Source organism: Clostridium sp. CM036, from assembly GCF_055081135.1.
In genome coordinates this window covers 1,211,103-1,268,773 of sequence record NZ_CM143652.1, presented here as the reverse complement: position 1 = coordinate 1,268,773, position 57,671 = coordinate 1,211,103, and the positions used below count along the sequence as shown (strand labels likewise).

The following is a 57,671-nucleotide window of genomic DNA, read 5'->3' as shown; positions in this document are numbered from 1 at the left end:
ATCATAGGTCACTATGTCAGGTAGTTCAGAAGCTTTTGAATTAAAAACTTCATAAATCCACGCAAAAGAATTCTGACTGTCTTTTAAAACTTGAATTTTATCCTTTGCATTATATTTAAGTCCAATGTCAGCAGCTTTAAGTTGTTCATTCACACCACTTCGTTCTTGAAGGTTCAGTGTATATGTTTTGCACTTTGATAATAAGGCTTTATCTAATTCATCTACTGTTTTACCAGAAGCATTTATGCCATTAATTACAGAACCAAAATAAAAATGGTTATTAAAATATATTGACATACCTAAATATAGAACAAAGATAATAGAAAAAGAAATTATACTAATGCGAATAGATTTTTTGTGTTTTATTGTTTGTATTTCCATGAGGCACCTCTTTTAATGTAAATTTAGTATTTCATATTAATCATATTCCAATATGTAGGAAATGTAAAGTAACCTTAGCGAATATTTTTACATTCATGTAAAATATTCGTTAATAAAAGCAAAGATTAAAGAATTATGCTCTAACGCCTCACTTAGAGTAGTGGAGGACTTTCCTTCTGAAATGTGTTAAAGTAATTCACTTAAATTTGCAGTTGTAAGATCAATACTGTTATTTTTCATACTAAAAAAGACCCCTTAACTAATTATTTAATGAGACATTAAAATTAGTTGGCGCTCCGTTAATTAAACAATATGAAATTTAAATAGTATCTTTGCAATGATCTACTAGATTAATTATATCACAACAAATTTTTATTAGCGAGTTATGAAGGAAAAGGAAAAAGTACTAGATAAAAATTAAAGGAATGCACACGGTTGTGGCATCCCCTTGAATCTTATTATTTATTGTATTTATTTAAAGAGATTTCTTTTGAAAAAGAAAAATCTTTTACCATGCTAAAAGACCATCCTATTACAGCACCAACTAACGATGGAACTACCCAAACAAGACCCTGCTTAAATAAAGGTATAGAACTCAAAAATGACATTTTAAGTCCAACTTGATCTAATGAATCAAATATACTAAAAACAGCAGTAAATAGCATGCTGAAAGAATATACAGAGCTATAACCTTTAAATAGGTTATGGGAGAATGCAAGTACAATAAGTACTATCGCCATAGGATATATGACTGTTAAAACAGGTACAGATATACTTAATAGTTTAGTTAAGCCTACATTTGCAAATAACATACTAAATAGTGTTATTGCAGTAACCCAAATTTTATAGTTAACCTTTGGAACCATCCTTGAGAAGTATTCACTACATGATGTTATAAGACCAACACAAGTTGTAAGGCAAGCAAGTCCAAAAGTTAAACCAAGTATTATAAGACCATTTGCATTAAAAAGGTAAGATACTACATTTGTTAATGTTTGCGCTCCATTTTTTGTAGCACCAAATCTAGTTTGAGCAGCAGCGCCTAGGCATGAAAGCATTAGATATATTACAGTTAAAACAAGACCAGCTATAAGTCCAGCTTTTATTGTATAGGAGCTTAAAGCTTTTTCATCTGTAATTCCTTGTTTCTTTAAAACTAATGCAACAACTATACCAAAATTAAGTGCAGCGATGGCATCCATAGTCATGTATCCATCCAAGAATCCTTTTAACACAGGAAAGCTAGCATAATCTCCAATTGGAGCATTGAAGCTACCAATTGGTTTTACTAAACTACCTATAAATACAATTAATATAAGTATTAAGATAGCGGGGGTTAGTACCTTCCCAAAACGATCCATTAATTTATTAGGATTCATACTTAGCCAAAAAGCTAAACCAAAGAAACACAATGTATATAGAAAAAGAGGTAAAGCTCCACCAATAACTGATGCTGGTAAAAATGGTGCTATGCTTGTTTCAAAAGACAAACTAGCAGCACGAGGTATGCCTAAAAATGGTCCAATTGATAAATATATTAACAATGTGAAAACGAGCGCAAAGGTTTTATTAACTCTGCCAGCTAAATTTTGAAGACCATCAGCTTTTGCAACAACAGCTACAGCCAGGATCGGTAGACCTACTGCAGAAGCAAGGAAGCCAGATAACGAAAGTAAAAGATTTGTACCTGACATTTGTCCAAGTACAGGAGGGAAGATTAAGTTTCCAGCTCCAAAAAACATTGAAAATAGCATTAAACTAACTAGCATTAAACTTTTTCTTGATAATTTATTCATAGTAATTCCTCCAAAAATATTATTTTTTTTAAATTTTAGTATTATATCGCTAATATCAATGTCGCTATCCACTAAACCACCCCCTTTAAAAATAAAAAAAGCCCGTCCCTATAAAAGGGACGAGCGAGTATGCACGTGTTACCACCCTAAATCTATTAAAATTATAATGAATAACTTTAATAGCACTTAGCAAGATACCAATCGATATCTGTTCCTTGTAATGGTGGACAACCATTAAACCTTATTAGATTTCAGGTTTACTTCTCAGAGATGATTTTCGGATATAGACTGAACGTTGACTCTCACCAAATGTCAACTCTCTTTAGAACAGATACTAAAACGTACTCTTTCTCGTCATCAAATTATAAGTTATATTAAAAAAGAATATATCATATTAAAAAAGAATTGTCAATAAATAAATAATATTACTATTAAAACTTACCCAGTTTTTGACAAGAATCTGACTCTTTATAAAGATTGGAAGTAAAGATAATTACTTTTTAAATATTAGTTAATAGGTGTCACTCAAAGGATTGTTTTTAGGGTATAATAGATTAATAAAATAATAAATCATACCTTGAAAATATTTACTATTAATATTAAATTAGAAGGTAGAAGTTAGTTTTTTTATATATAAAAGATGTAAAAAATAAATAAAAGAAGGTAAAAAATATGAAAAATAATATAAACAAAAACATGGAAATAATGAAAAAAATTATTGAAGAAAAAAAAGCGAAATCTTCAAGTCAAAAGAATGCTAAGAGACCACCAATTTATGGACCACAAAGTCCAGCATCAGGTAATGGTGGAGGATTAGTTGGTAGATAATCTATAAGTATAAAATGGAAATTATCATAATTAACAAGGGGATTTGTTCAAATTCCCTTGTTAATTATTTTTTTTCTGTAATATTAATTTTTAACTTATACCTCCCAATACAAATACGCCCCCTTTTTAGTAGCTGTCTTAAAGTTCATTAAAAGGTTGATTATACATAGGAGTAAAAGTATACTATATAGAAAAGAGTAAAATATATTTAGTTGGTGATAATTATGAATATTATAGAAGTGGCAAAGTTAGCTGGTGTATCTAAGTCTACGGTATCTAGGTATTTAAATGATGGATACGTCAGTAGTGAAAATAGATTCAAAATACAAGAGATAATAGAGAGTACAGGATATACGCCTCTTCGTCAGGCTAAAACTCTAAGAACCAAAATAACAAACCTTATTGGCGTTATTGTTCCTAAAATAAGCACAGAAACTGCTTCTAGAGTTGTTGAGGGGATATCAAATGAAGTATCTAAATATGGTTATGATATACTCATTGCAAATGCAAATTTAAGTGTAGACAAGGAAATTGAGTATTTAGAGATATTTAAAAACAATCAAGTAGACGGCATAATATTCATGGCAACAAAATTAACAGAAAAGCATTTAAGGATTATGGCTAGTATAGAATTTCCAATAGTTGTAGTAGCTCAAAAAACTGAAAATTTTCATTGCGTTTATTATGATGATTACAATGCGTCTAAGGACATGGTTAAGCTACTTTTAAACAAAGGGCATACAGAAATAGCATTTATAGGAGTTACTGAAGAAGATATTTCTGTTGGGTTTGAAAGAAAAAGAGGCTATATGGACGCATTAAAAGAATATGGTGTTTCATGTAAACAAGAGTTTTTGAAAAAAGGTGATTTTTCTATGGATTCTGGGTATAAATTAGCAGCGGAATTAATGGGTCAAACTGAAAAACCAAAAGCAATTTTTGCTGTAACTGATAATATAGCCATAGGAGCAATGCAATACCTCACAGAGATAGGATACAAGATCCCTGAAGATATATCCATTTGTAGTATCGGAGATTCAAAAATATCTAGAGTAGTAACTCCTAAACTTACAACAGCGCATTATTTTTATAAAACAGCTGGAGAAAAAAGTGCAGAAATAATGATGGAGTTGTTAAACAAAAATATAGACTATGTAAAAGAAAATGTAAAAAATATTAAATTAGGCTATAGACTTGAGGTAAGAAATAGTATAAAATGAAAATGTAAACATTTAAGTAGCTTACATTTTTTTAGGGGCTTATGGGAACGATACCATAAAATTTAAGATCAGTCGTTAATATTGTAGCTCCGCAGGAGAAGATTTAATTAAAACTTATTTTTTTATTCGTTATGGGAACGATACCATTATCATTAAACAATTTATAATTATAAAGGGGGAAGTATTATGAGTAAGGATATGTTATTCAAGAAAACTTCTAGTGAAATATTAGAACTTATAGGTGGAAGGGGAAATATAGACAGTGCAGCGCACTGTGCAACTCGTTTACGGTTGGTTCTAAAAGATGAAAGTCTTATAAAAAAAGATAAAATTGAAAATTTAGAGTTAGTGAAAGGGAGCTTTTTAAATGGGGGACAATACCAAATAATATTAGGTCAGGGTATTGTAAATAAAGTCTATGAACAGTTTGCTTTAGAAGCAAATATAGATGAAGTTAGTACTTCAGATGTAAAAAGAGATGCTATGAAAAAGCTAAACCCAATTCAAAAGATAGCAAGGGTATTATCAAATATATTTGTTCCTATAATTCCTGCAATTGTAGCATCGGGACTATTAATGGGAACATTAGGAGCACTAAAGGCTTTTGGTCTTGAGTCATTGTCCGGGACTTGGTGGTGGTTAATGCTAGATTGGTTTAGTTCATCAGCATTTATATTCCTCCCAATATTGGTAGCATTTAGTTCAGCAAAAGAATTTGGAACTAATTCATATTTAGCGGCTGTTATTGGGGGAATAATGATTCATCCTGAACTTCAAAATGCGTGGACAATAGGTGGCGGGTATAAGTCTATGCGAATATTAGGTGGGATAATAGATATGCCACTAGTAGGATATCAAGGAACTGTCATACCAATTTTACTTGTAATTTGGATTATGAGTCTTATAGAAAAAAGAATTAGAAAAATTGTTCCAGAAGTACTAGATATATTTTTAACCCCATTTTTAACTGTTTTAATAACAGGATTTTTAGCATTATCTATAGTTGGACCTTTTGCAATGGTTATAGGGAAAGGAATAAGCATGTTCTTAACTGTTGCAATTGGTAAATTCGGGTTATTAGCTGGAGTATTATTTGGTGGAACTTATTCAATTATAGTTATGACTGGAATTCACCATAGCTTCCATGCTATTGAACTTTCATTATTAGCCGATACAGGAGCTAATACATTACTTCCTATATGGGCAATGGCAAACTTTTCACAAGGTGGTGCTGCACTAGCTGTATACTTTAAAACAAAGAATGCAAAAACAAAAGCTATAGCATTACCATCTGCTTTAAGTGCTTTTCTTGGAATAACAGAAGCTGCAATATTCGGTGTTAATTTAAAGTTTAGAAAACCATTTTTAGCCGCACTTGCAGGTGGAGCTGTTGCAGGCGCTTATGTAGTATTAACAAAGGTAGCTATGAATGCTATAGGATTAACTGCAATTCCAGGACTTACTATAGTAAAACCTGATTCAATGGTTAATTATATAATTGGATTAATCATAGCATTAGTTGTTTCATTTGGTACAACGTATGTTTTAGGTATAGAAGAATAATAATAAATAAGATATTAAATAAGGAGTTGCTAAATAGTGAAAAAGGTTATTTGTATAGGCGAAGCTTTAATAGATTTTATTCCGTGTGAAAAAGGGATAGCCCTAAAAGAAGTTAATAGCTTTTTAAGAGTTCCAGGAGGAGCCCCCTTAAATGTTGCAGCTACAGTCGCTAAACTTGGTGGTAGGAGCAAAATACTTACAAAACTAGGGAATGATGCATTTGCAGATGTAATAGTAGATGCTGTAAAACCATTAGGAGTAGATGTATCAAGTGTTTTAAGAACCAATTTAGCTAAAACAGCACTAGCCTTTGTTTCGCTAAACGAAAATGGGGAAAGAGATTTTTCATTTTATAGAAATCCAAGTGCGGATATGTTGCTAGATGAAAAAGAAATAAAAGACATCGATTTTGGGGAAGGAGAAATACTTCATTTTTGCTCCGTTAGTTTAATAGATGCTCCAATCCAAAAGGCTCATAGAAAAGCTATAGAATATTGTAGCGAAAAAAACGGAATTATAAGCTTTGATCCTAATATAAGGTTACCTTTATGGAATAGTGAAGATGAGTGTAGGCAAGCAATATTGGAGTTTTTGCCAGAGGCTCACATATTGAAAATAAGTGATGAGGAACTCCAATTTATAACAGGAATTCAAGATGAAGAGACTGCACTAAGTAGTCTATTTAAAGGTAATGTAGCTATTGTTATTTATACTAAAGGTAGCAGTGGTGCAGAGTTTATTGTAAAAAATAAAAAAGTGTTTTCAAAGGGATTTACTATAAAAGTTGAGGATACTACAGGAGCGGGAGATTCTTTTATAGGCGCATTTTTATATCAAATAGCAAGCATGGATTTATCATTAAAGGATATTTTGGGCTTAGATGAAGACATAATTAAAGAAATGTTAAACTTTTCAAATGCAACAGCAGCCTTCGTAGTTTCTAAAAGAGGGGCTATTGATGCATTGCCTAAAAAAGAACAAGTATATAACATTATGAAGAAGTAGCTAATTATGAAAAGAAAAATTGAATTATTAAATGAAGAAATAGTTGTAGCAATAAATAATGTTAAAGACATAGTAAATGGAGATAAATGGGCATTAAAATATCACATTATGCCTAAAATAGGATGGTTAAATGATCCTAATGGATTGTGCTATTTTAAAGGTGAATATCATGTGTTTTATCAATACTCACCACTCGATGCTAGAGGTGGATTAAAATTTTGGGCACATTATAAATCAAAGAATCTCTTGAGGTGGGATGATTTAGGAATAGCCTTATATCCAGACAGTGAATTTGATCGTGATGGAGTTTATTCGGGATCAGCCTTAGTAGAAGGAGACGAATTATATCTATTTTATACTGGTAATGTAAAAGAAGAAGGTAACCACGATTATGTACTTACTGGTAGGCAGCAAAATGTGATTTGTGTAAAGAGTCTTGACGGAATTAATTTTGGCGAAAAGAAAGTAGTATTAACAAACAAGGATTTTCCTGAAAATTTTACGTTACATGTTAGAGACCCTAAGGTTTGGAAGGAATACAATAATTATTATATGGTATTAGGTGCAAGAGGAAAAGATAATAAAGGTTACGTGCTTTTATATAAATCTAAAGATTTAGTGGATTGGAATCTTCAAAGCACACCAGCGGGAGGATTAGAAGGATTAGGGTACATGTGGGAATGCCCAGATTTTTTCACACTTGAGGAGAAAGATGTTTTGATCATATCACCACAAGGAATTTCTGTAAAAGGGTATTTATATAACAATATATATCAAAGTGGATATGCATTGGGAAGCTTTACTGAAAATAAGAAGAATTTTAATTATGAACAATTTATAGAATTAGATAGAGGGTTTGATTTTTATGCCCCTCAAACTTTTAAGGATAATAAAGGTAGGCGCATAATGATAGCGTGGATGGGGCTTACTGATGTAACTCAGTATAGTAATCCTACTATAAAAAACTTTTGGCAACATGCTTTAACTATGCCTAGAGAGCTTTTTATAGTGAATGAAAAACTTATACAGAGGCCTATTAAAGAAATGGAAGAACTGCGAAAAAATCATATAGCTTTTAAAACCAGCATTAACGGAGAAAAAGTATTTAAAGAATTGAAGGGAGAGATTTTAGAACTAAAACTAGATGTAGAGAAGCTTTCTGGCGATTTTCAATTAATTATGAGAAATGACTGCAAAGTGATATTCAATGAGGATGAACAAATCTTTGAGCTTTCTTTAGGGCAGAGTGGATACGGTAGAGTGAATAGGATAGTCAAATTAGAAAAATTAGAATCAATATGGATATTTTCAGATACATCTTCTATAGAAATATTTATAAATGGGGGACAAGAGGTGTTTACCACAAGATTTTATCAATGCGAGGAAGATGAAGGAGTAAAAGTAACCTGTAATGGAATTGTGTCTATAAATAAATGGGATATTAGGACTTGATTGGGAATGTGTTTATAATAAGCATGAAAAGAAAATAAGTTACTACTTAGGCATAACATATAGTAAATGCCTGAGTAGTAACAATTATAAATACCCCTTATTATAGAGAAGATCTATATATATTTAGTACATTTTGTGCGCCAAGTGGCTTGAAATTTCCAAGTTTTCCTCGTGCAGTAGCTTGCTTGGCCATTTTTTTAATTTCTATTCACCAATTCCACTTAATGTAGAAGTTATCCCTAATTTACCCGCTTAATTATAATAATTCAATATCATCATGTTTAGAAAATTCATCTAAGATATCCTCTACTAGGGCATGTTGTAAGTTTCTATAATTTCTCGCCTTGCAAATAAGCCTTAAGTTTAAACAAACTTTTGCGGGTTTCATAGAAGTATATACTGTATGAGAAAGGTTCTCGTAATAAATAGGAAGAGTTTTTGAGGCTATATTTAGTGAATCTTTTGCTTCTTGCTCAATATCTCCTACTTTATCATTAGCAATAGATAGTAATATGCTTTTAGCTTTTTTCCAATTACTTTTAAGTGTAAGGCTTATTTCAAGTTCATTCCAAGTAAAAGGGAATGAGTTAGATTCATTTATAAGATCTTCAGTGAGAACTTTTATATTTGGTATATGAGTAATTCTTCCAGTGCTTTGCCCGTAGATTTTGTTGTCATTTTCCATAACCTCAATTATGGTAGTATAAAACCAGTCTATAGCTATTACATCACCAAGACTTTCCCCAAGCTTTATTCTATCCCCAAGTTTAAAAGGCTTATGAGTATTAATTATAAGCCAACCTAAAAAACTTGCTACAAGATCACGAAAGGCAAAGGCTAGTCCAGCTGAGAAAAATCCTAAAAATGTGAGTATATACTTAGACTCATACATCCATATTGGTATAATCACTACAGCAGTTAAGATATTTATTGATAGCGAGGATGTTTTTTTATATTTTATTATGTTATTGGAATCAAGATTGGATTTATTAATAAATGAACATATACTTTTTTTTACTAAATAAAATATCATTATTAACATTAAAGTTATAATGATTTTTATCAAAACACCTACGGTTTCAAACTTTAAGCCTAGCTCTAACAAAAATTTAATCACATGATTTCTACTCCTTTATATCAATTTTAACTATATATAGTTAATTACTATAAAGTAAATTGGTGCCTATGTCAATTACAGTGTTAAAAAAGTTGTGAAATTCATTATATAAATTATGAAACGAGATTAAAATGGCAATGGGCTAATAAACATATGTGGTATAATATTGTTTTGTACGCTCAAATATTATCTGTTAAAAACTCATATTTTCAATTGTCTTGTAAAATGCTATACTACAAACTTTATGAAATTGACGAATGACATTATAGTATTGAAAGGAGAATTAATATGGAAATAGAATCAGTTGCTGCTATGGGGGTATATATACTTATTTTACTTTTAATAGGCTATTATTCTTACAGAAAAACAAATGATATTTCAGACTACATGATAGGTGGAAGAGGGCTTGGACCTATGGTAACAGCACTATCTGCTGGTGCAAGCGATATGAGTGGCTGGATGCTAATGGGACTTCCTGGTGCGGTTTATACAAAAGGAATATCTAGCATTTGGCTTGGAATCGGTTTAACAATAGGGGCTTACTTAAATTATCTTCTGCTTGCTCCAAGATTTAGAATTTATACAGAGGTTTCGAATGATTCATTAACTGTTCCAGATTATTTAGAAAACCGCTTCAAAGATAAGTCTAATATGCTTAGACTTGTATCTGGGATAATAATACTTGTGTTCTTTGTGCTATATGTTTCATCTGGAATTGTAGCAGGGGGGAAATTATTTGAAAGTATATTTAACTCTACATATACAGCGGGTGTAGTTGTCACATTATCTGTAGTTGTACTATATACATATTTTGGAGGGTTTTTAGCAGTAAGTCTTACAGACTTTTTCCAAGGATCCCTGATGTTTGTTGTACTAGTTGTAGTGCCAATTGTAGCATATATGAATATAGGAGTAGATGCTGGTACATTTGTTAATAAAATAAAAGTTATTGACCCAGCTTTATTTGATATGTTTAGAGGAACAAGTGTTGCAACTATTATTGGACTTTTGGCATGGGGACTTGGATACTTCGGACAACCACATATTATTGTCCGTTTTATGGCAATTAAATCTGCAGGGGAATTAAAGTCAGCAAGAAGAATAGGGATTACCTGGATGACCATAGGTCTTTTAGGTGCTGTATCAAGTGGACTTATAGGACTTGTATACTTTACAAAAAACAACATCCCGCTTAATGATCCAGAAACAGTTTTCCTTCGTCTTGGAGATGTTTTATTCCATCCATTTATTACGGGTATTATATTAGCAGCAGTGCTATCAGCTATTATGAGTACTATTTCTTCTCAACTATTAGTTTGTTCAAGTTCTATAACAAGGGACTTTTATTTAACATTCTTAAACAAAGAGGCATCAGACAAGCAGCAAATGAAGATAGGGAAAATATCTATACTTATAGTTTCAGCTGTTGCCACATTCTTTGCATATTTGCCAAACAAAACTATTCTTAATATAGTTGGGCAAGCATGGGCTGGTTTTGGTTCATCCTTTGGACCTGTTCTTTTACTAAGTCTTTATTGGAAGAGAATGACTAAATGGGGCGCTCTATCAGGTATGGTTGTAGGAGGCTTAACAGTTATTGTATGGATTGTTTCTGGACTATCTACTTATATGTATGAAATGGTTCCAGGATTTATATTATCGCTCATAGCTGTTATAATTGTTAGCGTTATAACTGAAAAACCGGAAGAGTCTATAAATAAGGAATTTAAAAAAATGGAAGAAATATTAGCAAAGTTTAAGTAAAAATATTGAGTTCTCTTGTATATACATTGAGAGCTCAATATTTTTTTATTTGTTACAGTAAATTTTCGAGTGTAGTATCTTTGAGCAGCTTTTGGATGATTTTTTCTCCCGGAATAGGTCGTCCGCTGTATAGTGTTTTAGCGGCGCTCAATAGCACACGTATATCATATTTTGAGGCATAAATCGGAATTACTTGTTTTTCAAGGTCTAGCAATGCATAAACAGCCATCATCGCCGTACGAACGGAATATTCTATAGTGAATACACAGTCGTCGGCAACTTCAGCAAACTGTCCAAGAAATGCAAGGTTTGTACTGCCTTCAGGGATAACATCAGGACGATCTCCCTTAACACGAGGCATAAACTGACTGGTGACATAAGGCATCATACAAGGAATAACATTTACAGTTTTTAGAATATCGTCAATTTTATCCTTAAGCCCCATGTGATATAATAATTCTGAGACAAGTTCTTCGCCGGTGCAATCACACATTTTTTTCTTGATGTAATCACCGACATTGTCTGGAAATAAGCCATATGCCCATAAAACTAATACATCATCAGGTTGGTTAATAAAGTGAGGCTGCTTAGAGCAGGTCCAGCTCATCAACCAGTTAGAATCCTTTATGGTAACAACACCACCAACGCCAGGATCTCTGTCAGTTAATTTCTTTAGAAATTTGCCCATAAACGGCCCCTTAAAGGTCATTGTAAAGGATTCCCATTTTGTTTTGTCAATGTCATTGCAGAATACCTCTGGGTGACCAAATGAAGGGTCTTTCTTTGCAATGTTCTTCCATAAATTCCAGCAACCGCAGTTTACCTTATCTCTGTTTAAAACAGCAGGTGTATACATACTGCCCAAAGTTGAGTTTTCTGTCATTGAACCATTGGTAACGAAAACGAGGTCGCTTGAAGACACTGCAATTCTTTCAGAATTGCCATTACGAAGTAGATGAATACAGATTACGGTCTTTTGCTCACCAACAGTGCTGATATCCAAGTCGGTAACCTGTGTGTGGAGGTCAAAGTTTACATTTTTGTTCTTGAGCCAGGTAATAAGTGGAAGAATCATCGAATCGTACTGGTTATACTGGGTATGCATAATTCCTTTAAGCTGGTTCATACCAGGGATAAGATGCATAAAGCGCTGCATATAGCGTTTCATCTCCACAACACTGTGCCAGTTTTCAAAAGCAAACATGGAGCGCCAGAAATACCACATGTTTGTTTCAAAATAGGAGGGATCAAAAAATTGTTCAATTGTCGTTACGCCAAGTTGCTCCTCAGTGGCAAGAATAAGTTTTGTAATTTGTTTAATATGAATATCGGATAGGCCTAAAGTTGAAAAATCTGCTTTTTCTCCACAGTTATGAATCAAGCGACAGTGAGATTCATTAGGCTCTGCAACATTAAGTTCACGAAATTCATCTAAAACGGTTCTGCTTGGATTATTCAATGAAGGGATAAAGCTATACAGATCCCAGGAGCATTCATGATGTTCCACAAGTTCTCTACCACCACGGATAATATATCCATGTTCGGCATCTCCTGCACCATCCATAGCACCACCCAAAACGTGAGTTTCCTCCATAATAGTAATGTTTTTACCATCCATATGTCCATCGCGGATCAGATAAGCTGCGGCTGCAAGAGAGGCAATACCTCCACCGATTAAATATGCTTTTTTGTTTTCAATACCATCCTTTTTAAGTGAATTGATTCTTTGATAGTTCCCCATGTTACACCATGCCTTTCTTGATTTTTTTATTGATTTGATTTCTAGCATTATCATAGCCTATAATAAAGATTAATAATATTACCAATAAAGTAAATTTGTGCAATGTTACTACAAAACAGTTAAATTGTGTAACAAATTTATTTGCAAACCTAATAGGGAGATTTTCTTTCTGGAATTTTAAGTATAAAAATAAGGGTATAAAAATACAAGGATTGATAGAAAATAATAAAGATATGTAATTACACTGTATTGAGAACTAAGTCAGGTAAATTAAATAATAAATGTAAATAATAAAGGAGGCACAAATTGTTTATGAATACAATTGATGAAATAAAACTTGAAATATATAAAAATGACATGTTATCTGAATTAGGAGTTGAATTGTATAAATTAAATAATAAAGATATTGAGTGTTTAGACGACGCAATATTATTTAGTAATGAGGGAGATAGACTTAAAAAATTATTATAGAAGAATGTGAGGTCGAGTTCTGCAATGGGAAGTTAAGGCAGAGGCGCTTTGGGCAAAATCATACTAATAAGCAAAAACCAGCAGTGTTTTATTTTGACTGCTGGTTTTTGCTGTTTTATTCAAAAAAATAAAAAAAATGTCATATATTATGTTGCGAAATTAGTTGACTATAAAGAATATTCTCTTTATTATATAAGTAGTTATATACATAAAAACACTGTATATACAAATTATAGAGGGGGAGATTATATGAAAAAAGCAATTTCAATCTTAACTGCAATGGCAATGGTGGTTTTAATTAATCCAGCTAATGCAAATGCATCACAAGGAAAGCCGGCAAATTTTGTAAAGGTACAATCATCAGAAAAATTGTCAAAAGACATGAATGGCGTGCATAAATTCTTTAAGGGAAATAAAACCGTAGTTGAAGATTCAGTGAATAAGTTGGAAGAAGTAAAATCAAATGATGATAAATTGGGTTTTAAACATATCAAAACTCAACAAATGGTAAATGATATTCCGGTTTATGGTAATGAATATATCGTTCATTTTAATCAAAAGGGTGAAGTATATGCTGTAAATGGTAAATATGATGCTAACGCAAAAAATGCAAAAATAAATAAAGAACAGTTAATAGGTGAAAACAAAGCTCTTGAAATTGCAAAAACGCAAGTTAAATTTGATAAGCTTGAGGCGGATCCAACTACTAAACTTTACCTATACAATATAAATGATAAATATGTTCCAGTTTATGTTGTTTCATTAAGCTTTCTATCACCAACACCAGGAAATTGGAAGTTCTTTATAAATGCTGAAAATGGAGATATAGTAAAAAAAGGCAATAAAATATCTAAGGTTGCTGCTACAGGAACAGGTTTAGGTGTACTTAATGATTCTAAATCATTAAATCTTGACAAGGTTAATGTACGTAACAAGGTTCAATATCAATTAAGAGATACAACAAGAGGTAAGGGCATAACTACTACTTCAGCGGCTAATACTACTAACAAAATTGGTTCTATCGTCTATTCAACTACAAACGTAATTAATGATAAAGCTGCTGTAGATGCACATTACTATGCAGGAGTTGTATATGATTATTATAAAACTAAATTCAATAGAAATGGTTTTGATGGAAAAGATATGGAAATTAAATCTACAGTTCACTACGCTAAGAACTATGTTAATGCTTTTTGGAATGGAACTCGAATGATTTATGGAGATGGGGATGGTATTGATTCTATTGAATTATCTGGAGCTTTAGATGTAGTGGGTCACGAAATGACACATGCAGTAGATGAAAAAACAGCAAATCTTGATTATGAATTTCAATCTGGAGCATTAAATGAATCTATGTCAGATGCTTTTGGTGCATTCATCGAAAATTATGGACAAGCTGATAAATTTGACTGGTTAATGGGTGAAGATGTTTGGACACCTAAAGTAGAGGGTGATGCATTAAGAGATATATCCAATCCAACTAAATATGGCGATCCAGATAATATGAGTAAATTTGTAGTTACTCCTAATACGCTAGAGGGAGATTGGGGTGGAGTTCATACAAACAGTGGAATTCCAAACAAAGCTTGTTATCTTATAGCTTCTAATGATAACGTAGGGATAGCTAAAGCAGAACAAATTTATTACAGTGCTTTATCTAATTATTTAATTGCAACTTCTAACTTCCACGATGCAAGACTTGCACTTGTTCAATCCGCAACAGATCTTTACGGTGCAGATGGATCAGAAGTTGCTGCGGTAAATGCAGCTTGGGATGCAGTAGGAGTAAAGTAAAGAATGGACTATTTGATGCTGATTGTGATAATTTAATAGATTAGGATTAAAAAAACTAACTCGAATTTTTATTTTTGAGTTAGTTTTTTTAGTTATTAGTTCCAAATCAAATTTGCCCATTCTGGATGATCTATAAATGGATTTCTGTTGTGTTGATAATTCTTATAGATTACATCATTTCTGTGTCTTTCAAAAGCATCAACTGGATCCTGGGCATTCCATTGTAATAAAACAGATAATTTACCTATATAAGGAGCTGTATTATTATTAGTTAATTCGTTTAGCTCTAAATTCACTTCTCCATGCTCTCCTTCATAGCGGACTGCCATATAAAACAGCATCCTAGCGATATCCCCTTTTACGCTATCTCTTGGTTCAAAGGAATCACTATCAGATTTACATAGAGGTGCTTCAGAGTTAGGTGTACCACCCATATCAAAGTCTAAATTCCCTCTTGCGCTGTTTACAGATACATCGGCTGGTCTAAGGTGATGCAAATCTGTTCCAGCTCCTGCGGTAGTTCCAAAATTACCATGTGATTTTGCAAATACATGTTCTCTATTCCAATTATCTACTCCGCCTCCATTTGTAAGCTCTCCTTGAGAACGTCCGGTATAAAGCAAGATCACGTTATTTGCATTGTTTGGGTCTTCATCTGTATTTCTTAATGCATCCCAAACCTGTTTATAAGAAAGCTTAGTATGATTATCAATGATATCATTTAATGTTGATTTAAGACTTATGCCTGTTTTACCAATTGCAGATGCATAGTAGGTATTATCGTATGGTGAAGTAGTACTTGAAGCTGTAGGTTGCCTAGCTAGATGACCTTGTACTGCTTTTAAGGTGTTGTTTTGTGTAGCTGCAAATGATAAGTTAAATAAAAAAGATGAAAGAACAAAGGATAAAATAAGCACAAAACTAATTACGAAGCTTCCTTTTTTGAAAGTTTTCTTGTTCGAAATTAACGCCCCCTAATAATAATTTAACATAATTAATAAAATGTATAACTTTCCCCATAGCATCTAAACTTAATTCATATAAAATATCTATATGCTTTTAGGTGATAAATTATTTCATTGATTATTAAATAATATAAATAAACACAAAAGGAATGGCTTATTTCCCTTGCAGAGATTGGAATTGATTCAGATAAGCTGTGTTGATAAAAACTATAAAAAATTGCCCGTCACATCACCAATCTTTTAGAGAGAAAGAATGGAAATGAAACGAACAATCTATGTTAATATAGTTATGGGAGCCAAAGTGGATTTTTCAACGACATTAAAAATGCAAAAAACTCATCTAACACATAACAATAATTTTATATGGTGTGGTCTGAGCCGGTATACTCTTTGTGGTAGCACCATAGACAATAATTAGATTTCGATTTGCAGGGCTATTGCTAAATGATTGCCCATTTTCTAAAACTATCTGAGTAGTTGGGGCAATGTTTAATCTTAAATTATTATCACTACTAACCAACTTATCGTTAAAATAGTCTACTTTCACATTTTGATGTTGTGTATCTCTTGCCATAACAATTGCTCTAAATTGTGGCGGAAAAATGAGCAGAACAGGTGCATTTGCATCATAAAAGCCAGTTACCATATCTCCAGGTGTCACCATTACATGGTCTACAAAGTAAGTAGTTGGCGTCACCACGAAATTAACTAAAGCTCCATATCCGTTTTCTACAGACATTAATTTATAACATCCCACGCCTTCTTCATTTGACCCTATCCAAAAGTCATTAATCATGGTAATCATACCATGGAAAGGTTGGAATTTTTCCATCTTTATTCCTCGATTCTTTAATTAATATTTTAAAAACATTGGAAACTATTAATATTTCTCAAATCCATTCCGAAAAATCTCCATCTATTTCTATTCCAGCGGAAACCGGATATAGATCTAGGACCAACAAATGTAAGCCATGCCCAGAAGCCTCTTTCTCTCCTTGGCCATATATATACAAATCTATAGAGGCAAGGTCTAATTGCACCTGGGTCTATAGCTAGAGGGGTAGCACCAAATTGTTGTGATTGAGGCTGCGATGGTGTAAAGTTTGGAGGTGCAGAAGACGGTCCACCCTGAGGCCCTTGTGCGAAGGATGTAAAATCATCCATTTGTCTGTATGGATACATTAAAGGGAAATCTTGAGTTTCTAGTTCATAGTTATACGTTGGATTATAAAATCTAATAGTATCTTCATCAATATACATTTAACTAACTCCTTAAAGTATTTACAATACAGTATATGATTACTTATAGGTTTTGTTATTCTTAATTTTAGGGGCTCGTAGTAGAAAAACGAATTGAGTTAAGTGAATTTAATAATAATATATAAAACAATGTAAAATATTGCAAAAAAGTGTGAATGATGTTAATATGAAAAGGATTTATAGAAAATTTTAGGAAATGAAAGATTTGTAAACGATTCCTAGAATATTAATTAATTGGAGGGGGTTCATAATATGAATGGGACAGGGGTTAAAAAACTTACATGGAAAAATCTAGCGCTGATGGCTTTTGTTATGGTATGGGGATTTGGGAATGTTGTTAATAACTTTGCAAATCAAGGGTTAAAAGTTGTTGGATCATGGATAATTATTATTTCATTATATTTTATACCTTATGCATTAATGGTAGGGGAATTAGGTTCTACATTTAAGGACGGAAAAGCAGGAGTTAGTACATGGATAAAATCTACAATGGGTACAAAATTAGCTTACTTAGCAGGTTGGACTTATTGGGTAGTGCATGTACCATATTTAGCACAAAAACCCCAGTCAATTTTAATAGCATTAGGATGGGTAGTAACACAAAATGGAAAATTCATTAATGGTTTTAGCCCATTAGTGTTACAATCAGTAACATTAGTACTATTTTTATTTTTCCTGTGGTTTGCTTCAAGAGGTGTTAATTCATTGAAAAAAATAGGAACCATAGCAGGAACATCAGTATTTGTAATGTCAATGTTATACATAGTGATGATGATTGCAGCACCTTCAATTACAGGAGTGAAAATTGCAACAGCACACATAACATTAAAATCTTTTATTCCGGACTTTAACTTTGCATACTTTACTACAATATCTATGCTGGTGTTTGCGATAGGTGGCTGTGAAAAAATAGCACCTTATGTTAACGATACAAAAGAGCCATCAAAAAATTTCCCAAAGGGAATGATTGTACTTGCAATAATGGTAGCAATGTCAGCATTATTAGGTTCAGTTGCAATGGGAATGATGTTTGATGGAAATAACATTCCAGTAGATTTAAAAATGAATGGACAGTACTACGCATTTAAAACATTGGGTAATTACTATGGCGTAGGAAATTTATTTTTAATTTTATATGCAATTGCGAATATGCTTGCTCAAATTTCTGCATTAGCGTTCTCCATTGATGCTCCTTTAAAAATATTATTTGCAGAAGGAGATAAAAAATATATTCCTGCTAGTCTAATGAAAACAAATAAATATGGAGCTCCAATTAATGGATACAAAATGACTGCTGTTTTAGTTGGAGTTTTAATAATTGTACCAGCCTTAGGTATTGGAGATATGAATACCCTGTACAACTGGTTATTAGATCTAAATTCAATTGTTATGCCAATAAGATATTTGTGGGTATTCTTAGCATACATGGCTTTAAGAGGCTTTGCTAAAAAGAAATTCTCTTCTGAATATAAATTTATAAAAAATGATAAGATAGCATTCATAATAGGTTCATGGTGTTTTGCATTTACTGCATTTGCATGCATTATGGGAATGTTCCCAAAAGTAAAACCAAGCTCATCAGAGTATACTTTCCAACTTGTGCTTAATTTATTAACACCATTTATACTTTTATGCTTAGGATTAATATTGCCTCTAATTGTAAAAATATCAAATAAACGAATTACCATAAATAAAACAAATATTACAAAAAAATCTTAGAATATATCTTAAAATCTAAGGGGAAATAATAAAAATTGACTTAAGCGGATAAAGCCCTAAATTCCGTGGGCTAAGGCCGTTTAATATTTTTTGTAGTCTAATTCCATTACTAAGGGAAATTGACAGTAAACTGAAAAAATGGTAAGATGGGATATTAATAATAATTTTAGATCTAAAGTTGAAAGGAGAATTGTATAATTTTTTTCGAGTACAGGTAATTGTTTGTATTTAAGGAGAAAGTAATCATTGTAATAGCTGAATTACAATTTACCGACAAGTTCTGTTTCTATTTATATGAATATGAAGTTAATATGTACAAAGTAAATCATCTTTAAAAGAAGTACTGATTTATTTATTATAAAAACTATAAAGATTAATTAAGAGGGAGGTTACATAAATCAAAAATTCAACAAAGCATTCAATAGTTATAGGTTTTGCATTATTTGCAATGTTCTTTGGCGCAGGAAACCTAATTTTTCCACCAACATTAGGAAAAGCAGCAGGGAACTCAGTTTTATTATCAATTATAGGCTTTCTTATTACAGGAGTTTGTCTTCCTCTATGTGCAATAATTGCCTGTGCTAAAATTAATGGTACTTTCGAAAAAATGGCAGATAGGGTAGGTCCAATATTTTCTGTGATAGTCTCTATTGCTTTAATTCTTGTAATAGGACCTTTATTCGCAATTCCAAGAACTGCTGCAACAACTTTTGAACTGGGAATACATCCTTTATTTCCATTAATTGGACAAAACATATCGATTATAGCTTTTTTTGCAATAGTGCTTGCATTTGCGCTTAAACCTTCTTCAATAATTGATAATATAGGTAAAATACTTACACCAGCACTTTTATTAATGTTAACTATAATTATAGTTAAAGGAATAATAGATCCTATTGGGCCAACTGTATCTACATCTTACCAAGGTGGATTTTCAAAAGCTTTAATAGAAGGATATCAAACAATGGATGCTATGACTGGTGTTATATTTTCATCAATAATTCTTGCATCTATTAGGGCAAGAGGTTATGAAAGCTCAAAAGATATAATGAGGATAACTATGAAATCGGCTGTAGTGTCTTTAATCGGTTTATCCTTTGTATATACTGGACTTATGTACCTTGGAACTCAAACGACTACTTTGTTCTCAAAAAGTATATCTAGAACTAGTCTGGTTACAGAAATTGTTAGATTAGACCTAGGTAGTATTGGTAGTGTTATACTTAGTTTATGTGTTACTATTGCATGTTTAACGACTGCTATAGGAATACTTTCAGCTGGATCAAAATTCTTTGCTAAACTTTCTAAGGGGAAATTATCTTATAAAAGTATTGCTATTAGTATGGCTTTAGTAAGTGGAGTAATGGCTACAAAGGATGTTGATAGTTTAATTAAATTGGCAGGTCCAGTTTTACAAATTATATATCCAATTGTAATTGTTCTAATAGTTACTACCTTGCTTGGCGATATAGTGAAAAATAATAAGGTAGTTGCTATAACTACCTACACAGTTTTAATAGTAAGTGTTTTAAATACTATAAATGATTTAACAGCAAATAGCATTGGGTTCTTTAAATATGTTCCTTTATCCAATCTAGGATTTGCATGGATTATACCAGCTATACTTGCTTTTGTAATTTCTAACAATTTAGTGAAATTAAATGAAATTACTAAAAATAGAGGATTAGTGGATTAATCCACTAGAATCTTTTAAGTTATAAAGACTACATAAAAACTGGAAGCTTTTGATTCCTATTCATTATTAAAAATCTTATTTCGATACTCCGTAGGTTTTAAACCAGTATTATTTTTAAAGAGTTTATTGAAATAAGTTACGTCTGTAAAACCTATCATTGCTGAAACCTCATAAATTTTATATTGGGGTTGAAGTAATAGTTTTTTAGCCTCATCAATACGTATTTCACTTAAGATATCAATAAAGTTACTACCAGTCTCTTTTTTTATCAGCTTACTAAGGTACCAGGTACTGATATATAAATAGGCTGATACATCTTTTAAGGTTAAGCCCATAGCTACATTCTCCTTCATAAAAGACAGGGCTTTAACTACAAGAAACTTAGAACTTTTTTCATTAGTATTAAGTGATTTATCTTCCATGATTGTAACGTCATCACTTAAATTGTAATTTTCTTTAACTTTTCTTTTCAAATTCTTGAAGATTTCTTCATTTGATTTTACTTTTTTAAGTTCAATAATAGCTTCTTTAATGGAGAGGATTAATTCCTTAGTATTTGTGGGTTTAAGAAGAAATCTAAAGGCTCCAAGTTTAACAGCTTGTTGGGCATACTCAAAATCTCTAAAGCCAGATAATATTATTATTTTACATTCATGCTTATGTTTTTCTAGTTTAGAGATCATTTCTAAACCATTTAAACCTGGCATCCTAATGTCAGTGAAGACAATGTCAGGTTGCATTGATGAAATCATTTCTAGTCCTTCATCCCCGTCTGAGGCTTCACCTATAACGCTGCACCCTAATGAATTCCAATCAATAACAGTTTTTAGGCCTTCTCTTATGATTTCTTCGTCATCAATTATAAGTACTTTAAACATTTAATATACACTCCCTTTTATATGTCGGCGGGTACTTTAATTGTAACAATCGTACACATACCCTCTTGACTTTCTATTTTTAGTCCGTAATCTTTACCATAAAGTAGTCTAATTCTGCGATGCACATTAATTACGCCTATCTTAGAATTATCCAAGAAATTTTCTGACTCTGGAAATTTATCATCACTCATGTCTTCTATTAGGGCTAGTAATTTGCTTTTTTCAATACCTAACCCGTCATCTGCCACAGTAATAATTAGTTGATTGTTTTCCTTCTTTATTATAATATCTACTGTTCCTCCACCCTTTTTCATTTCAAGTCCATGGTATATTGTGTTTTCAATTATAGGTTGAATTAAAAGCTTAGGAAGCCTGTTATTTAGGGTGTCTTCATCAATATTTAAATTAAATCCTATTTTCTTTCCAAATCGTTTCTGTATTAAGAATTTATAGCTTTGGATATATTCGATTTCTTTATATACAGGAATAAATTTCTCGTTGCTCCTATTTAGGTTTGCTTCTATAATGTACGAAAAAGCAGAAATCATTTCACTGACCTCATCATCACCGTGAATTTTTGCTTTCCAGTTAATGGACTCAAGTGTATTATATAAAAAATGAGGATTAATTTGAGCTTGCAATGCATTAATTTCAGCTTGCTTCATTACAATTTGCTCTTTATATACTGTATCAATTAGGGTCTTTATGTTTTTCGACATTTTATTAAAGGTACGAAATACGAAACCAAATTCATCCTTGCGATCACTTTCTATTATTACACCCATATTACCATTTTCTATTTCCTTCATTCTTTTTATTAATACCTTCAGTGGATGTATCATTGTATTATATAAGTAATTTATAAGTAATAAGCAAATGGGAAGAGTGGCTATACATAGAATTATACTAAATTTGGCTACCTTTCGTATCTCTTTAAACAATACGTTTCCTGAAATTCCAACAACAAGTTTCCATTTGGTTGGTTTAATTGTGTCATATATCATATATAGAGAGTCACTTTTAGTCTTTATCTCTCCTTCACCTTTGTCTAAATTAGAATTAAGAAAAGATTGTATGGATTTATTAGTATTTACATCAAAACTATCATTTATAAATATTAATTGGCCATCGCTACTATAGAGACCCAAAGTTTGCTTTGAGTTAATCATGGTATTGTTAAATATTTCCATAAAACATTGATTATCTATTTTAAGGGCTAAAAGACCCACTACCTTATTCACATTTAATGAATCGTATATGGATTTTGCTAAGTATATACCATCTATTTTCCCGTTTTTACTTGCTACATACCACACTGGAGAGCCTTTTCCTTTTATGGCTATCTCATTTAACTTATCCATATTAGCGTAACAATCCGTAGTAGCAGCAAAGGCTCTATTTGCTTGAAAAACCTTTCCACTATCAGAGTATTTAATGAGAATTTCGTTTAGCTCATATTTAGCGAAAAGTAAAGATTGTAAATACCGTTGAAAACTGTTTTCATATATAAAATCTAAATTATTAGTATTAATTAAAGTGTTTGTATCAATTATTTTACTATCATAAAAAAGCTGTATAGAGTAAAGGTTAAGCTTATCCATTCTGTCTGAAAGCGAATGGGTTAGTTGTTGGGCCGCACTTTGATAGTCCATTATAGCTTTTTCTTTAATCGTTTTTGAATAATTCACATATCCTAAATAGCCAATAATTATTATAGGATAAAGAATGAATAGAATTGCAATAATAATAAGCTTGGATTTCATAGAATGTTTTGTCATAATAAAAGTCCTTTCATAAGCTGATTTTAATTTTAATATGTTTTCTATAAGTATACCTTATATTAGGCTGAATGAATTCCGGAACTAATTATATATTAAAAAGAAATTATCACAAAAAAAGCATTGATTCAAATGTGTAAATTACCATATTTTGGAGACAAGCCAAAATAAACAAATAAATACCAATATGGACTGATTTAAGTTTTTGATATGAATGTTATAATATGATTGTAAGTAAGAAGTATCATGTAAACATTTACTTGCTAATTTGAAAAGATTCAATCAGTATTATTAATAAGCACAAAGCTCATAATTTAATATTTTAATAATATTGTAGAAATAAAAATAGGGGGATATCAAAATGAAGAAATCCAAAAAATTGTTTTGTTTGCTCATGACAACTGCTGTTTTAACTTCAGCTTTAGCTGGATGCGGTAGCAAGAATTCAGCTACAAGTACAACAGTTGCAGAGGAGACGGAAGTAACAATTAGAGTAGAAACAACTTTTACTGGTGCAGACCCATACACCGAAGTATGGCAACAGGCTATAAAAGATTTCCAAGCTAAAAATCCGAAAATTAAAGTTATAGATGAAGCTACTTCTGCTGCAAGTGAGGCTTTTAAAACAAAAATAAATACTGATTTCGCTTCAGGTAATGAACCAGATGTAACATACGGATTTAATAGCGCATCTGGAAAACCGCTTGTTGATTCCGGTAAGGTAATTTCTTGGGAAGATGAATTAGCTAAAGATGCTACTTGGGCTGCAAACTTTAAGAAATCAGGACTAGATGCTGCAAAGTATAATGGTAAGCTTTATGCACTTCCTTACATTGGTTTTTTTGAAGGAGTATGGATAAATACCGATTTATTTAAGAATAACGGACTTGAGATTCCTAAGACTTATGAAGATATTATAAAGGCTATTCCAGTACTTAATGCAAAGAACATAACCCCAATCGCTTGTTCGTTTGCTGAAGAACCACATTATTTAATTGAGACATTATTACTTTCACAAGGTGGAGCTTCCGGTCATAGTAAATTATTTGATGCGAGTTGGGCTCCAGCACTTGCATTAACTAAAGACCTTTATGATAAAAAAGCATTTACAAAAGATGCCTTAACAATTAAACAAGCTGCTTGTTCTCAGGCTTTTGCTGATAAGAAAGCTGCAATGTTTATTTCAGGTTCTTGGGCAGGTGGAGCATTTCAGGGTATGGAAAATGTTAGTGTAATACCGTTCCCACTAGTACCAGGTGCAAAAGCTAATGCTAATGACATCATTGGTGGTACAGGCACAGGTTGGTATGTAACTAAGGCTCTTAATGATAAGAAAAATGGAGCTGGTATTAAATTTGTTAAGTTTATGACAGAGCCAGAACAACTCGCTAAGTTTGCTGAAAAAGGAGGGGTTCCACTTGAAAATGTACCATCTTCAACTACAGGTGGTGCACTAGCAAAAAATATCGGTGACTTTACGACTAAAGCTACTAGCATGACTGGTCCTGCTGGAGATAATATGAATCAGGAAGCCTTTACAGCTATATGGAAAGGTATGCAATATATAGCTTCTGGAAAGAAGACATCACAACAAGTACTCGATGAGGCACAAAAATTAGTAAAATAGTCAAGACTCAGTAGTAATATCTCTAATTAATAATATTTTTAATTAATAATACACAATGATCAATATATAATAAATTCTATTGATCATTGTGTATTTTAAAATAATGTTTCGGGGAGTAATGAATATGATTTTAAAGGATAAAAAATATGCTTTTTTATTTTTAGCGCCAGCCCTTACTTTAATTACGGTTTTTCTATTCAATCCGCTAATCCAAACATTATATTTTAGTTTAACTGATTGGCATTATTTTTCAATGAAAAAGTCTTTTATTGGTTTAGAAAATTATCGGAGACTTCTACATGACCCAGTAGTTGGGATAGCAATTAAAAACACACTATTATTAATAGTATTATGTATTATATTTGAAATTGGATTCGCTCTACTCCTTGCTATGTTAATGGATGGAGTCAAGAGGGGTTTTAAGATTTATAGGACAGTTTTCTTTTTTCCTGTTGTAGTATCAGGTTCCGCAATAGGACTTTTGTTCTCACTTACATATCAGTATGATGCAGGTCTTTTGAATAACATTTTAGGTGTATTTGGTATGTCAAAGACAATATGGCTAACTGAAAAATCTTCAGCATTACTTTCTATGATGCCGTATATTTGGCAAATGACAGGTTTTTATTTTGTAATATTTATGACCGCACTTACAAAAATACCAAGTGATATATATGAATCAGCATCTTTGGATGGTGCAACGGGATTAACCAAATCAATATATATAACACTTCCACTTATAAGGGATGTAATAATTACAACTATTGCTTTGGTAATTACATCAGCTATAAAGGTTTTTGATATTATATTTACAATAACGCAGGGTGGTCCTATGAATTCAAGTCAGGTTTTGAGCACATATATATATCAAACTACATTCCAATCTATGAATCAAGGCTATGGGTCTGCACTATCTATTCTTATGGTTGTTATAGGAATTGGTTTGACTATTATTACTACATTAATATCAAGGAAAGATCCAATAAGTTATTAGTTGTTATGGAGGGGTGTTAGAGTATGTTAAATTCGAAAGTTTCAAAAGATATTTATATAGAAAAAAAGCATATTAATTCAAAAGTTAAGATGTCGAAGATTATTACACATTTTATATTAATAGCATGGGGTATAACAACCATTGCACCAATAGCATGGGTTATTATGAATAGCTTTAAGAGTTCATCTGAAATAATTTCTAGCGCTCTTAGTTTTCCAACTAAATTTAATTTAGATAACTTCAAATCGCTTGGAAAATATTCTCAAATAGACATTCCTAGGGGGTTTTTTAATAGTCTTGTTATTTCTGGTACTGTTGTTGTATTAGTATTAATTCTTGGAGCAATGGCTGCATTTGTACTAGCAAGATTTAAGTTCTTTTTAAATGGACCAATAATGATACTTTTAGTTGCTAGTATGCTTGTTCCACAGTTTGCAGTTATTATTCCTAATATTAAAATATTGCAGTTTTTTCATTTTAATAACACTTATTTAGCTGTAATAGTACCACATACTGCTGGATTTTTAAATTTTGCTATAATTATGATGACAGGATTTATGAAGTCTCTTCCTGTTGAGCTTGAAGAAGCTGCGATAATAGATGGGTGTAGTATACCAAAAATATTTATGAGAATAATAATCCCATTGTCTACTCCAATACTCGCAACCTCAGGTATAATGATTTTTTTATGGTCTTATAATGATTTACTTCTCCCACTTGTATATCTTACAGGGGAATTAAGACCTATAAGTGTGCTTTTAACACAAATTTCAAGCCAGTTTAACACGGATTATGGTGCGATGATGGCAGCGCTCACAATAACAATAATTCCAGTGATAGCACTCTATGTAATTTCTCAAAAATATGTAATTAAGGGTATGATGGCTGGTGCTGTTAAGGGATAAGGAAAATCAACCTAACTGAAAGGATTTGATAATATTACTGTGCTTGTACTTTAGAAATATCCAGCAATGCTAAGGAGTTATTTAAAGAAGAACTAAATCAAGTTAGTAGTACAATTAAATTATAGTAAAGGGAGAAGATAAAATGAAATATGGATATTTTGATAATGTAAACAGGGAATATGTTATTGAACGCCCTGATGTACCAGTATCTTGGACGAACTATCTTGGGGTAAAGGATATGTGTGCTGTAATTTCTCAAAATGCAGGTGGGTACCTATTCTATAAAAAGCCACAGTACAATAGAATAACTCGTTTTAGACCAAACGGCGTACCACTAGATAGACCTGGCCACTATGTTTACCTTCGTGATGATGAATCTAGCGACTATTGGACAATTTCTTGGCAGCCAGTTGGCAAAGACCTTAAAAAGGCAAATTATAAATGCCGTCATGGGCTATCTTATTCCAAATTTTCCTGCGAATATAGCGATATAATTGCAGAACAGATTTTGTTTATTCCAGTAAACGATGATGTAGAATTATGGGATGTAAAGATAAAGAACAATGGAACAACTCCACGTAAATTAAGTGTGTTTTCTTACGTAGAGTTCTCATTCCAAAACATTGATATGGATAATGAAAACTTCCAGATGAGCTTATACGCATCAGGTTCTAGTTATGAAGATGGAGTTATAGAAAATGATCTTTTTTATGATAATGGTGAGACAGGTTATCAATACATAGCATCGGGTTTTGAACCAGAGAGCTATGATTGTTTAAGAGATAAATTCTTAGGAAACTACCACACTGAAGACAATCCAATAGCTGTAGAAAAGGGAATTTGTAGTGGGAGTTCAGAACTCGGTGGAAATCACTGTGGTGCTTTACATAAAAAAGTAATCTTAGCTCCAGGAGAAGAAACTAGACTTATATTTATGGTTGGTGTTGGTGCAAGGGCTAAAGGCATGAAAATGAAGGCTAAATATTCAAATGTTGCTACTGTAGATAAAGCATTTGATGAACTTAACGAATACTGGGAAAGGAAATTATCGGCATTCCAGATTAAGACACCAAATGAAGGCATGAATACCATGATAAATACATGGAACCTTTATCAAGCAGAAACAAACGTTGTGTTCTCAAGATTTGCTTCATTTATAGAAGTAGGTGGAAGAACAGGACTTGGATATAGAGATACTGCTCAAGATGTTATGTGTGTTCCTCATACAAATCCTAAAAAGTGCAAACAACGTATAATTGAACTTCTTCGTGCACAGTCGAGCATAGGCTACGGATTACATTTATTCCAACCAGAATGGTTTGATTCAGAGGTTGCTAAAATTTTACCTTCAAAATCACCAACAGTTTTACCGACTCCAAACATGTCAGATGTAGTACATGGATTAAAGGATGCATGCTCAGATGACGCATTATGGCTGATTGCAGCAATATGTGAATATGTACAAGAGACTGGTGAAGCCCAGTTGTTTGATACGATGGTTACTTTTGCTGATGGAGGAGAAGCCACGGTATATGATCACATGAAGAAAATACTTGATTTCTCAAGGTCGCAGGTTGGAGCTACAGGGATATGTAAAGGTCTTAGAGCAGACTGGAATGACTGCTTAAACCTTGTAGGAGGGGAAAGTGCTCTAGTATCTTTCCTGCATTTTTGGGCACTAAACAACTTTGTTGAATGTGCTAACTTCTTAGGTAGAACAGAAGATGTATCGGTATATAGTGCAATAGCGAGTAAAGTTAAAAAAATATGTGAAAATGAGCTTTGGGACGGGGAATGGTATATTCGTGGAATTACATCGGATGGAGAAAAAATAGGAACTCAAAAAGATGAAGAAGGAAAGGTTCACCTTGAGTCAAACACTTGGGCTGTTATTTCTGGTGTAGCGGGCCCAGAAAGGTCTAAGGCTTGTATGGATGCGGTAGATAAATATTTATATTCAGACTTTGGTCTACACTTAACATCACCATCCTATACCAAACCAAATGATGGAATAGGTTTCGTAACTCGTGTATACAAGGGAGTTAAGGAAAATGGAGCTATCTTCAGTCATCCTAATCCTTGGGCTTGGGTTGCTGAATGTATGATTGGACGTGGTGAGAGTGCTATGAAGTTCTACGACGCATTATTACCTTATAATCAAAATGATATGATAGAGACTCGTGAAGCCGAACCATACTCATACTGTCAATTCGTGATGGGAAAAGATCATACAGCTCACGGTAGAGCAAGGCACCCATGGCTTACAGGAAGTGCTGGTTGGGCATACTATGCAGCAACTCACTACATGCTAGGAGTTCGTCTTAACTTTGATGGCATGATTATAGATCCATGTATACCAGGAGATTGGACAGAATTCGAAGTTACTCGTCTATGGCGTGGAGCAACTTATAATATAACCATAAAAAATCCAAATGGAGTACAGAGGGGTATTAAAGAAATAATTTTAAATGGAACGGCAGTGGAAGGTGCTATTAAGCCACAAAAAGCTGGTTCACAAAATATTATAGTTGCTATAATGGGCTAATAAAAGTAAGTATATTAAAATTAGTAAAGGAGTTAAAAATATGATTAAATTTGGTACTGGTGGATGGAGAGCTTTTATAGGCGAAGATTTTACAAAAAAAAATGTACAACTTCTTTCTCAAGCTCTTGCAAACCTTATGAAAAATGAAAAATGTGAGGGCAGTGGTTTTGTAATAGGTTATGATAATAGATTTTTATCTGACAAATCAGCAAAATGGGTTTCAGAAGTAATGGCTGGAAATGGAATAAAGGTTTTTTTAGTAGGAAAATCTGCACCTACCCCTCTAATAATGTTCACTGTGAATTCTTTAGATGCATACTATGGTGCAGCTGTAACAGCAAGCCATAACCCAGCTGATTACAATGGACTCAAAATATTCACCAGGGGTGGAAGAGATGCTAAAGAAGACGTTACAAGAAGTCTTGAAGAAATTATAAACAATATTACTATAGATGATGTTAAGCTTGTTATCTTTGATAAAGGAATAGCAGATGGTTTAATTGAAATTATAGATCCGTTTAATGAATTTATAGATTCAATTATCAGCATGATAGATATAGAGTCTATAAGGAATAGCAAACTAAAGGTAGCTCTTGACCCAATGTTTGGAGTTTCAAAGACTTGCCTTCAAACTATACTTTTAACTGCAAGATGTGAGGTTGAAATAATAAATAATAGACACGATACCTTATTTGGTGGAAGATTACCTTCCCCAAGCACACACACACTACATCGTTTAAAGGATTTAGTAGTTGAAAAAGGATATGATATCGGGATAGGGACAGATGGGGATGCTGATAGACTTGGAATCATAGATGAAAAAGGTAACTTTATTCATCCAAACGATATTCTTTCTGTGTTATATTACTATTTATTAAAGTACAAGGGATGGAAAGGTGGAGCTGTAAGAAACCTTGCAACCACTCACCTCCTAGATAAAATAGCAGCGAGCTTTGGTGAGGAATGCTACGAGGTTCCAGTTGGTTTCAAGAACATAAGCTCAAAAATGGAAGAAAAGAATGCATTAATCGGAGGAGAAAGCAGTGGTGGATTAACTATTCGTGGGCACATTAAGGGAAAAGACGGAATATTTGCTGCTAGCCTTCTAATCGAATTGCTTAGTGTAACAGGAAAAAGCTTATCGGAATTACTTGAAGAAATTCATAAGCAATATGGATACTTCTACATGACTGAATCTGATTATAAATTCAGCATAGAAGACAAGGAACAGATTAGGACAAAACTTTTCGTAAATAAGTTAATCCCAAATTTTGGTTATAAAGTAGAAAAAACAAACTACGAAGATGGCTTAAAGGTATATTTTAGAAATGGTGGCTGGATTATAGCAAGATTCTCTGGCACAGAACCGCTTTTAAGAGTATTTTCTGAAATGGAAAATGAAGCTATGGCCAATGAAATAAGTAATATTATGAGAGAATTCTTAAACTTATAAGCATATTAATATTGCAGCACAGAAGGTGATGATTTAATAAAAGGTGTATTTTATACCTAATTATGGTATAGAATACACCTTTTATTTTTTGATTTAATTAAAAAGTTACCCATAACAAAAGGAATTGTGTTCACAATTTGTTTGCGGCCATTGGTGGTGTCCATGTGTTTCAATTAACTAGTGGACTTGCTGTAATATTACATATATAATAGTATGTGGAATATTTTATTAAAAGGGGGCAACTTATGAGAAATGAAGTTAGTATTAAAAAAATAAGAAGAGAAGCAGAAGAGTCATTCAGAAAAGGTGATTTTTTTTGTTCCGAAGCTATTGTTAGCTCAATAAAAAACAATTTTGAAATTCCAATGCCAGATGAGATGATTGCAATGTCTTCAGGATTTCCTCTTGGAATAGGAAAATCAAAATGTGTTTGCGGTGCTGTATCAGGCGGAGTAATGTGCATAGGTTATTTCTTTGGGAGAACAACAGCTGGAGATCCTAAGGTGCAAAATGCTCTTAAGTTTGCTAATGAATTACAAGAGAGCTTTAAAAATAACCATAAGGTGTTATGTTGTAAAGTCCTTACTCACGGAATGGACATGACTTCTGGAGAACATCAAGCACAATGCATTTCCTTTACTGGGGAAATAGCTGAAAAAGCTGCGCAAATTATAGTTAGAGAGCTCGGCCTTGTAAATATTGATGAATAAGGTGGTAAAAAAATGAAAAGCCTGATAGAAAAAACTCCTGTACCAATTGCAGGGTTAATGTTAGCTTTAGCAGCAACTGGTAATCTATTATTATCTTATGGTGATATATACAGGAACATCTTTGGAGTTGTAGCTTCATTAATATTAGTACTCCTTATATTTAAGATATTTTTTGATACAAAAAGTGTAGTAGAGTCTTTTAAAAACCCAGTTGTTGCCAGCGTAATGATTACTTTTACTATGGGTTTAATGATTTTGGCAACTTACATAGTTCCGTATGCTCATTCAATATCCTTTGGTGTGTGGTCTTTTGGTTTATTACTGCATTGTTTTTTACTAATTTGTTTTACTGCAAAATTTATTTTTAACTTTGATACAAAAAAAGTTTTTCCAAGCTATTTTGTAGTTTATGTTGGTATTGTGGTAGCAAGTATGACTGCACCTACCTATAATTTAATTAGTCTTGGAAAAGGTATTTTCTGGTTTGGCTTTATATCATATTTATGCTTATTGCCTATTGTGATTTATAGGACATTCTTTATTAAGGGAATTCAAGAGCCGGCACTACCAACTATTTCAATATTCGCGGCTCCAGCTAGCTTATGTTTAGCTGGATATTTAGCATGTTTTACAGTGAAAAATAATTTTTTATTAGGCTTTTTAGGAGGTCTAGCATTTATAATGTTCTTAGTGGTGATTTTGTATTTACCAAAGCTACTTAAAACTAAATTTTACCCAAGTTATTCTGCTTTTACTTTTCCAATGGTGATAAGCGCAGTTGCTATGAAGCAACTTAATGGGTATCTAGTTAATATTAAAGAACCAATATATATGTTAAAATATTTGGTTAAATTTCAAGAAGTACTAGCTGTTTTAATCGTTATTTATGTTTTAGCAAGATACTTTAAATTTCTTTTTCTTGAGGATAAAATCTCCAAAAATTCTAAAATAGACGAAGCGATCTAAACATATAATAAATAGGACTGTGATTAGATTGGATATAAAGCTAATTATAGTCTTTTTATTACTTATATTGGAAGAAAAAAGCTTAAGAAGCTATTAACAGAAAAGCCTCAAAATGAACAGAATATATATGATAGACAATTTGATAACTGGGCGCCATATTACAAATAATTCAAAGACCAATATTTGCTAAACATATCTCTGTATGTTATTATGTTCAGATGATAAATACTTTTAAACATAATATATTTAAAAATAAAATATTATGTAGGGGGAATGGAAAATTGAACAAAAAAATTATTTCAGCCGTAATGGCACTTGGTGTAATTATAAGCGTTGGTTCTACTACCGTATATGCAGATTCTGCATCAGATAAGGCAAAAATTCATCAGGTTCAAACTCAAAGAAACGACCTTGAAAGCAAAGTTGAGATTATGAACAATAAGCGTGAAACAATTGTGTCTAATATCGATAGTAATGAAAGCAGTATAGCTATAACACAAAAGAATATTAAGCAAACAAAAATAAATATTGAAAAAGCAGAGGCTGATATCAAAGCAGAACAGATTATTTTTAATAAAAGAATGAGAGTAATGTATATGAATGGGTCATCAAGCTATCTAAACATTATGCTAAGCTCAAATGGTATGGATGATTTTATATCCAGAGTAGAAAATATTAAAAGGGTAGTAACATTTGATCAAAAGGTTATGAATAATATGAAAACAAAAGAAGCAGCAATTAATTTAAAGAAGGTAGCGCTAGATTCAGAGAATACAAAGTTGCTATCTTTAAGAGTTGAGAATAAAAAGAATTTAGCGATTTTAACAGAACAAAAATCAGACCAAGATGTATTAGCATTAAAATTGAATGCCCTAGAAAATCAATATGGCGCACAACTGGTAATAGATCAAGCTAATGAAGCAAGACAAGCAACAGAAGAAAAACAAGCATTAATTGATTCAAGAAAAGCTAATAACAAACGGAATGAATCTCCTAAACAAGTTGTAAAAACTCCAGAAATAGCTAGTTATACTTCAGTGCAAACTAAACCTATAGCAATCAAAAATGACTCAAGTGATTTGGACTTGCTATCAAGATTAATAACTGCCGAAGCAGGAGGAGCATCTTATAAAGCTCAAGTTGCTGTAGGTGCTGTAGTTTTAAACAGAGTTAAGAGCAGCAGTTTTCCAAATTCAATCAGTGCTGTTATTAATGAAAAAACAAATGGTTTTTATCAATTTACTCCAATACTAAATGGTAACATTAACAGACCTGCACAGGCAAGTGCTGTTAAGGCTGCAAATGAAGCACTCAGTGGAAATGATCCAACAAATAATGCACTGTTTTTTTATAGTGGTAGTGCACCTAAGGGCTTGACTTTACCACAACCAGTTTCATTAAGAATAGACGATTTAACATTTATTAAAATGCTAGAAGACTGACTATAGAGTATTTTTGATAACTTCTTAACTAAAGATTTAATTTTAATACGATAATATGTATTTATTGCTTAGGACTACATAATTATTAAGTATCTTAAACTCAGATGTTGTTACTGGGATGGTACAGAGAATTATTATGAATAAGGGAGTTCACTTTGTGAACTCCCTTATATATATACAAATATTTAATTTTGAACTAAGTAGAGATTAGTAATTTTTTTAACTAAAGTATTTTTCTTTGTCTTATCACATATCTTAAAGACCTCTTATTTATAAATTGTACTAACCTCTAAAAACTTTAACAACTTAATTTGAAACATTGGACTATCCCCTTTCTATTAGCAATTCTTTTAGTTTATCTAATGAAGGTTAATATCTTTGTGGAATCACTTCCATCTCTTGTACTAATTAAATTCTGTTGTTTTGTTTATAAATTAATAATATCATAGTAATAGATGTTTGTAAACAACTATTTTCAATTAATAATAAATGTTATTTAAGAAGAAATTTCAATGATTGTTAGTGGAGGAGGGATATATAAATAATAATGATGAGTATGAGTAAAAAATATATGCATTTACATCTCCTATATTAATAATACGCTGGTGTGAAAAAATTTGCAAACTAGTGATTTAAGTAGAGTATATGTTAGTATTAAAATATCATATGTATATATTAATAGAAAACTAATACTTCACAGTATTCTTAAACTGTGGTGCGGCCGAAAGAAAATACGTACGTAATATAAAGAAGGAGATAAAAAAATGAAGTTAAATAAGATTCATCATATAGCTATTATTTGCACAAATTATGAAAGATCTAAAGAATTTTACGTTAATCTTTTAGATTTGAAAATCATTAAAGAAACATATAGAAAAGATAGAGAATCATATAAGCTCGACTTAGGTGTTGGAGAGAATTATCAAATAGAATTATTTTCTTTTCCGCAATCACCTAAAAGGGCGAGCTATCCTGAAGCAAGAGGACTAAGGCATCTTGCTTTTGAGGTAGATAACATTGATGAGGCGATAAAAGAACTGGCTGATAAGAATGTAATTTCTGAGCATATTAGAATTGATGAGATTACGGGGAAAAAATTTACTTTTTTTAGTGATCCAGATGATTTACCTATAGAATTATATGAAAAATAGTAGGATAGCATTTTAAAATTGACAACTGTATGTCATAGCATAAATATCTTTGAAGAGCTTTTTTAACTTGAATAATTTCCCAAGGGTCTGGCCCATTACAGAGATAAAACAGACAAGCAGTGTTGCTCAAAAGGCTGTTTGTAGGGTATAATAAATTAGTAAAATAACAAGACCTACCTTGAAAATATTTATCGTGAATATTAATTTAGAAGGTATTAGTTATGAAGTTTTTTTAAACCGTAAAAAATAAAAAAAAGAGGGTAAAAATATGAAAAATGATATAAACAAAAACATGGAAATAATGAAAAAAATTATTGAAGAAAGAAAAGCAAAATCTTCCACGCAAAAAAATAATAAGAGAGCATCAATCTATGGATCACAAAGCGCATCATCAGGTAATGGCGGAGGTTTAGTTGGTAAAAATAACAGGGGTCAATGAATAAATTCCCTTGTTATTAATAAAATATATGTAACTCTAAAAGTTTATTTCATAGAGAAATCTAGGGGTAGGCTTTTTTTTATTGATTAGCAACTCTCAAATTCAACTAAATATGATATTATCATTAACTTATGGGCATTATAATATAAAATAATTAGTAAAGGAGATGCTTTTTATGAGTCAAAATAAAACCATAGCTGAAAACAATCAAAATATTATACCTAATAGTGAAAATAGTCTGAGCCAAAATATGACCATGAAACAAAAAGATCAAAGCCTTATGGCTAATAGTTTAGATAGTGAAAATGCTAAAAATGGATATAAGGTTAATGGAAATGCTAGCGTGCAAGCTGCTAATCAAGGAACTAGAAATAAAAACTAGATGAATTAATTTACTTGGAAATCTTAAAATGTGAAAACACAGTAGAGTTATACTTTCTCTACTGTGTTTTTTATATAAATTAACAAGATAGTGAATTAATTAATACAAAAGTTAATTTATTGGTGTACATATTCCTTGTGTAAATTGCGTAATTGCGCCAGTATTAATGTTTACTAAATATAAACATAAGGAATATTCTTGTTCAGGATTAACAGGATCTTTGTAAGATTTTCCTATCGCGTAATAATCATCACCATTATAAATACCTGTTCTCTGGAATCTTTGATTAGTTGTATTAAAAGTTTCGTTAGTATCTAATTTTACTTTTGATTTAACTAAATCCATTGCCTGTAGTTAAATACACAAAGGGGAACAGCACACATATTATTACTACTGGGGTTGGTAAAGCATGCATAGTTATCGCTCCTTTCTCAAAATGTATAAGTTATACTGCTGTTATAGCAATTCTTTCTTTGAGTAAATGTTTATAGATATATTCATAGAAATAAAGAGGATAGCAATTATAGCCACAATCGGTATTAAGTACTGGACCAATATAGGCATTGCAGACAATACCGTAAAATCGAGTTTAATATTGGCTTTTATTAATACAGTCAATAAAAATGGAGTTCCCATGATCAATATCATGAAGAAATACTTTGTTTTTTCAAAGCCAAATTTATATTGTACAGGTGTGTATACGCCAAATAGGATTACTGAAATCAGCAGTGCAATAAGATAGTTGTACGGAGTAAGATATTCAATTTTGACAAATAGCAGTGCTAATACGTTATATGCCACACAGCAATAAGCAAAGATCAATAGGAGAAAAGCATATCTTGCTTTTACAAGACTACTGCGGGAGTATGGCGTAGAACACAGCAGAGCTTCAGCTTTAGGGTATTTCATTTCGGCCATCAAAACATATTGATACAACATAAACACCGAAAAAATCACCGATAACAAAAAAGCACTAAGCCCCCAAAATTGGGATGGTTGTATCATCATAAAAAGGGGTATAGCAAATGGAAAAGTAACTAAAAGCAGTAAATATTTTTTTATAAGTAAGATATCTTTTTTAACAAGATGTACCAGCATTATTTTCCCCCTCCTTCGACATAGCCCAGCATAATATCTTCTATGGTAGGTCTTTCAACCAAAATGTCTTTTATGCTTTTTTGAACTTGAGATAATTTATTGGTGATACCAGTAAATCCAAATCCTGTTTCTTGAATATTTAAGAACAATTTTCTGGTTTCAATAGTCAAATCCTTGCTATCACCTTTTACTAATCGATGGGTATCAATCAATGTATCCTTTTCTTCCTCGAATAAAATCTTGCCATTGTTAATAAGAATTATCATATCTGCAACTTTATCAAGATCTGAAGTTATGTGAGTTGAAAAGAAAACGCTCTTGCCACCTTGTTTCATATAATCTGTCAAGATATTCATGAATTGGCTTCTAATTAAGGGATCAAGTCCACTTGTAGGCTCATCCATAATAAGTAAGTCTGCCTCATGGGAAAGTGCCAAAGTCAATGCGAACTTCATACGCATACCTTTTGAAAGTGTCGAAATCTTTTGGCGTGGATTGAGTGAAAAACGTTCCATATAGGTTTTGTAATCCCGTTCATTCCAACTTGAATACGCCGGTGAAATAATGCTTTTCATTTCTTTCATTGTCAATTCATCATAAAAGCAGCCATCATCCAGCACAACTCCAATACGGTTTTTTAACTCATGCCCGTGCTTATCAATATCCTTTCCAAAGAATTTGATAGTACCGGCATTTCTCATTACAAGATCAAGAATAGTCCGTATAGTGGTTGTTTTACCTGCCCCGTTAATACCTATAAAACCTGTGATACAATCTTCCTGTAAAGAAAAACTAACATCGGAAAGGGCAAATTTCTCATAAGATTTATTTAATCCTGATACTTCTAATACATTGTTCATTGTTCATCCCCCTCATATAAAATATTCATCATTGCATTTAATTCCTCTTTAGAAATTTTTAACGTCTTTGCTGTTTGAATTAAGTCCTGCATTTTTTGTTCAACAATACGTCGTTTAGAGTCACGAAGCAGCTCTAAATTACCAGCAGAAATAAAAGTGCCAATGCCCACCTGACTTGTAATAAATCCCTCTTGCTCTAATTCATTGTAGACACGACGAATTGTAAGAATGCTTACTTTCAAATCAGTGGCAAAATTTCTGATAGATGGAAGTGGATCACCCTCAGACATCTCACCTTTAAAAATAATATCTTTTAGTTGGTCTTTTATTTGTTGGTATAGGGGTATATTGGATATATTTGAAATTAAAATCTTCATATCACCTTATCACCTTCCTAAGTGTATAGTGTGTATTCACTTAATACACACTATACACTTAGGTTCTGTTTTTGTCAACACGTTAGTGGGTACCCGGCTCGCAAAGACTTTTTAGAATTAACGGATATCACGAGAAGCTTTAATATGAAATGATTGAACTTAGTCGTAAAAAGTGTTATGATATCAATGGTAAACTCAGTAGAATGTCTTTACTACATAAAAATCAAGTGTAAAATTGCAATTGAGAAGAGAATATATTGAAGAGCTTATTTTTATAGGCTCTTTTTTAGTGATAAAGAGAGGTAATAATATGATAAAAATTGATAACTTGTCCTACTCATTTCCGCAAAAGGATCTATATAATAATATTTCATTTACATTAGAAGATGGTCAGCATTGTGCTTTTATAGGAACAAATGGCAGTGGAAAAAGTACACTGATAGATATAATTATGGATCCAGAAAAATATATGTTCGATGGAAAGCTCGAGATTGACCCAAATTGTAGCATTGGGTATGTAAGTCAATTCTCGCAACAGGGCGAAATGAAAGAAATTACAGTTTTCGAATATATAGGGGAAAAATTTATTAAACTACAAAATGAAATAACATCTATTTGCAGTGAAATGGAAACATCTTCGGATATTGATTCTTTACTAGAAAAGTATCAACAAACTTTAGACGCATTTGATGCAATTAATGGGGATGATTTCGAAAATATCATTAATAAAAACTTAAATCTTGCAAACTTAAGCAAGTATAAAGATCTAATGATATCTGAACTTAGTGGTGGGGAATTCAAGCTTATTCAAGTAATTAAGGAAATGCTAAATAGTCCAGACTTAATGATTATGGATGAACCCGATGTGTTTTTAGACTTTGAAAACCTTAATTCGCTTAAAGATCTAATTAATTCGCACATTGGAACAATGTTAATTATTACGCACAACAGATATATATTGAATCATTGTTTTAATAAAATTCTACACCTTGAAAACATGGAGATCCAAGAGTTTGATGGAAACTATATTGAGTATAACTTCTCATTACTTCAAACTAAAATTGAGTTACAAGAACTAGCTGCTACTGATAATGAAGAACTTGAGAGAAACGAGATCTTAATAAAGAAGTTAAGATTTCTCGCAACTGAGTATAATCAATCTTCTAAAGGGAAAGCTCTAAATGCTAGAGTTAAAATTCAAGAAAGATTAGAAAAAAGTAGAATTAAATCGCCATTTGTAGATATTAAACAACCAAATATCAGTTTAGTTACAGATAATGAAATCGAAGAAACCATTGTTTTAAAAGTTAATGATTACAGTGTTGCCTTTGATGATATGCTTCTAGAAAATGTTAACTTTGAGATTAAATCTACTGATAAAGTAGCTCTTATCGGTTCAAATGGTGCCGGGAAAACGACGTTACTTCGAGAAATATTTAAAAATAATCATGATTCTATTGAGATAAATGAAGATGTTGAAGTGGCTTATTTGTCTCAACTTCAAGGCAAAACACTAAATGAGTCTAATACGATACTTGAAGAGTTCTTAGATGCTGGTTTTAAAACTAATCAAGAGGTTAGAGCATATATTTCTGGTTATGGTTTCGAAGAAGAAGCCATTAATCAAAAGATAGGGGCTTTATCTGGTGGAGAAAAAAATATGCTTCAACTGGCTAAGGTTTCTGCTAGTAAAGCAAACATTTTGCTTCTTGATGAACCGACAAGTCATTTAGACACATATTCACAAATAGCACTGGAAAAAGCCATAGAAAACTATAAAGGTGCGATTCTCATGATTTCCCATGATTTCTATTCTATAGTAAACTGTATGGATTTTGTTTTAATCATAGAAGATAAGACAATTAGAAAAATGAGTATGCGAAAATTTAGAAAGATGATTTATGCTAATCATTTTGACAAAGACTATTTAGAAATTGAACAAAAGAAAAAATTAGTCGAAACAAAAATAGAATTGGCTTTAAAAGATATTGATTTTACGCTTGCAAAAGTTTTATCGCAGGAGTTAGAAGAGCTGATTAAGTTACTCTAAATTTAGCAAAGTTTAAGTGGAAATATTGAGCTCTCTTGTATATACATTGAGAACTCAATATTTTTTATTTTTATAAAAGTGTTTTAGCAAATTGTATATTATCAAGTTTATTTTCTTTCATATAATTTATTGAATCAATTAAAAAAGTTCTGTGATGTTCTATGGTCTTCGATAAAGATTGAATAAATTCAACTATATTTTCTTTGTTATCCTGTTTATTATATAGATAGTTACCAACTAAATAAAATCTAATAAATGAATATCTTACTAAAAGCATAATATATCCATCGAATATTGATTCTGATTCAGAAAATGGAAACATATAGTTATACATAAAATTCACCAAATAATTTTCGAAAATATAGCTATTATTATTCATAAAATTTTCAGTATAATCTTCAAATGCTTTTATGTACATTTCTGAATGTTTACTAATGTCGCCACCTTCATCAAACTTGAATCCAGCTATAATTTGCTTAGTATATTCCTTAAAATAAAGACTATCCACTTCTTTAGATACATTTAAGAAGCCTATCATCTTTTTGAAAAAATCTATCTGAACAATATAACTTAATTGATCTCTTTCATAACCATCACTAACTAAGTTCATATCATATTCCCTAATAAATTTAGGTACATTAGTATACTTATATTTAAGTTCTTCTTCTAATGTTTTTATAAAATCACCTAATATATAAAGTCTTTTACTTAAGTCGAACTTTCTGTTTTGTATTATTTCAACACTTAGATTTCTAATTTCTTTAAAATATTTAAAAGGCGAATTATCATATTCTTTAGAGCTGGTTTCAATATCACCTGATAGTATATGTTTGCCTAAAGTTTCTTCACTTTCTTTAAACCCAATTCCTTCTTCTTTTAGTAAAATAATTCTTGCAGCTTCCGGACAGGCAATATCAAGTGATATTTCATAACATGTATCTACTTTATTAATTATTCTAGGAAAAGATGTGCAAACATTTGAAAGATACTCTTCTCCAATTTTGGAATAAATAATACAATAATTTTCGTCATCTAAAAAAGCACACCTTTTTCCAGTTTTTAATTCTATTTTTCCATAATCTATATCAGGACTTAGGTATTCATCATTATTATGTACATTTTTTTGAATCATTCGCTTCATTTCTTTGGCTTGAACCTTATAATATTGCCTAAAGGTAACCTTATCGATATCTATATCCCATCCAATACAACAGCTATCTGTACATTTTCCACCTATACATTTAAATTCTTTAAGATAGCTCGGATATCTCATTTTTATATTTTTTTCCATTGTATACTTCCTTTGTATATAAATTATTTCAAGTTTTCTGTTTCATATTTATTTTACTATAGTATTTTAAGTCTGTCAGATGTATTTTTATTGCCAAGGGTCTGACCCTGTTGTGGGGACACGCTTTGCTGGACCCACTTACTAATTAAACTATAAACCATAAACCATTAAGGAAAAGCCACTACATTACTTTAAACTAAGAAATATAGTAGCTTCGTCTACATAATAAATAACTATTTATTATTTGAGTTTAAGATTTATTTCAACAATTTCCGAGCGGCTACCTATCCTAATTGGAGGTCCCCATGTTCCATAACCTGAAGATATAATAAATTGAGAATTGTTCTTTTTTAAATACCCATAGTCTATTTCAAAAATTCCATTGGTTATAATATTTGCAGGAAATATCTGACCTCTATGGGTGTGACCTGATAGTTGTAAATCAATCCCCTGGTTTTCAGGTTCACTTAAATTTACTGGCTGATGATCCATAAGCAAAAATGGTTTTGACTTATCTAAATCCTTTACTAAGGATGACAAATCTTTTCTTTTAATTTTTGTAACACGCTCTAAGGATGGGTCTTGTCTACCTATAACATAAAAGCTATCACTTACCAAAACTGAAGTATCACGCAGCACAGTTATACCTGCATTCTCAAAATTTTTAACTACATCATCTACATTACTTCCCATTCCATCATGATTACCAAGGGAGGCATACACTCCATATTTGCTTTTAATTCGCCTAAAGTTATCACTCATGTTTTCTTTTACAAAAGGGTCAATGCTACTATCAATAATGTCTCCAGGTATTAACACAATGTCAGGTTTTAAATCATTGATTTTATTTACCATACCTGTAAGCCTATTATTATCTACCATAATCCCAAGATGAATGTCCGAGACCATAATAACCTTCAAGGTCTCTAGATTACCCGCAACTTTATCAACATTTAGATCATACTTTGTTACTCTTACGCTACGAGCACTCCAAGTACCATATATCATTACACCAAATATAAATGCAACTACTAGAACCATTACTATTAACGAAACATTAGTATCGCCAGATAAACTTCTTGGGAGAATTATAATTTTTCTATTTATAACTCTTATTAAATCTATTATAGGCAATATTAAAATAAGATAAAACATTATTGCCATCCAATATGATCCTATAATATTTAATTTAGTTGATATTATTGCTGGTATGAAAGAAGGTATAAGCGTTGTTACAATATATGATGATGCTATTATTGAAAACAGTATCCAATATATTTTGGGATTTATAAAAGGAATATGGCGAAATAGGTTCTGCCACATCCTTAAACCTATATAATAATTTATGCTTCCATACAAGCAAATAAATAAAATAGCAATAAGTATCATTAATCCATTCATTTTTTTGCTCCTTCATATTGTTTTTTTTATTATAAAATTTTATACTATATGAAATTATACCATGATGTTGTGTTTTCGCACAGTCTATTGGTGAGATTGCAAAGATTAATTACCAATAATTCATACTGTAGGGTTAGAAAAACAAATACCATAAATTTAAAAAAATTTAAAAATAAGAGTTTTAATTGATATCTCTTCCAAATTAGAACAAATACTGTTCCAGTTTCTGGCAAGAGCCTGGCGCCTTATATAAATTGGAAGTGAAACGGACAAACTATGTTGCTATTCTATTCTCAATAGAAATCATTAAAAAAACTGATATATAAATCCTTTATTTTCTGTAAAAAAAATACTATAATTAATAACGATAATATATTAATTATAGCTACAAATAAAAAATACTAAAGACAAACCACTTCAACTATAAATTTACGTAAGGTTTGTCTATAAATTGAGGAGCTTATACATGAGAAAAAAAGATATACTTGAGTTAAAAAGACGTTTTAAAAAAGAACAATGCACCTTCACTAAAATGTGTGGCTGCTATGTTAATGGAGAAAAACATACTATTTTAAAATTTAGAGAAAGCTTTTTAAATTTAGATGAGGATGAATACTTTAAATATTTAGAAATTGCTAAAAAAGTACTGTCTGGAACTATTGGGAATAATATTTTAGAACTTAACTTTTCAACTAATGAAGAATTTACAAATGAAAGGCAGACTTCACTTATGCAGCTTAAAAACAGTCAATTAAAAGATGATGCTCTTGTAGATAACCTTTATGATTTGATTATAGACAATTATGATTACACTGGTAATTTTTTAATACTCTTTTTTCATGATGCTTATGATGTTGTTAGCAAAACCAGAGATAATATAAAGATAGATGAATCTGAAGAAGTATATGAATATGTGTTATGTGCAATATGTCCAGTTTCACTTTCAGAGCCTGGTCTTAGATACTTTGAACAGCAAAACGAAATAAAAGCACGTATTAGAGATTGGGTAGTCGAGTCCCCAACTAATGGCTTTGTGTTTCCTGCTTTTATTGATCGTAGTTCAGATGTTAACTCTATTATGTATTATACAAAAAATGCAAAGGATACACATACTGAATTAATGGAAAATGTTCTAGGTTGTCCTTCAAAACAAACGGCTACGGTGCAAAAGGAAACATTCCAATCAATTATTAAAGATTCTTTTAGTTCAGATGAAATTAAAGCTGATAAAATTTTTATGGATATACAAGAAAACCTAAGTACTATGATAGAAGAATACAATGATTTAAACGATGATGCAGATTGTGAACCTATAAGCTTAACAAAGAAGGATATACAAAAACTTTTAATAGAAAGTGAAGTTCCGCAGGAAATTACTACTGAGATTGAAAACTCCTATGTAGAGAACTTTGGTGATGATATCACTTTAGCAAAGAATTTAATTGACGCAAAGGCTCTTAAGGCAAATGTGCAAAGAAAAAAGGAAGAACGCCTTCACAAACAAGTGGAAATACTTCAAGCTAGACTTGATCAAGTTAAACAAGAGAATACTATAGATAATGAAATTGACCTGTCTACAGAAGTTAATGATGATAATGTGGTTTTAGAAGAAGATTTAGAAACTAATTTAGAAGAAACTTTAGAAACTAATTTAGAGAAAGTTCCAGATGCATTTTCAGAAGATAATAATGTTACCCCTCATTATGATGTTATACTACAAGTAAAACCCGAAAAAGTATCTCAAATAAAATCTCAAATAATTAATGGCCAAAAATGCATAGTTATTCCTATTAATGACAATGAACAAACTACGGTTAATGGTATAGATAATTTGATTTAAAACAACTAACTTTACACCTTTCGACAAGTGACAGTCACCCTTTGTTATTTACACTCAATTTATGTAGTGATACAATATAAGAATAGGAAGGTGAAATATTATGATAGAATGTTTAAAAGATTTCTATGCATTAGATAATATTTTTAATACAAGTAATAATACCAATTATAAATTTGAAAATTTAATTGGGTTGGATAATTATGAATGTATACATCCAGTCAAACAAAGGAAAGTTTATGAAATTGCTAATCTATTATTAAAAGATAATGTTGGTAAGCACATCACTGATATTATAGTGTTTGGTAGTGCCACAACGCTTTTCTGTAGTAGCTTTAGTGATATTGATATAATCGTTTTAGGTGATTTTTCTGAGTTTTATCCAACTGTAGATTTACACGAGTTTGGAGAAATTGATTTATTTGGATATAATAAAAAACTATTCCTTAGTGATATGGAAAATAATAATTTTTATAGGAACGCTTGGGCGAAAGGGGTAAGAATATATGAGCAATTATCTGCATCTTGCTAAGAGTGATTTGAAGTATGCGAATTTTGGTCTTACAAATTGCACAGACGAAGTAGAAATTAATTATGCGGCTTATCATGTAAATCAAGCAATTGAAAAAATAATTAAAGCACTTTTAGAGCTTAATGGGAATGATTTGACTGACAGAAAGTATAAGACACATAATATAAGTTATTTAATTTCGTCTCTTCCTAAAGGGACACAGGTGCCGAATATAATAGTCGAAAGGAAATTTGAAATTATTAGATGGGTATCAGAGCCAAGATATAATGTGAATTTTAGAGAATCTAAAGAGGATATTTTAATTATATATACTGCAGCATTTGAGTGGCTTAATCAAATCATGTTGATGCAGAGTAGATAATGTTTATTTTATTTTTACTGCCTTTCTAGTCTTTAACAAGTTAAAAGGGAATTCAAATTGATATGCTCCCCTTATGGTAGACAGTTAAAATAATAAAACTGTTTACTATAAGGAGGGCTATTTTTTTATGGGAAGAAAATCAACTATATCAGACCAACAAAAAATTAAGGCTGTAACATCATATTTAAATGGAAAAGCTAGTATGTTAAGTTTATGCAACAAACTTCAAGTACATAAGAGTTCTTTTCAAAAATGGGTAATACGATATAAATCAGAAGGTGAAGCTGGGTTAAAACATTCTAGCAAAAATACTTCTTATACTGCCAAAATCAAGATTAACATTGTAAAAGAATATCTTGATGGGCATGGCTCACTGAATGATTTATGCATTAAGTATCATATTTCGTCAAATACAGTTTTATGCAATTGGATAAAGAAGTATAATGGTCATGAAAACATAAAATCTTCTGGAACAGGAGGAAAAATAATCATGACCAAAGGACGCAAAACTTCTTATATTGAACGCATTGAAATCATAAAGTACTGTATTGAAAACAATAACAGTTATAATAAAACTGTTGAAAAATATAAGGTATCTTATCCTCAGATTTATACCTGGATGAAGAAGTATAATCAGTTTGGTATTGAAGGGCTTTTGGACCGACGTGGAAAGCCAAAGGCTGAAGAGTTAATGACAGAAGATGAAAAGCTAAAAGCTCAATACAAGCTTTTAGAAGCACAAAATAGAAGATTACGGATGGAGAATGCTCTTCTAAAAAAAATCCAAGAGATAGAAAGAAGGCGATATTAAGCGAAGCTAGATACGAAGATACTTATCTTGCAATCCAAGAATTATCTAACAAAGATAAATTTCCTATAACTGAGTTGTGCATTATAGGCGGCGTTAGCCATTCTGCATATTATAAATGGCTACACAGAGAAAAAAGTAACCGAGTATTGAAAAACGAAGAATTATTAAAGCTTATTTGTGAGTTATATGAGGAAAAAGACGGTATCTTAGGCTATCGCCAGATGACGATTAAAATCCGTAGAGAATATAATAAAAAAGTTAATTATAAACGAATTTATCGTCTGATGCAGATATTAGGATTAAAATCCGTATGCAGAAAAAAAAGATATAATTATATTAAGTCAACTCCTGAAGTTACTGCAGAAAATATTTTGGATAGAAATTTTAAAGCAGAACAAGTCAATAAAAAATGGCTTACAGATGTAACCGAGTTTAAATATGGGAGAAGTGGACAAAAGGCTTATCTAAGTGCAATATTTGATTTAGGTGATAGAAGTATTGTTTCATATGTCATTGGTCATTCTAATAATAACCAATTGGTTTATCAAACCTTTAATCTTGCTGTTAAAGTATACCCTGATGCTAAACCAATATTTCATAGTGACCGAGGTTTCCAGTATACTTCAAAAATATTTAAAGAAAAACTAAAAAAAGCTGGAATGATACAGAGCATGTCGAGGGTTGGGCATTGTATTGATAATGGTCCAATGGAAGGATTTTGGGGAATCTTAAAAACAGAAATGTATTATCTTCATAAATTTGAAGACTATGAAAGCTTAAAGAAATCGATTGAAGACTATATAGAATATTATAATAATAGACGTTATCAAAAACGTTTAAAGTGCATGACACCAATGGAATATCAGCGATATCTATTAGGTAATGCAGCATAAATAAAGCGCCTACCAAATAATAGACGCCTTACATAAAATCTTTAATTATTTCCACTGTCTACTTGACAGGGGGCAGTTCAAATGAATTCCCTTTTAATATATTCGTATAGTCAATCCACCATGTTATCATCTGCAATAAAATCTACATCAACATTCTTCTCCCTAAGCTTATTAATATAAACCACTGCACACCTAAATGTCTTTTTATTCTTTGGATTTTATTGTCTCACTGAAAAATTCACAGGCTTATTGTAACATTTACAAACTACTATTCAATTTGAAGTCAATATATTTTTCAAAACTAATTACAGTTTTGAATTTACAATGAATTTGTGCGGAAAGCCCACTCCTTAAGGTGTGGGATGGATAGCACTTGTCGATAGGCAATAAAAGAATTATAAAAAAAATAATAAAGGAACAAATATAACACTATAATTAATTATCATTTTTGTATATTGTCCAAGGGATAGGAGAAAATATTATTAATACATAGTGTAGAAGAAGACTTAAATACATAACTAAGGGGATTAAATCATCTCCTGCGGAGCTGAAGTATTAACGACTTCAGAAGGAGATTTATACTTCCACTGAAGTTTTCTGTTTGTTAGGGTATGTAACTCCAGCTTATAGAAGTGGGAGACTTCCTTCTGAAATGTCGTTAAAATTGAAACTTCAACTATAGAAAGTGAGGTGAATATTCAGTGGCAAAAAAAGAAGCTAAACAACGGTTCGTATTGAACCTAAATCTTAAACTTGAAAAATTTGAAGAAAAGATATTGGATAAAAGATTTGAGATTGGAAGGAAGATCTATAATTCAGTTTTAGGTAAAGCTTTAAGTAGGTATAATGAAATGAGCAAGACTAAAAACTGGAGGAAAAATCAATCTGAATTATCAAATATTTATAAAAATAAATTGGACAAGAAAGAATTGAACAAGCTTTGCACTCCGTTGTTATTGGCAAGTACTTTTGGAGAAATTTCGGCAAACTATTTTACTGAATTTATCCCAGTATATTTTTCCCATTTAACTGCTAAAATATAGATTTTCTGTGCTCCAACCTATAGCTCTTTCCAATCATGTTAAAAAGTTCGCACCTATAAGATATTCTATCTAATACAGCTGTTGTTAATGCTGGGTCTCCTAAAAGCTCTACCCATTCTTCGAATCCTTTGTTAGAAGTTATAATTAGTGATGCCTGTTCATGAAGGGATGATATTAATTGAAAGAACAAATTAGCCTCATCTCTAGTTATAGGAAGATATCCGACCTCATCAATTATAACGAGGCTTGAAGAAAGGATTCTATTTAGTTTACCTTTGCTTTTTCTTGATATCTGCTGAGTTTTCAAAACATGCATCAGATTATCCATAGTTACAAAACTTACCTTATAACCTGCCTCAACGGCTTTATAACCCAAGGCAATAGCTGTGTGAGACTTCCCAACGCCCGGTGGGCCTAAAAATATAAGATTATACATCCTATCTATCCATTCCATTTCCATGAGTCTGTTTATTTGTTTCTTTGTTATTGATTTTTGAAATAGAAAATCAAATTCCTCCATTGTCTTTTTAACTGGAAAGTCAGCATATTTAAGTCTTTTTTCTTGTGTTTTCTGATCTTTCAAAACAACCTCATTTTTAAGTATTGATAATAGAAAGTCTTGATAGGAAACATTACCTAACTCACCTTTTTCAATAATTTTATCTGCATCTACATTTAAATAGTTTAGCTTAAGATTTTTGGCATACTCTTTGATTAATTCTAATTTCTCCATGATTGCTTGTCCTCCTTCAAAGCATCAATATAGTCACTTATACTTCTTACTTCCGGTTTTAACCCTCTATACTTTGATGGTATAGATAACTTGTCAATTACAGATTTTTTATCAACTTTTGCAATATCCTGTATCGCAAGATATTCAAGGGTTTCTTTAAACATTCCAGCACTCCACAAGTTTCGTATAACACAATAATTCAATGCTTGTTCTATTAGCGAAGCTTCATATGAATGTACTATATTTAGTATTGAACCAAATTGATCTTTGCAGTATCTTGGTTTTTCACGTTTTATGCCATCTAGTAGCATTTTTGCATTTTCAGTTTTACCGAGAGCAAAAAACAATCTTTCATAAACTTGGTCAATAGAACTGTGAATATCCCTTTCGGGATGAATTATTTTTATAAGTTCACCCTGCCTTGTACTTACTTGATGACTTGCTATTAATACACCTGTATCAAAATCAACTATATTCATTTTGGAGCCTTTTATCATTAATTTAAGTTCTTTACCTGGGCTATAAGTTCCTTTGGGCACTTGATACCTGTTCTGTTTATACAAAATTACATTGTTTTTTCGTACAGCATAAGTTAAACTAGTATTAGATGAATTTTTTTCAAAGAGTTCAGGTACTGGTAGCAAGTGTTTCTTTTCGAGAGCAAACACTTCTGCCGGTATTTTTTTCGTTATTTCATGTTTTTTACCATTGCCTGTTCTATCTAGCCATTTGAATGAGTCTTCATTAAAGGAATCAACATCTATAAATACTCTGTTTATAGCAAAGTTATATTTTGAGTATTTTACCACAGATTCTATTTTCCCCTTACTTTGAGGATCAAAACCTCTACAAAGCCTAACTTTATATTTCATAGTATTAATATAATTTTGAAAACCTTCGGTATAAATAATGTCTCCAGAATTCTCGGCTACTGCAAGCACACGATCTTGGTCATACACTATTTCAATAGGCATACCACCAAGATATTCAAAAGCTCGATTATGAGCATCAATAAAAGAGGCGGTAGTAAATGGTTTGTCTGTCCAAAGTATGTATTTATACCTTGAATGTGATAAAACCATTGCAAAGCAATACACTTTTACTTTGTTTCCATTTAATCTTTTGAGCCATATTTGACCCATATCAACCTGAGCTTGGTAGCCCATGGGAAGTTCATGTACTTCCTCAAATTGTCTTATTGGCGAAGCCTTAGGCAGATTGTATTCTTTCCTTAAATTACTAATATAAAGCCTTAAAGACCTTTCTTTAAATTTTACATCACCATATCTTTCCTTTATCCAATCAAGTACTTGTGCTGCTGACATATCTCTGAAATCAGTAATCCATTCTAAAATATCATCTTTGTAGATATCAATTTTTTTATGTCTATTCTTCGATTGAATAGTGACTTTAACATATTCACCAGGATCCATGTCCCAATACTTTTGAACTGTTTTGTAATTTATATTTAGAGCTCTTTCAACCTGTGATTTATTAAATCCAAGTGCTTTATATTGTTTTATTTCACTAAACATATTCCATCCTTTCAATTTTAAATTCCCCCTCTGTAAAATATATCTCTAATTGTATCAGAGAAGGAATTATTATTGTACTTAACTGGAAATTATTCTCCTTTTTTGTTTGCCGAAATATCACCCTTTTAGTTTACCGCTAACATCCGTATTTTGATATTAAAAATGCAATGCTTAAAGAATTTAGGCTAACCGAATATTCACTTCATGAAGATGTAAGATCAACGCAACATACATTTAAACATAATTTAGACAGCTTCACTGCTCAGAAGATTGCATCAAGAGTATGGGAATCTTTAGAAAATAATTTATTTGGCAAAGGTGAACAAGTTCACTTTAAAGGTAGAAACAATCCGTTAAATTCATTAGAAGGTAAATCTAATGGCACTGGAATAAAATATGATATTGAAACAAATACGCTTAAATGGAATGGGTTAAAGATTGAAACAATGCTTAATATAAATAACCAATATGAGATAGATGCTTTAAGGAATAAAATATGTTTCTGTAGAATTAAAAGGAAATTTGTACGAGGGCGTTATAAATATATACTTCAAATAGTTTTGGATGGAGTAGCTCCTACTAAGTTTAACCAAGAGACAGGAGAAATTAGAAATGATATCGGCCTTGGAGATTGCGGAATTGACATAGGCACACAGACAATCGCTTATACTTGTGAATCTGATGTTAAGCTATATGAATTGGCTCCACATGTACAAAATATTGAAAATGAAAAACGTAGAATTCAAAGATATATGGATAGAAGTAAGAGAAAAACTAATCCTAATAATTTCGATGAAAATTGCAGTATAAAAAAAGGTGTTAAATTAGAATGGAAATATTCAAAGAGATACGTAAAAGCTAAGAATAAACTTAAAGATATATATAGGAAACAAAGGGATATAAGAGAACAAGATCATAATATAATGATTAATGAAATAGTAAAAAATTGCAATGTAGTCTATGTTGAAGAAATGAATTTTAAAGGATTGCAAAAACGTGTTAAAAATGCAACTACTAATGATAAGACTGGAAGGATTAACAAGAAAAAGAGATTTGGTAAATCATTAGCAAATAAAGCACCTAGTAAATTTTTAACAATGCTAGAAAATAAGCTAAAATCTAAAGGCGGAAAATACTTTGAAATTAATACGTGGCAAGTGAAAGCTTCACAGTATAACCACTTAAATCAACAATATAGTAAAAAGAAATTATCTCAAAGGTGGAATGATTTTGAATATAATGGCAAACAAATCAAAGTCCAAAGGGATATATATTCGGCATACCTAATTAAAAATGTTAATGATGATTTATGCAGTATAAATTTTGATGCATGTAATAAAGATTTTGAAAAGTTTTTAGTATTGCATAGTAAAGAAATTAAAAGATTGCAAGGATTAGATAATTTAAGTAGTATGGGAGTTTAGAATAAAAAAATGTCTTGAAACGGGCATTATGCTATCGCTAATGGGTTGGTTGCAATCCTTGATGGTGAAATTTTTGGGGAAAATAATTAGTGTTAATATCATTCGTGATATTAAAGAAAGTTATTTAGTACCTAAGAACCACATGCTTTTAAGCGTGGGAGTTTCAGAATAAAAGAAGATAGTATAAAAGGGATGAATGTATTAATATTTCTTATCAGCTATGTTATCATTGATATAGATGTTTAGCATTTAGAGAACAATGTTTGCGATAAACAATAACTAAATAAAGGGGAAATGCAATCTTGGTAAAGGATAAATTAAAAGACCATATTATGGAAACTGTTGAAAATCAAATAAAGGATAACAATCCTAAATGTACAACTGAAGTTTTTGAAAAATTAGTAGCTTGTGGATATGCACAAGATATGGCAAAGAAAATGATTGGAGCAGTTTTAGTGGAAGAGCTATATTATGTTTTGAAAAACGAGGAGTTATTTAATGAAGAAAGATATAGTGAAAAATTAGATAAGTTACCATTATTAATTAAGAAATTATATTGAATTCATAGAAAATGTATAGTAAAATCAAATTTTGCTATGCATTTTCTAATACAAGCTCCATAATGTATTTGTACAATAGAGGAATCATTTAAAAATATAAATAAGACTAAAGAAGGAGTATAACATATGGTTAGATCAATTATGAAAGACATATTTTTTCTTAATCAAAAATCAGAACTTGCTACAAAAGCAGATGCTCAGGTGATACAGGATTTGCTTGATACGCTTAAAGCAAATAAAGAAGGGTGTGTAGGAATGGCAGCTAATATGATTGGTGTCAAAAAAAGAATTATTGTGATCAGTATGGGCGATATGAACGTTCCGATGATTAATCCTGTGATAGCGAATAAATCGGGTCAATATGAAACAGAAGAAGGATGTCTTTCACTTATAGGTGTTAGAAAAACTAATAGATTCAAAGAGATAGAAGTAGAGTATTTTGATTCGGGATTTAAGAAGCGAAGGGGAAAATACTCAGGATGGATTGCTCAAATTATTCAACATGAAGTAGCCATTGTGATGGGATAGTCATATAGAAAAAAGGTAAGAGCGCTGTTCAAGGTGCAATCACAGCAATTAAAGAAAAATTCATGATAATTAACCAGTTATAATATAAAAAGCTATAAGTAAAATAAATACACAAACAAAATTGACTGAATTATACTATATGATATTCTAACGAAGAATATATATATGTAGTTTTTATAAATATCAAAGCATAAAAGGAGTAAAAATGAAATACGAATATAAAACACTTACTGATATTAGACACAAAGTTTTTACGGCCGTAAGTAAGATGGCCTTTGAAGACAATTTAAAAGATATAGAGAATATTCCATATGAGATCATTCGTGGAGAGGTGGGTAAGTATAGAGAAAGTACATTTCTTGAAAGAGCAATAGTTAGTGAGCGAATCCGTTTGGCAATGGGACTAAATTTAAGACCAAGTGATAAACCAAGATCAATTACGGAGGGATTAGAGGGGGCAACCAAACCTTCAAAATATTATGAACCGCCACTTGTAAATATTATAAAATTTGCTTGTAATTCTTGTCCAACAAATAGCTATGAAGTTACAAATATGTGCCGTGGCTGCCTAGCACACCCTTGTGTAGAAGTTTGTCCTAAAGGCGCAGTTAGTATAGCTAATGGGAAAAGTGTTATTGATCAGGAAAAATGTATAAAGTGTGGTTTATGTGCTAAAGTGTGTCCGTATTCAGCAATAATAAAACATGGGCGCCCATGTGCCATGGCATGCGGAGTGGATGCAATATATACGGATGAATATGGCAGAGCATCAATAGATTATGATAAATGTGTTAGCTGTGGAATGTGTTTGGTAAATTGTCCTTTTGGAGCAATATCTGATAAAAGCCAAATATTTCAACTAATTCAGGCAATTAATCAAAAGAAAGAAGTAATTGCAATTGTAGCTCCATCATATGTGGGGCAGTTTGGTAAAAATGTTGGATTTAATGATTTTAAAAGAGCGATGATTACAATTGGATTTAAAGATGTTGTTGAAGTTGCGATTGGTGCAGATATTTGTACAATTGATGAGGCAAAAGATTTTATAGAAAATGTACCTGAAAAACTTTCCTTTATGGCTACTTCATGCTGCCCTTCATGGTCTGTTATGGCTAAAAAATTATATCCTGAATATGCTGAAAATATTTCAATGACTTTGACTCCAATGGTTTTTGCTGCTCGACTTGTGAGAGAAAAACATAAAGATGCAATGATTGTTTTTGTTGGGCCATGTAGTGCGAAAAAATTAGAAGCTTCCAGAAAAAGCGTAAAAAGTGAAGTTGATTTTGTAATTACATATGAGGAGTTATCTGGAATGCTTACAGCCAAAGAAGTAGAAATAATTGGTACAGATATGAGCTTGAGTAATGAAGCAACTGGTTCAGGAAGAGGCTTTGCGGTTGCAGGTGGAGTCGCTAAGGCTGTAGCTGATTTGATAAAAAAAGAACATCCAGGGCGAGAAGTAAAGATTAAAGCTGCGAATGGACTGAGAGAATGTAGGGAGATGTGTAATGATGCCATAAAAGGAAAGTATGATGGATATCTCATTGAAGGAATGGCGTGTCCGGGCGGCTGTGTGGCTGGAGCTGGGTGTATTGTCAAACCTAACATAGCTGGTGCTCAGGTTAAACAAGCGGCTAAAAATTCTGAGCTGAAGATTTCAGATGAGTCTAAATATGCTGATAAACTTTACTTGTTAGATGGAAAAAGCTAGAGGAAGAATAGTAGAAAGTAAAAACTTCCAGTTTTTACTACGACTTCGGAGGTTGTTACATAAACTGGAAGTTTATGTTTGCTATTGGTATTTCATGTAAACTAAGGCTTTTCAATGGCTTTTTACTTATTTTAATGAGTAAAACATTATTTTTTATTGAAAAATGAAACCTCGTAATTAGAAATTGCATGCGAATTAGTTTTTTGCACAGCCTGCCGTTTTTTTTATGAGCATAGTGAATTTGCTGAAAACTATTTTATAAAGGGGAATAGTATGATGGAGTTAGATTACAGTGTAAAACCTAATATGATGATTTTAGGAGATTGTGAGTTTTCGCAATTGATAACCAATGCTATAATAGCAGGTTTAGGATATATTAGTATACCATTAGAGCCTAATGATTCTAAAGAGTTAAAAGTAGCATTTATTTTTAAGGATGCAATAAAAGGTAATAAAGTTATGGATAGATTCTTAAATTGGATAAATGCATCTAATGGAAATATGAATGCATTTGGATTAGATATTATAGAAAAAAGTGATGGTTCGTATTTATTATGTATCTATCAAGAACAGGATCTACTCTTAGAAAGACTTATTTCAAGAGAAATTAAGGAATGGGTTAATCCATTATTAGCAGTAGTAGTTCATTATAAATGCATTGAAAGTAGAAGTGAACAATATTATATGTTTAGGGAGGCTTGTAAATTTAGTAAATGTCATATATATGGTGCTGATACAACAGGAAGAATATTATCTCTTAATAAGGTGATTATTAAAGAAAATATAAGATTTTTTAAAGAGGATGATATTACAGAAGATTCTTTATTATATTCATTTAAACCAAGGGATTCATTTTCACTTAATAAAAAGCATATAACAAATTTAGATAATAATAATGAAGTAACCGGTGTTACTAGAATAAATAATATTAAATACTTTTTTCCGATAACATATAATGAAATCATTAACTGCAAATATTTTAATGATATTTTAGAAGAGTTAGAAGCAGATTTTGATAAATCAATAATAATACAAGCTATTTGTAATATAGTGTTGGAGTATAGAATATCAGAAGATAAGATAGAGCTTAATAAGAGCTCAGCTATAGATTGGATAGAATATTTAGTAAATAATTATGAGACACCAAAAAGCGCTTTTCCAAAAGATAATAAATATGTAGTAAAGGATATTTTAGAACAAATAAAAAGAGATGAAGAATATTTCAAAAAAGTTAAGGGAGGAAATTAGGATGGTAGAGGTAACAATTTTACAACAATTTAGTAGTTGGGTTTCAGAGAATTGGGGGGCATCTGCAATAGCAGGAGGAATAATGTGGGATGCAATAAAGGGATGCTTATTAATACCATTTAAGAACAAGTTTTGTAAGTATTTTAGTGGTGATAAGGAAGCGGAAGGATACTTTGAAAAAATATGTGAATCTCAAAGTATAAATAAAAATAAACCCTCAAGGGATATAGAAGACGTATATGAGGATATAACTAAAAATGCATTACCGGATGGGTTTATTGATGAGTTGAGAGACTTTTTAATTGCTAATAAAGATAAAGTAGAGATGCTTAATAATCAAAATGGAGATTTTAGTTCATTAAATCAGCAAGCTGGTAGAGATATTAATAATGTAAAAGGTTCTCAAACGATTACAAACTATGGTAGGAATTAAGTTATGGATGAGGAATCTATATATGCCTATAGAGATATTAATAACGTTCAAGGTAATCAATATATTATTAATAGTCCTATTTTTAACACTTTGGATGGAGAGAATTCAAGTGAATTTGTTTTACAAAAAATTGAAAATGTAAATTACTTTGATGAATTAAAAGAGAGGCTTGAGGAAAAAAAATTAGTTGTTAGAAATAAGGTATTGCAAGATATAAAGAATATTATGAATAATGTAGAAAGTTTATTAGTATATGGTGAGCCAGGGATTGGAAAAACTACATTAGTAGGAGAACTTTCATTAAGTTATAAAATTATATATATTTCTTTAAGAAATAGAAGTATAAAAGAAGTGTTTGGATATTTAATTGAATGCTATGGATTACAGTTTAATAAGGATGAAGATATATTTTTCATGTTAGAAAGCCTTATAAAGAGCAGTAATTTTTTATTTGTATTTGATGATTGTGAAAGCAATAGGGAGGGTGTACAGCAGTTAGAGCGATTAGTTAAGTATGGAAATAAATTCTTATATTTAGCACGAAATAGAAGTGTATTCACTGGAATTAATATTAGTAAATATGAATTGGAAAAATTAACAAAAGATGAAGTTAAGGAATTTATAAAGTTATCTTTAGAGACTAAATTGGAAGAGGATTTTATTGATGAGCTATATCTAAAATCTAAAGGAAATCCCTTATATCTATATTACTATGTTAATTATAAGATAAACCCTTTGCCAATCGGATTGGAAAGTTATCAAGAAGCGTTATGGGGAAGTTTAAGTTCAGAGCAGAAGGAAATATTATCATGTATAGCAATAACAAATTTTTCAATAAAAAGAGAGGTTTTGAAAGAATCTTTATATAAATTAACATCAGTTAAAAATACTTTAATGGAA

The 57,671-nt window shown here is 31.4% G+C and carries 51 protein-coding genes, 1 pseudogene and 1 other annotated feature (2 of these 53 cut by a window edge); of the genes and pseudogenes, 35 read left to right on the top strand and 17 right to left on the bottom strand.

Annotation, left to right across the window (positions count from 1 at the left end; genetic code table 11):
- Together ACWJKE_RS05970 and brnQ (ACWJKE_RS05965) are read right to left on the bottom strand one after the other, a co-directional pair.
- Nucleotides 1–381, bottom strand: the start of a protein-coding gene (locus ACWJKE_RS05970) for a L,D-transpeptidase family protein (RefSeq protein WP_462959249.1). It extends 999 nt beyond the left edge of the window; only the first 381 of its 1,380 coding nucleotides appear in the window; the start codon lies at nt 379–381; the stop codon falls past the left edge of the window.
- 458 nt (nt 382–839) lie between these two features.
- Entirely contained in the window at nt 840–2,177 is a 1,338-nt protein-coding gene (brnQ, locus tag ACWJKE_RS05965) for a branched-chain amino acid transport system II carrier protein (protein ID WP_462959248.1), read from the bottom strand.
- Between the two features lie 112 nt (nt 2,178–2,289).
- Nucleotides 2,290–2,544 (bottom strand) — a binding site (T-box leader).
- 305 nt (nt 2,545–2,849) lie between these two features.
- Between brnQ (ACWJKE_RS05965) and ACWJKE_RS05960 the strand changes: the two genes are divergently transcribed.
- The 5 genes from ACWJKE_RS05960 to ACWJKE_RS05940 all read left to right on the top strand — a co-directional run bounded on the left by ACWJKE_RS05960 (nt 2,850) and on the right by ACWJKE_RS05940 (nt 8,245).
- Nucleotides 2,850–3,005, top strand: coding sequence for a hypothetical protein (locus tag ACWJKE_RS05960; RefSeq protein WP_165412254.1), 156 nt, complete (start codon nt 2,850–2,852; stop codon nt 3,003–3,005).
- Nucleotides 3,006–3,229: 224 nt separating this feature from the next.
- Nucleotides 3,230–4,225, top strand: coding sequence for a LacI family DNA-binding transcriptional regulator (locus ACWJKE_RS05955; RefSeq protein ID WP_253198239.1), 996 nt, complete (start codon nt 3,230–3,232; stop codon nt 4,223–4,225).
- Between the two features lie 186 nt (nt 4,226–4,411).
- Nucleotides 4,412–5,788, top strand: coding sequence for a sucrose-specific PTS transporter subunit IIBC (locus ACWJKE_RS05950; RefSeq protein WP_253198238.1), 1,377 nt, complete (start codon nt 4,412–4,414; stop codon nt 5,786–5,788).
- Nucleotides 5,789–5,824: 36 nt separating this feature from the next.
- Nucleotides 5,825–6,793 (top strand): carbohydrate kinase family protein, encoded by a 969-nt coding sequence (locus tag ACWJKE_RS05945; RefSeq protein WP_462959247.1) that lies wholly within the window; start codon nt 5,825–5,827, stop codon nt 6,791–6,793.
- A 6-nt stretch (nt 6,794–6,799) separates the two neighbouring features.
- Nucleotides 6,800–8,245 carry a glycoside hydrolase family 32 protein gene (locus ACWJKE_RS05940; protein WP_462959246.1) on the top strand — a complete coding sequence of 482 codons (1,446 nt, stop codon included), beginning with the start codon at nt 6,800–6,802 and terminating at the stop codon, nt 8,243–8,245.
- Between the two features lie 256 nt (nt 8,246–8,501).
- On the opposite strand, the gene ACWJKE_RS05935 is transcribed toward ACWJKE_RS05940, so the two are convergent.
- Nucleotides 8,502–9,362 carry a mechanosensitive ion channel family protein gene (locus ACWJKE_RS05935; protein ID WP_258280706.1) on the bottom strand — a complete coding sequence of 287 codons (861 nt, stop codon included), beginning with the start codon at nt 9,360–9,362 and terminating at the stop codon, nt 8,502–8,504.
- Between the two features lie 288 nt (nt 9,363–9,650).
- Between ACWJKE_RS05935 and putP the strand changes: the two genes are divergently transcribed.
- Nucleotides 9,651–11,126, top strand: a complete 1,476-nt coding sequence (putP, locus tag ACWJKE_RS05930) for a sodium/proline symporter PutP (RefSeq protein WP_462959245.1) — start codon at nt 9,651–9,653, stop codon at nt 11,124–11,126.
- 52 nt (nt 11,127–11,178) lie between these two features.
- On the opposite strand, the gene ACWJKE_RS05925 is transcribed toward putP, so the two are convergent.
- A complete protein-coding gene (locus ACWJKE_RS05925) occupies nt 11,179–12,921 on the bottom strand; it encodes an oleate hydratase (RefSeq protein ID WP_258280705.1) in 1,743 nt (580 codons plus the stop codon).
- Between the two features lie 258 nt (nt 12,922–13,179).
- Between ACWJKE_RS05925 and ACWJKE_RS05920 the strand changes: the two genes are divergently transcribed.
- Complete coding sequence (locus ACWJKE_RS05920) at nt 13,180–13,338, top strand: hypothetical protein (protein ID WP_216303751.1); 159 nt, start codon at nt 13,180–13,182, stop codon at nt 13,336–13,338.
- Nucleotides 13,339–13,587: 249 nt separating this feature from the next.
- Nucleotides 13,588–15,132, top strand: coding sequence for a M4 family metallopeptidase (locus ACWJKE_RS05915; RefSeq protein ID WP_462959244.1), 1,545 nt, complete (start codon nt 13,588–13,590; stop codon nt 15,130–15,132).
- Between the two features lie 95 nt (nt 15,133–15,227).
- Here ACWJKE_RS05915 and ACWJKE_RS05910 read toward each other — a convergent pair whose 3' ends face one another.
- From ACWJKE_RS05910 to ACWJKE_RS05900, 3 genes are all read right to left on the bottom strand, one after another.
- The gene (locus ACWJKE_RS05910) at nt 15,228–16,049 is read right to left on the bottom strand and encodes an endonuclease I family protein (RefSeq protein ID WP_462953965.1); all 822 of its coding nucleotides are present in this window, start codon (nt 16,047–16,049) and stop codon (nt 15,228–15,230) included.
- Nucleotides 16,050–16,437: 388 nt separating this feature from the next.
- Nucleotides 16,438–16,929: a hypothetical protein gene (locus ACWJKE_RS05905; protein WP_462959243.1), complete on the bottom strand. Its 492-nt coding sequence runs from the start codon at nt 16,927–16,929 to the stop codon at nt 16,438–16,440.
- 29 nt (nt 16,930–16,958) lie between these two features.
- A complete protein-coding gene (locus ACWJKE_RS05900; protein ID WP_224578878.1) occupies nt 16,959–17,357 on the bottom strand; it encodes a hypothetical protein in 399 nt (132 codons plus the stop codon).
- A gap of 252 nt (nt 17,358–17,609) precedes the next feature.
- On the opposite strand from ACWJKE_RS05900, the gene ACWJKE_RS05895 reads away from it, so the two are divergent.
- A complete protein-coding gene (locus tag ACWJKE_RS05895) occupies nt 17,610–19,076 on the top strand; it encodes an amino acid permease (RefSeq protein WP_220286946.1) in 1,467 nt (488 codons plus the stop codon).
- Between the two features lie 448 nt (nt 19,077–19,524).
- Complete coding sequence (gene brnQ, locus ACWJKE_RS05890) at nt 19,525–20,772, top strand: branched-chain amino acid transport system II carrier protein (RefSeq protein ID WP_216303747.1); 1,248 nt, start codon at nt 19,525–19,527, stop codon at nt 20,770–20,772.
- A 56-nt stretch (nt 20,773–20,828) separates the two neighbouring features.
- Here brnQ (ACWJKE_RS05890) and ACWJKE_RS05885 read toward each other — a convergent pair whose 3' ends face one another.
- Entirely contained in the window at nt 20,829–21,650 is an 822-nt protein-coding gene (locus ACWJKE_RS05885; protein ID WP_216303746.1) for a response regulator transcription factor, read from the bottom strand.
- A gap of 17 nt (nt 21,651–21,667) precedes the next feature.
- Nucleotides 21,668–23,413 (bottom strand): cache domain-containing sensor histidine kinase, encoded by a 1,746-nt coding sequence (locus ACWJKE_RS05880; protein ID WP_462959242.1) that lies wholly within the window; start codon nt 23,411–23,413, stop codon nt 21,668–21,670.
- A 376-nt stretch (nt 23,414–23,789) separates the two neighbouring features.
- Here ACWJKE_RS05880 and ACWJKE_RS05875 point away from each other — a divergent pair, with 376 nt between their 5' ends.
- The 11 genes from ACWJKE_RS05875 (at nt 23,790) to ACWJKE_RS05825 (ending at nt 36,042) form a co-directional block, all read left to right on the top strand.
- Complete coding sequence (locus ACWJKE_RS05875; protein WP_216303744.1) at nt 23,790–25,055, top strand: ABC transporter substrate-binding protein; 1,266 nt, start codon at nt 23,790–23,792, stop codon at nt 25,053–25,055.
- Between the two features lie 124 nt (nt 25,056–25,179).
- Nucleotides 25,180–26,049: a carbohydrate ABC transporter permease gene (locus tag ACWJKE_RS05870; protein WP_216303743.1), complete on the top strand. Its 870-nt coding sequence runs from the start codon at nt 25,180–25,182 to the stop codon at nt 26,047–26,049.
- 23 nt (nt 26,050–26,072) lie between these two features.
- Nucleotides 26,073–26,954, top strand: a complete 882-nt coding sequence (locus ACWJKE_RS05865) for a carbohydrate ABC transporter permease (RefSeq protein ID WP_165412270.1) — start codon at nt 26,073–26,075, stop codon at nt 26,952–26,954.
- 142 nt (nt 26,955–27,096) lie between these two features.
- Entirely contained in the window at nt 27,097–29,499 is a 2,403-nt protein-coding gene (locus tag ACWJKE_RS05860; protein WP_462959241.1) for a GH36-type glycosyl hydrolase domain-containing protein, read from the top strand.
- A 40-nt stretch (nt 29,500–29,539) separates the two neighbouring features.
- Nucleotides 29,540–30,952, top strand: a complete 1,413-nt coding sequence (locus tag ACWJKE_RS05855; RefSeq protein ID WP_216303741.1) for a phosphoglucomutase/phosphomannomutase family protein — start codon at nt 29,540–29,542, stop codon at nt 30,950–30,952.
- A gap of 245 nt (nt 30,953–31,197) precedes the next feature.
- Nucleotides 31,198–31,662 (top strand): C-GCAxxG-C-C family (seleno)protein, encoded by a 465-nt coding sequence (locus ACWJKE_RS05850; RefSeq protein WP_216303740.1) that lies wholly within the window; start codon nt 31,198–31,200, stop codon nt 31,660–31,662.
- Between the two features lie 12 nt (nt 31,663–31,674).
- Nucleotides 31,675–32,628: a TDT family transporter gene (locus tag ACWJKE_RS05845; protein ID WP_462959240.1), complete on the top strand. Its 954-nt coding sequence runs from the start codon at nt 31,675–31,677 to the stop codon at nt 32,626–32,628.
- A 281-nt stretch (nt 32,629–32,909) separates the two neighbouring features.
- On the top strand, nt 32,910–34,070 hold the full coding sequence (locus ACWJKE_RS05840; protein ID WP_462959239.1) for a cell wall hydrolase: 1,161 nt from the start codon (nt 32,910–32,912) through the stop codon (nt 34,068–34,070).
- A 764-nt stretch (nt 34,071–34,834) separates the two neighbouring features.
- Entirely contained in the window at nt 34,835–35,221 is a 387-nt protein-coding gene (gene gloA2 / locus ACWJKE_RS05835; protein ID WP_462959238.1) for an SMU1112c/YaeR family gloxylase I-like metalloprotein, read from the top strand.
- Nucleotides 35,222–35,489: 268 nt separating this feature from the next.
- On the top strand, nt 35,490–35,660 hold the full coding sequence (locus ACWJKE_RS05830; RefSeq protein WP_165412276.1) for a hypothetical protein: 171 nt from the start codon (nt 35,490–35,492) through the stop codon (nt 35,658–35,660).
- Nucleotides 35,661–35,835: 175 nt separating this feature from the next.
- Complete coding sequence (locus tag ACWJKE_RS05825; RefSeq protein WP_165412277.1) at nt 35,836–36,042, top strand: hypothetical protein; 207 nt, start codon at nt 35,836–35,838, stop codon at nt 36,040–36,042.
- 111 nt (nt 36,043–36,153) lie between these two features.
- Here the strand turns inward: ACWJKE_RS05825 and ACWJKE_RS05820 are convergent, their stop codons facing one another.
- The 4 genes from ACWJKE_RS05820 to ACWJKE_RS05805 form a co-directional block, all read right to left on the bottom strand.
- The gene (locus ACWJKE_RS05820) at nt 36,154–36,387 is read right to left on the bottom strand and encodes a hypothetical protein (protein WP_165412278.1); all 234 of its coding nucleotides are present in this window, start codon (nt 36,385–36,387) and stop codon (nt 36,154–36,156) included.
- A gap of 111 nt (nt 36,388–36,498) precedes the next feature.
- Nucleotides 36,499–37,140 carry an ABC-2 transporter permease gene (locus ACWJKE_RS05815; protein ID WP_165412279.1) on the bottom strand — a complete coding sequence of 214 codons (642 nt, stop codon included), beginning with the start codon at nt 37,138–37,140 and terminating at the stop codon, nt 36,499–36,501.
- Nucleotides 37,140–38,000 carry an ABC transporter ATP-binding protein gene (locus ACWJKE_RS05810; protein WP_216303735.1) on the bottom strand — a complete coding sequence of 287 codons (861 nt, stop codon included), beginning with the start codon at nt 37,998–38,000 and terminating at the stop codon, nt 37,140–37,142. Before ACWJKE_RS05810 ends, ACWJKE_RS05815 begins: the two co-directional genes overlap by 1 nt.
- Nucleotides 37,997–38,377, bottom strand: coding sequence for a GntR family transcriptional regulator (locus ACWJKE_RS05805; RefSeq protein ID WP_165412281.1), 381 nt, complete (start codon nt 38,375–38,377; stop codon nt 37,997–37,999). Before ACWJKE_RS05805 ends, ACWJKE_RS05810 begins: the two co-directional genes overlap by 4 nt.
- A 310-nt stretch (nt 38,378–38,687) precedes the next feature.
- Here ACWJKE_RS05805 and ACWJKE_RS05800 point away from each other — a divergent pair, with 310 nt between their 5' ends.
- Entirely contained in the window at nt 38,688–40,427 is a 1,740-nt protein-coding gene (locus ACWJKE_RS05800; RefSeq protein ID WP_462959237.1) for an ABC-F family ATP-binding cassette domain-containing protein, read from the top strand.
- 70 nt (nt 40,428–40,497) lie between these two features.
- Here the strand turns inward: ACWJKE_RS05800 and fliB are convergent, their stop codons facing one another.
- A complete protein-coding gene (fliB, locus tag ACWJKE_RS05795) occupies nt 40,498–41,718 on the bottom strand; it encodes a flagellin lysine-N-methylase (RefSeq protein WP_462959236.1) in 1,221 nt (406 codons plus the stop codon).
- 240 nt (nt 41,719–41,958) lie between these two features.
- Nucleotides 41,959–43,119, bottom strand: coding sequence for a metallophosphoesterase (locus tag ACWJKE_RS05790; protein WP_462956193.1), 1,161 nt, complete (start codon nt 43,117–43,119; stop codon nt 41,959–41,961).
- 466 nt (nt 43,120–43,585) lie between these two features.
- Between ACWJKE_RS05790 and ACWJKE_RS05785 the strand changes: the two genes are divergently transcribed.
- The 6 genes from ACWJKE_RS05785 to ACWJKE_RS05760 all read left to right on the top strand — a co-directional run bounded on the left by ACWJKE_RS05785 (nt 43,586) and on the right by ACWJKE_RS05760 (nt 48,596).
- Nucleotides 43,586–44,959, top strand: a complete 1,374-nt coding sequence (locus ACWJKE_RS05785; protein ID WP_462959235.1) for a DUF4317 domain-containing protein — start codon at nt 43,586–43,588, stop codon at nt 44,957–44,959.
- Between the two features lie 100 nt (nt 44,960–45,059).
- Complete coding sequence (locus ACWJKE_RS05780; protein ID WP_220286932.1) at nt 45,060–45,488, top strand: hypothetical protein; 429 nt, start codon at nt 45,060–45,062, stop codon at nt 45,486–45,488.
- Nucleotides 45,463–45,849, top strand: coding sequence for a HEPN domain-containing protein (locus ACWJKE_RS05775; protein ID WP_220286931.1), 387 nt, complete (start codon nt 45,463–45,465; stop codon nt 45,847–45,849). The genes ACWJKE_RS05780 and ACWJKE_RS05775 overlap by 26 nt, the downstream gene beginning before the upstream one ends.
- Before the next feature lie 127 nt (nt 45,850–45,976).
- Nucleotides 45,977–46,660, top strand: coding sequence for a helix-turn-helix domain-containing protein (locus ACWJKE_RS05770; RefSeq protein WP_258280590.1), 684 nt, complete (start codon nt 45,977–45,979; stop codon nt 46,658–46,660).
- Between the two features lie 74 nt (nt 46,661–46,734).
- Nucleotides 46,735–47,553: an IS3 family transposase gene (locus ACWJKE_RS05765; protein WP_253198320.1), complete on the top strand. Its 819-nt coding sequence runs from the start codon at nt 46,735–46,737 to the stop codon at nt 47,551–47,553.
- A 701-nt stretch (nt 47,554–48,254) separates the two neighbouring features.
- Nucleotides 48,255–48,596 carry a hypothetical protein gene (locus ACWJKE_RS05760; protein ID WP_462959234.1) on the top strand — a complete coding sequence of 114 codons (342 nt, stop codon included), beginning with the start codon at nt 48,255–48,257 and terminating at the stop codon, nt 48,594–48,596.
- Here ACWJKE_RS05760 and istB read toward each other — a convergent pair.
- Nucleotides 48,586–49,329 (bottom strand): IS21-like element helper ATPase IstB, encoded by a 744-nt coding sequence (istB, locus tag ACWJKE_RS05755; protein ID WP_220320588.1) that lies wholly within the window; start codon nt 49,327–49,329, stop codon nt 48,586–48,588. The genes ACWJKE_RS05760 and istB overlap by 11 nt on opposite strands.
- Nucleotides 49,317–50,879, bottom strand: coding sequence for an IS21 family transposase (gene istA / locus ACWJKE_RS05750; RefSeq protein WP_462959007.1), 1,563 nt, complete (start codon nt 50,877–50,879; stop codon nt 49,317–49,319). The genes istB and istA overlap by 13 nt, the downstream gene beginning before the upstream one ends.
- A 152-nt stretch (nt 50,880–51,031) precedes the next feature.
- On the opposite strand from istA, the gene ACWJKE_RS05745 reads away from it, so the two are divergent.
- The 7 genes and pseudogenes from ACWJKE_RS05745 to ACWJKE_RS05715 all read left to right on the top strand — a co-directional run.
- Complete coding sequence (locus tag ACWJKE_RS05745; protein ID WP_462959233.1) at nt 51,032–52,288, top strand: nuclease/transposase family protein; 1,257 nt, start codon at nt 51,032–51,034, stop codon at nt 52,286–52,288.
- 302 nt (nt 52,289–52,590) lie between these two features.
- Nucleotides 52,591–52,848, top strand: a complete 258-nt coding sequence (locus ACWJKE_RS05740) for a hypothetical protein (protein WP_216304105.1) — start codon at nt 52,591–52,593, stop codon at nt 52,846–52,848.
- A 126-nt stretch (nt 52,849–52,974) separates the two neighbouring features.
- Nucleotides 52,975–53,384: pseudogene (locus ACWJKE_RS05735) on the top strand (peptide deformylase).
- Between the two features lie 197 nt (nt 53,385–53,581).
- The gene (locus ACWJKE_RS05730; RefSeq protein WP_220320547.1) at nt 53,582–55,090 is read left to right on the top strand and encodes a 4Fe-4S dicluster domain-containing protein; all 1,509 of its coding nucleotides are present in this window, start codon (nt 53,582–53,584) and stop codon (nt 55,088–55,090) included.
- A gap of 273 nt (nt 55,091–55,363) precedes the next feature.
- Nucleotides 55,364–56,338: a hypothetical protein gene (locus ACWJKE_RS05725; protein ID WP_462959232.1), complete on the top strand. Its 975-nt coding sequence runs from the start codon at nt 55,364–55,366 to the stop codon at nt 56,336–56,338.
- 1 nt (nt 56,339) lies between these two features.
- A complete protein-coding gene (locus ACWJKE_RS05720; RefSeq protein ID WP_462959231.1) occupies nt 56,340–56,771 on the top strand; it encodes a hypothetical protein in 432 nt (143 codons plus the stop codon).
- A gap of 3 nt (nt 56,772–56,774) precedes the next feature.
- A protein-coding gene (locus ACWJKE_RS05715; protein ID WP_462959230.1) for a hypothetical protein crosses the window boundary here: on the top strand, nt 56,775–57,671 show its beginning. The gene runs 2,316 nt beyond the window's last position; 897 of the gene's 3,213 nt are visible here — the first part of the coding sequence; it begins with the start codon at nt 56,775–56,777; the stop codon falls past the right edge of the window.

Excerpts from the sequence above, each read along its gene's own strand:
- brnQ (WP_462959248.1), bottom strand. The coding sequence starts at position 2,177 with ATGAATAAATTATCAAGAAAAAGTTTAATGCTAGTTAGTTTAATGCTA.
- ACWJKE_RS05960 (WP_165412254.1), top strand. The coding sequence starts at position 2,850 with ATGAAAAATAATATAAACAAAAACATGGAAATAATGAAAAAAATTATT.
- ACWJKE_RS05955 (WP_253198239.1), top strand. The coding sequence starts at position 3,230 with ATGAATATTATAGAAGTGGCAAAGTTAGCTGGTGTATCTAAGTCTACG.
- ACWJKE_RS05950 (WP_253198238.1), top strand. The coding sequence starts at position 4,412 with ATGAGTAAGGATATGTTATTCAAGAAAACTTCTAGTGAAATATTAGAA.
- ACWJKE_RS05940 (WP_462959246.1), top strand. The coding sequence starts at position 6,800 with ATGAAAAGAAAAATTGAATTATTAAATGAAGAAATAGTTGTAGCAATA.
- putP (WP_462959245.1), top strand. The coding sequence starts at position 9,651 with ATGGAAATAGAATCAGTTGCTGCTATGGGGGTATATATACTTATTTTA.
- ACWJKE_RS05925 (WP_258280705.1), bottom strand. The coding sequence starts at position 12,921 with ATGATAATGCTAGAAATCAAATCAATAAAAAAATCAAGAAAGGCATGG.
- ACWJKE_RS05920 (WP_216303751.1), top strand. The coding sequence starts at position 13,180 with ATGAATACAATTGATGAAATAAAACTTGAAATATATAAAAATGACATG.
- ACWJKE_RS05915 (WP_462959244.1), top strand. The coding sequence starts at position 13,588 with ATGAAAAAAGCAATTTCAATCTTAACTGCAATGGCAATGGTGGTTTTA.
- ACWJKE_RS05905 (WP_462959243.1), bottom strand. The coding sequence starts at position 16,929 with ATGGAAAAATTCCAACCTTTCCATGGTATGATTACCATGATTAATGAC.
- ACWJKE_RS05900 (WP_224578878.1), bottom strand. The coding sequence starts at position 17,357 with ATGTATATTGATGAAGATACTATTAGATTTTATAATCCAACGTATAAC.
- ACWJKE_RS05895 (WP_220286946.1), top strand. The coding sequence starts at position 17,610 with ATGAATGGGACAGGGGTTAAAAAACTTACATGGAAAAATCTAGCGCTG.
- brnQ (WP_216303747.1), top strand. The coding sequence starts at position 19,525 with ATGTTCTTTGGCGCAGGAAACCTAATTTTTCCACCAACATTAGGAAAA.
- ACWJKE_RS05885 (WP_216303746.1), bottom strand. The coding sequence starts at position 21,650 with ATGTTTAAAGTACTTATAATTGATGACGAAGAAATCATAAGAGAAGGC.
- ACWJKE_RS05880 (WP_462959242.1), bottom strand. The coding sequence starts at position 23,413 with ATGAAATCCAAGCTTATTATTATTGCAATTCTATTCATTCTTTATCCT.
- ACWJKE_RS05875 (WP_216303744.1), top strand. The coding sequence starts at position 23,790 with ATGAAGAAATCCAAAAAATTGTTTTGTTTGCTCATGACAACTGCTGTT.
- ACWJKE_RS05870 (WP_216303743.1), top strand. The coding sequence starts at position 25,180 with ATGATTTTAAAGGATAAAAAATATGCTTTTTTATTTTTAGCGCCAGCC.
- ACWJKE_RS05865 (WP_165412270.1), top strand. The coding sequence starts at position 26,073 with ATGTTAAATTCGAAAGTTTCAAAAGATATTTATATAGAAAAAAAGCAT.
- ACWJKE_RS05860 (WP_462959241.1), top strand. The coding sequence starts at position 27,097 with ATGAAATATGGATATTTTGATAATGTAAACAGGGAATATGTTATTGAA.
- ACWJKE_RS05855 (WP_216303741.1), top strand. The coding sequence starts at position 29,540 with ATGATTAAATTTGGTACTGGTGGATGGAGAGCTTTTATAGGCGAAGAT.
- ACWJKE_RS05850 (WP_216303740.1), top strand. The coding sequence starts at position 31,198 with ATGAGAAATGAAGTTAGTATTAAAAAAATAAGAAGAGAAGCAGAAGAG.
- ACWJKE_RS05845 (WP_462959240.1), top strand. The coding sequence starts at position 31,675 with ATGAAAAGCCTGATAGAAAAAACTCCTGTACCAATTGCAGGGTTAATG.
- gloA2 (WP_462959238.1), top strand. The coding sequence starts at position 34,835 with ATGAAGTTAAATAAGATTCATCATATAGCTATTATTTGCACAAATTAT.
- ACWJKE_RS05830 (WP_165412276.1), top strand. The coding sequence starts at position 35,490 with ATGAAAAATGATATAAACAAAAACATGGAAATAATGAAAAAAATTATT.
- ACWJKE_RS05825 (WP_165412277.1), top strand. The coding sequence starts at position 35,836 with ATGAGTCAAAATAAAACCATAGCTGAAAACAATCAAAATATTATACCT.
- ACWJKE_RS05820 (WP_165412278.1), bottom strand. The coding sequence starts at position 36,387 with ATGGATTTAGTTAAATCAAAAGTAAAATTAGATACTAACGAAACTTTT.
- ACWJKE_RS05815 (WP_165412279.1), bottom strand. The coding sequence starts at position 37,140 with ATGCTGGTACATCTTGTTAAAAAAGATATCTTACTTATAAAAAAATAT.
- ACWJKE_RS05810 (WP_216303735.1), bottom strand. The coding sequence starts at position 38,000 with ATGAACAATGTATTAGAAGTATCAGGATTAAATAAATCTTATGAGAAA.
- ACWJKE_RS05805 (WP_165412281.1), bottom strand. The coding sequence starts at position 38,377 with ATGAAGATTTTAATTTCAAATATATCCAATATACCCCTATACCAACAA.
- ACWJKE_RS05800 (WP_462959237.1), top strand. The coding sequence starts at position 38,688 with ATGATAAAAATTGATAACTTGTCCTACTCATTTCCGCAAAAGGATCTA.
- fliB (WP_462959236.1), bottom strand. The coding sequence starts at position 41,718 with ATGGAAAAAAATATAAAAATGAGATATCCGAGCTATCTTAAAGAATTT.
- ACWJKE_RS05790 (WP_462956193.1), bottom strand. The coding sequence starts at position 43,119 with ATGAATGGATTAATGATACTTATTGCTATTTTATTTATTTGCTTGTAT.
- ACWJKE_RS05785 (WP_462959235.1), top strand. The coding sequence starts at position 43,586 with ATGAGAAAAAAAGATATACTTGAGTTAAAAAGACGTTTTAAAAAAGAA.
- ACWJKE_RS05780 (WP_220286932.1), top strand. The coding sequence starts at position 45,060 with ATGATAGAATGTTTAAAAGATTTCTATGCATTAGATAATATTTTTAAT.
- ACWJKE_RS05775 (WP_220286931.1), top strand. The coding sequence starts at position 45,463 with ATGAGCAATTATCTGCATCTTGCTAAGAGTGATTTGAAGTATGCGAAT.
- ACWJKE_RS05770 (WP_258280590.1), top strand. The coding sequence starts at position 45,977 with ATGGGAAGAAAATCAACTATATCAGACCAACAAAAAATTAAGGCTGTA.
- istB (WP_220320588.1), bottom strand. The coding sequence starts at position 49,329 with ATGGAGAAATTAGAATTAATCAAAGAGTATGCCAAAAATCTTAAGCTA.
- ACWJKE_RS05745 (WP_462959233.1), top strand. The coding sequence starts at position 51,032 with ATGCTTAAAGAATTTAGGCTAACCGAATATTCACTTCATGAAGATGTA.
- ACWJKE_RS05730 (WP_220320547.1), top strand. The coding sequence starts at position 53,582 with ATGAAATACGAATATAAAACACTTACTGATATTAGACACAAAGTTTTT.
- ACWJKE_RS05725 (WP_462959232.1), top strand. The coding sequence starts at position 55,364 with ATGATGGAGTTAGATTACAGTGTAAAACCTAATATGATGATTTTAGGA.
- ACWJKE_RS05720 (WP_462959231.1), top strand. The coding sequence starts at position 56,340 with ATGGTAGAGGTAACAATTTTACAACAATTTAGTAGTTGGGTTTCAGAG.